57 protein-coding genes, 1 other RNA gene and 1 other annotated feature are annotated in these 57,671 nt (G+C 36.6%); all 58 genes read left to right on the top strand.

Features of this window, described 5'->3' with window-relative positions:
* Nucleotides 1–189: 189 nt before the first annotated feature.
* Nucleotides 190–1,098, top strand: coding sequence for a hypothetical protein (locus KE503_RS04100; protein WP_212384546.1), 909 nt, complete (start codon nucleotides 190–192; stop codon nucleotides 1,096–1,098).
* Nucleotides 1,099–1,377: 279 nt separating this feature from the next.
* Entirely contained in the window at nucleotides 1,378–3,318 is a 1,941-nt protein-coding gene (locus KE503_RS04095; RefSeq protein WP_212384545.1) for an OPT family oligopeptide transporter, read from the top strand.
* A gap of 80 nt (nucleotides 3,319–3,398) precedes the next feature.
* Complete coding sequence (locus tag KE503_RS04090; protein WP_022375407.1) at nucleotides 3,399–3,734, top strand: PqqD family protein; 336 nt, start codon at nucleotides 3,399–3,401, stop codon at nucleotides 3,732–3,734.
* Nucleotides 3,735–3,760: 26 nt separating this feature from the next.
* Nucleotides 3,761–4,105, top strand: coding sequence for a hypothetical protein (locus KE503_RS04085; protein ID WP_022375406.1), 345 nt, complete (start codon nucleotides 3,761–3,763; stop codon nucleotides 4,103–4,105).
* A gap of 13 nt (nucleotides 4,106–4,118) precedes the next feature.
* Nucleotides 4,119–5,570, top strand: a complete 1,452-nt coding sequence (locus KE503_RS04080) for an aminoacyl-histidine dipeptidase (protein WP_022375405.1) — start codon at nucleotides 4,119–4,121, stop codon at nucleotides 5,568–5,570.
* 574 nt (nucleotides 5,571–6,144) lie between these two features.
* Nucleotides 6,145–6,660, top strand: coding sequence for a ribosome maturation factor RimM (gene rimM / locus KE503_RS04075; RefSeq protein ID WP_022374561.1), 516 nt, complete (start codon nucleotides 6,145–6,147; stop codon nucleotides 6,658–6,660).
* Nucleotides 6,653–7,372, top strand: a complete 720-nt coding sequence (gene trmD / locus KE503_RS04070; RefSeq protein ID WP_022374562.1) for a tRNA (guanosine(37)-N1)-methyltransferase TrmD — start codon at nucleotides 6,653–6,655, stop codon at nucleotides 7,370–7,372. Before rimM ends, trmD begins: the two co-directional genes overlap by 8 nt.
* A complete protein-coding gene (locus KE503_RS04065) occupies nucleotides 7,335–8,198 on the top strand; it encodes a Cof-type HAD-IIB family hydrolase (protein WP_022374563.1) in 864 nt (287 codons plus the stop codon). The genes trmD and KE503_RS04065 overlap by 38 nt, the downstream gene beginning before the upstream one ends.
* A 170-nt stretch (nucleotides 8,199–8,368) precedes the next feature.
* Nucleotides 8,369–8,716, top strand: coding sequence for a 50S ribosomal protein L19 (rplS, locus tag KE503_RS04060; protein WP_009265055.1), 348 nt, complete (start codon nucleotides 8,369–8,371; stop codon nucleotides 8,714–8,716).
* A gap of 117 nt (nucleotides 8,717–8,833) precedes the next feature.
* Complete coding sequence (gene lepB, locus KE503_RS04055) at nucleotides 8,834–9,379, top strand: signal peptidase I (RefSeq protein ID WP_212384544.1); 546 nt, start codon at nucleotides 8,834–8,836, stop codon at nucleotides 9,377–9,379.
* A gap of 24 nt (nucleotides 9,380–9,403) precedes the next feature.
* On the top strand, nucleotides 9,404–10,261 hold the full coding sequence (ylqF, locus tag KE503_RS04050; RefSeq protein WP_022374268.1) for a ribosome biogenesis GTPase YlqF: 858 nt from the start codon (nucleotides 9,404–9,406) through the stop codon (nucleotides 10,259–10,261).
* A gap of 26 nt (nucleotides 10,262–10,287) precedes the next feature.
* The gene (lepB, locus tag KE503_RS04045; RefSeq protein WP_212384543.1) at nucleotides 10,288–10,809 is read left to right on the top strand and encodes a signal peptidase I; all 522 of its coding nucleotides are present in this window, start codon (nucleotides 10,288–10,290) and stop codon (nucleotides 10,807–10,809) included.
* A 10-nt stretch (nucleotides 10,810–10,819) separates the two neighbouring features.
* Nucleotides 10,820–11,476: a ribonuclease HII gene (locus tag KE503_RS04040; RefSeq protein WP_022374270.1), complete on the top strand. Its 657-nt coding sequence runs from the start codon at nucleotides 10,820–10,822 to the stop codon at nucleotides 11,474–11,476.
* Nucleotides 11,477–11,491: 15 nt separating this feature from the next.
* Complete coding sequence (locus tag KE503_RS04035; RefSeq protein ID WP_022374271.1) at nucleotides 11,492–11,839, top strand: YraN family protein; 348 nt, start codon at nucleotides 11,492–11,494, stop codon at nucleotides 11,837–11,839.
* The gene (gene pgeF / locus KE503_RS04030; RefSeq protein WP_212384542.1) at nucleotides 11,829–12,647 is read left to right on the top strand and encodes a peptidoglycan editing factor PgeF; all 819 of its coding nucleotides are present in this window, start codon (nucleotides 11,829–11,831) and stop codon (nucleotides 12,645–12,647) included. Before KE503_RS04035 ends, pgeF begins: the two co-directional genes overlap by 11 nt.
* 118 nt (nucleotides 12,648–12,765) lie before the next feature.
* Nucleotides 12,766–14,088, top strand: a complete 1,323-nt coding sequence (gene der / locus KE503_RS04025) for a ribosome biogenesis GTPase Der (RefSeq protein WP_008393643.1) — start codon at nucleotides 12,766–12,768, stop codon at nucleotides 14,086–14,088.
* Nucleotides 14,088–14,711, top strand: coding sequence for a glycerol-3-phosphate 1-O-acyltransferase PlsY (gene plsY / locus KE503_RS04020; RefSeq protein ID WP_022374273.1), 624 nt, complete (start codon nucleotides 14,088–14,090; stop codon nucleotides 14,709–14,711). Before der ends, plsY begins: the two co-directional genes overlap by 1 nt.
* A gap of 14 nt (nucleotides 14,712–14,725) precedes the next feature.
* Nucleotides 14,726–15,736 carry an NAD(P)H-dependent glycerol-3-phosphate dehydrogenase gene (locus tag KE503_RS04015; protein WP_117944392.1) on the top strand — a complete coding sequence of 337 codons (1,011 nt, stop codon included), beginning with the start codon at nucleotides 14,726–14,728 and terminating at the stop codon, nucleotides 15,734–15,736.
* Between the two features lie 67 nt (nucleotides 15,737–15,803).
* Nucleotides 15,804–17,075 (top strand): aminotransferase class I/II-fold pyridoxal phosphate-dependent enzyme, encoded by a 1,272-nt coding sequence (locus KE503_RS04010; RefSeq protein WP_055198288.1) that lies wholly within the window; start codon nucleotides 15,804–15,806, stop codon nucleotides 17,073–17,075.
* Nucleotides 17,076–17,270: 195 nt separating this feature from the next.
* Nucleotides 17,271–18,122, top strand: a complete 852-nt coding sequence (gene dapF / locus KE503_RS04005) for a diaminopimelate epimerase (RefSeq protein WP_212384541.1) — start codon at nucleotides 17,271–17,273, stop codon at nucleotides 18,120–18,122.
* A 35-nt stretch (nucleotides 18,123–18,157) separates the two neighbouring features.
* Complete coding sequence (locus KE503_RS04000) at nucleotides 18,158–19,615, top strand: UDP-N-acetylmuramoyl-L-alanyl-D-glutamate--2,6-diaminopimelate ligase (RefSeq protein ID WP_055198286.1); 1,458 nt, start codon at nucleotides 18,158–18,160, stop codon at nucleotides 19,613–19,615.
* Nucleotides 19,616–19,661: 46 nt separating this feature from the next.
* A complete protein-coding gene (locus tag KE503_RS03995; RefSeq protein ID WP_212384540.1) occupies nucleotides 19,662–20,537 on the top strand; it encodes a shikimate dehydrogenase in 876 nt (291 codons plus the stop codon).
* Nucleotides 20,538–20,645: 108 nt separating this feature from the next.
* On the top strand, nucleotides 20,646–22,118 hold the full coding sequence (gene spoIVA / locus KE503_RS03990; RefSeq protein ID WP_022374964.1) for a stage IV sporulation protein A: 1,473 nt from the start codon (nucleotides 20,646–20,648) through the stop codon (nucleotides 22,116–22,118).
* 129 nt (nucleotides 22,119–22,247) lie between these two features.
* Complete coding sequence (locus KE503_RS03985) at nucleotides 22,248–23,210, top strand: beta-ketoacyl-ACP synthase III (protein ID WP_022374963.1); 963 nt, start codon at nucleotides 22,248–22,250, stop codon at nucleotides 23,208–23,210.
* 172 nt (nucleotides 23,211–23,382) lie between these two features.
* A complete protein-coding gene (locus tag KE503_RS03980; RefSeq protein WP_022374962.1) occupies nucleotides 23,383–24,186 on the top strand; it encodes a GTP pyrophosphokinase in 804 nt (267 codons plus the stop codon).
* Nucleotides 24,187–24,193: 7 nt separating this feature from the next.
* Nucleotides 24,194–25,555 (top strand): RsmF rRNA methyltransferase first C-terminal domain-containing protein, encoded by a 1,362-nt coding sequence (locus KE503_RS03975; protein ID WP_212384539.1) that lies wholly within the window; start codon nucleotides 24,194–24,196, stop codon nucleotides 25,553–25,555.
* Nucleotides 25,546–26,292, top strand: coding sequence for a pseudouridine synthase (locus KE503_RS03970; protein WP_212384538.1), 747 nt, complete (start codon nucleotides 25,546–25,548; stop codon nucleotides 26,290–26,292). Before KE503_RS03975 ends, KE503_RS03970 begins: the two co-directional genes overlap by 10 nt.
* Nucleotides 26,279–26,950: an HAD family hydrolase gene (locus KE503_RS03965; RefSeq protein WP_055198275.1), complete on the top strand. Its 672-nt coding sequence runs from the start codon at nucleotides 26,279–26,281 to the stop codon at nucleotides 26,948–26,950. The genes KE503_RS03970 and KE503_RS03965 overlap by 14 nt, the downstream gene beginning before the upstream one ends.
* Nucleotides 26,951–26,976: 26 nt before the next feature.
* The gene (locus tag KE503_RS03960; RefSeq protein WP_117944401.1) at nucleotides 26,977–27,735 is read left to right on the top strand and encodes an SDR family NAD(P)-dependent oxidoreductase; all 759 of its coding nucleotides are present in this window, start codon (nucleotides 26,977–26,979) and stop codon (nucleotides 27,733–27,735) included.
* An 11-nt stretch (nucleotides 27,736–27,746) separates the two neighbouring features.
* Nucleotides 27,747–28,721 (top strand): RluA family pseudouridine synthase, encoded by a 975-nt coding sequence (locus KE503_RS03955; protein WP_212384537.1) that lies wholly within the window; start codon nucleotides 27,747–27,749, stop codon nucleotides 28,719–28,721.
* Nucleotides 28,721–29,284 carry a Holliday junction resolvase RecU gene (locus KE503_RS03950; RefSeq protein ID WP_022374956.1) on the top strand — a complete coding sequence of 188 codons (564 nt, stop codon included), beginning with the start codon at nucleotides 28,721–28,723 and terminating at the stop codon, nucleotides 29,282–29,284. Before KE503_RS03955 ends, KE503_RS03950 begins: the two co-directional genes overlap by 1 nt.
* Nucleotides 29,285–29,371: 87 nt before the next feature.
* The gene (locus KE503_RS03945) at nucleotides 29,372–30,253 is read left to right on the top strand and encodes a YicC/YloC family endoribonuclease (protein WP_212384536.1); all 882 of its coding nucleotides are present in this window, start codon (nucleotides 29,372–29,374) and stop codon (nucleotides 30,251–30,253) included.
* An 18-nt stretch (nucleotides 30,254–30,271) separates the two neighbouring features.
* Entirely contained in the window at nucleotides 30,272–30,889 is a 618-nt protein-coding gene (gene gmk, locus KE503_RS03940; RefSeq protein ID WP_022374954.1) for a guanylate kinase, read from the top strand.
* Between the two features lie 11 nt (nucleotides 30,890–30,900).
* The gene (rpoZ, locus tag KE503_RS03935) at nucleotides 30,901–31,143 is read left to right on the top strand and encodes a DNA-directed RNA polymerase subunit omega (protein WP_022374953.1); all 243 of its coding nucleotides are present in this window, start codon (nucleotides 30,901–30,903) and stop codon (nucleotides 31,141–31,143) included.
* Between the two features lie 73 nt (nucleotides 31,144–31,216).
* Nucleotides 31,217–32,044 (top strand): undecaprenyl-diphosphate phosphatase, encoded by an 828-nt coding sequence (locus KE503_RS03930; RefSeq protein WP_022374952.1) that lies wholly within the window; start codon nucleotides 31,217–31,219, stop codon nucleotides 32,042–32,044.
* Between the two features lie 14 nt (nucleotides 32,045–32,058).
* A complete protein-coding gene (locus KE503_RS03925; protein ID WP_022374951.1) occupies nucleotides 32,059–32,829 on the top strand; it encodes a sigma-70 domain-containing protein in 771 nt (256 codons plus the stop codon).
* A 35-nt stretch (nucleotides 32,830–32,864) separates the two neighbouring features.
* Entirely contained in the window at nucleotides 32,865–33,872 is a 1,008-nt protein-coding gene (locus tag KE503_RS03920; RefSeq protein ID WP_022374950.1) for a deoxyguanosinetriphosphate triphosphohydrolase, read from the top strand.
* A gap of 63 nt (nucleotides 33,873–33,935) precedes the next feature.
* Entirely contained in the window at nucleotides 33,936–35,711 is a 1,776-nt protein-coding gene (dnaG, locus tag KE503_RS03915; protein WP_212384535.1) for a DNA primase, read from the top strand.
* A gap of 36 nt (nucleotides 35,712–35,747) precedes the next feature.
* On the top strand, nucleotides 35,748–36,839 hold the full coding sequence (rpoD, locus tag KE503_RS03910) for an RNA polymerase sigma factor RpoD (RefSeq protein WP_117944407.1): 1,092 nt from the start codon (nucleotides 35,748–35,750) through the stop codon (nucleotides 36,837–36,839).
* Between the two features lie 9 nt (nucleotides 36,840–36,848).
* Nucleotides 36,849–37,544 carry a tRNA (adenine(22)-N(1))-methyltransferase gene (locus tag KE503_RS03905; protein ID WP_022374947.1) on the top strand — a complete coding sequence of 232 codons (696 nt, stop codon included), beginning with the start codon at nucleotides 36,849–36,851 and terminating at the stop codon, nucleotides 37,542–37,544.
* Complete coding sequence (locus KE503_RS03900; protein WP_022374946.1) at nucleotides 37,534–38,325, top strand: Nif3-like dinuclear metal center hexameric protein; 792 nt, start codon at nucleotides 37,534–37,536, stop codon at nucleotides 38,323–38,325. The genes KE503_RS03905 and KE503_RS03900 overlap by 11 nt, the downstream gene beginning before the upstream one ends.
* A 41-nt stretch (nucleotides 38,326–38,366) precedes the next feature.
* Nucleotides 38,367–40,022, top strand: coding sequence for a nucleoside kinase (locus KE503_RS03895; protein ID WP_212384534.1), 1,656 nt, complete (start codon nucleotides 38,367–38,369; stop codon nucleotides 40,020–40,022).
* Between the two features lie 22 nt (nucleotides 40,023–40,044).
* An RNA gene (gene rnpB / locus KE503_RS03890) (RNase P RNA component class A) lies at nucleotides 40,045–40,392 on the top strand.
* Between the two features lie 255 nt (nucleotides 40,393–40,647).
* On the top strand, nucleotides 40,648–41,334 hold the full coding sequence (locus tag KE503_RS03885; RefSeq protein ID WP_055198325.1) for an N-acetylmannosamine-6-phosphate 2-epimerase: 687 nt from the start codon (nucleotides 40,648–40,650) through the stop codon (nucleotides 41,332–41,334).
* 18 nt (nucleotides 41,335–41,352) lie between these two features.
* Nucleotides 41,353–42,174 carry a MurR/RpiR family transcriptional regulator gene (locus KE503_RS03880; protein WP_022374943.1) on the top strand — a complete coding sequence of 274 codons (822 nt, stop codon included), beginning with the start codon at nucleotides 41,353–41,355 and terminating at the stop codon, nucleotides 42,172–42,174.
* Nucleotides 42,171–42,899: a glucosamine-6-phosphate deaminase gene (gene nagB, locus KE503_RS03875; protein WP_212384533.1), complete on the top strand. Its 729-nt coding sequence runs from the start codon at nucleotides 42,171–42,173 to the stop codon at nucleotides 42,897–42,899. The genes KE503_RS03880 and nagB overlap by 4 nt, the downstream gene beginning before the upstream one ends.
* Before the next feature lie 335 nt (nucleotides 42,900–43,234).
* Nucleotides 43,235–43,876, top strand: a complete 642-nt coding sequence (locus KE503_RS03870) for a cell wall hydrolase (protein ID WP_212384532.1) — start codon at nucleotides 43,235–43,237, stop codon at nucleotides 43,874–43,876.
* A gap of 47 nt (nucleotides 43,877–43,923) precedes the next feature.
* Nucleotides 43,924–44,162 (top strand) — a binding site (T-box leader).
* A gap of 71 nt (nucleotides 44,163–44,233) precedes the next feature.
* Entirely contained in the window at nucleotides 44,234–45,256 is a 1,023-nt protein-coding gene (locus tag KE503_RS03865) for an ABC transporter substrate-binding protein (RefSeq protein WP_055198256.1), read from the top strand.
* 19 nt (nucleotides 45,257–45,275) lie between these two features.
* Complete coding sequence (locus tag KE503_RS03860; protein WP_212384531.1) at nucleotides 45,276–46,157, top strand: ABC transporter permease; 882 nt, start codon at nucleotides 45,276–45,278, stop codon at nucleotides 46,155–46,157.
* A complete protein-coding gene (locus KE503_RS03855; RefSeq protein ID WP_055198254.1) occupies nucleotides 46,154–46,927 on the top strand; it encodes an ABC transporter ATP-binding protein in 774 nt (257 codons plus the stop codon). The genes KE503_RS03860 and KE503_RS03855 overlap by 4 nt, the downstream gene beginning before the upstream one ends.
* Before the next feature lie 427 nt (nucleotides 46,928–47,354).
* Nucleotides 47,355–48,056, top strand: a complete 702-nt coding sequence (locus tag KE503_RS03850; protein ID WP_008393698.1) for an ABC transporter ATP-binding protein — start codon at nucleotides 47,355–47,357, stop codon at nucleotides 48,054–48,056.
* The gene (locus tag KE503_RS03845; RefSeq protein WP_212384530.1) at nucleotides 48,057–50,786 is read left to right on the top strand and encodes an FtsX-like permease family protein; all 2,730 of its coding nucleotides are present in this window, start codon (nucleotides 48,057–48,059) and stop codon (nucleotides 50,784–50,786) included. It begins immediately after the preceding gene.
* 81 nt (nucleotides 50,787–50,867) lie between these two features.
* A complete protein-coding gene (locus KE503_RS03840) occupies nucleotides 50,868–51,767 on the top strand; it encodes a LysR family transcriptional regulator (protein WP_008393704.1) in 900 nt (299 codons plus the stop codon).
* Nucleotides 51,768–51,922: 155 nt separating this feature from the next.
* A complete protein-coding gene (locus tag KE503_RS03835) occupies nucleotides 51,923–53,389 on the top strand; it encodes a type I restriction-modification system subunit M (RefSeq protein ID WP_212384529.1) in 1,467 nt (488 codons plus the stop codon).
* A gap of 37 nt (nucleotides 53,390–53,426) precedes the next feature.
* Nucleotides 53,427–54,563, top strand: coding sequence for a restriction endonuclease subunit S (locus KE503_RS03830; RefSeq protein ID WP_212384528.1), 1,137 nt, complete (start codon nucleotides 53,427–53,429; stop codon nucleotides 54,561–54,563).
* An 18-nt stretch (nucleotides 54,564–54,581) separates the two neighbouring features.
* Nucleotides 54,582–55,313: a Fic family protein gene (locus KE503_RS03825; RefSeq protein ID WP_212384527.1), complete on the top strand. Its 732-nt coding sequence runs from the start codon at nucleotides 54,582–54,584 to the stop codon at nucleotides 55,311–55,313.
* A gap of 51 nt (nucleotides 55,314–55,364) precedes the next feature.
* A complete protein-coding gene (xerA, locus tag KE503_RS03820) occupies nucleotides 55,365–56,333 on the top strand; it encodes a site-specific tyrosine recombinase/integron integrase (protein ID WP_212384526.1) in 969 nt (322 codons plus the stop codon).
* A 251-nt stretch (nucleotides 56,334–56,584) separates the two neighbouring features.
* On the top strand, nucleotides 56,585–57,671 hold a 1,087-nt coding region (locus KE503_RS03815), incomplete at its 3' end, for a restriction endonuclease subunit S (RefSeq protein ID WP_212384525.1).

Raw genomic sequence — 57,671 nt, 5'->3', positions numbered from 1 at the left:
AAAGGTGCGGATCTGGTCATAGTTCCAACAGCGAATACGAAAGCAGAACCAATGGAGACGTTTGAATGGGAAATGCGTGTTCAGGCAATGCATAACCAGAAGGCCAGAACAGTATAGTTAGAGATGTTTCATAATCTTTGGCATATTAATAAATAGAAAGATAAGTAAGAAATTGGAGAGTATCACTATATGGAAAAGTTAAATAAAAAAGCATACTATCATCTGCCAGGACTATTTGAATTTTATGAGCTGTATTGCGTATTTCTTCCATTATATAGAAAACATAGAGAATATTTCTATGAATGGTGTGAAATCAGCTCTATCTATGGATCTCCGGCGGATTGTATCTGGGGAGGAGGTCGTGCTGGCTTTGGTTCGGGTAATCCAGAAGAAGCTTTAGAATTAATGAAAGAATATGGAATCTCGGCACGACTAACGTTTAGCAATAGTTTGTTAAGAGAAGAACATCTGTCGGATAGGAAATGTAATGAATTATGTAAATTATTTGAAGAAACAGGGCAAAAAAGAAATGGTGTGATCATCTATTCTGATTTATTACTTGACTATATAAAAAAACATTACAAAGGCTTATATTTTGTTTCTTCAACGACAAAAGTTTTAACAAACTTTGAAGAATTTTTAAATGAGGTAAAGAAAGAAGATTTTAAATACGTTGTACCAGATTTTCGCTTGAATAAAGCATTTGATCAATTGAAAAAATTATCAAACGTGGAAAAAGATAAGGTAGAATTCTTATGCAATGAATGCTGTTGGTATGGATGTAAGGAAAGAAAGCAGTGCTACGAAACAGTCAGCAGGAAAAATTTAGGAGAAAATATTTCAGAACATATCTGCCAAGCACCAGAAGCTGATCAAGGATACCGTTTTTCAAAAGCAATGAAAAATCCAGGATTTATAAGTGTTGATGATATTAAAAATACTTACTTGCCAATGGGGTTCTCTAATTTCAAAATAGAAGGACGAAGCCTTGGAAGTGCTTTAGTATTGGAGTTTCTGCTTTATTATATGGTAAAGCCAGAATATCAGATTCATGTGAGGGAAGAAGTATATTTGGATAATATGCTGGATTTATTTTAAATTTTAAGTTGTGGAGTTGGCCAATTTAATGTGGTGTGTATGGAGAATGGTATCAGATAAGAATTAAGGTTTTCTCAGACAGATAATATGAAATGTTTGATGGAATTGTGGTTTTTATTGGGAAGTGGAGCAAGTGACTTATTGGATGAAATCAGGGAAAAACGTAAGATGTGTTGAATGACGGGTTAGAATCTTAAAAAATAAGGGGTTCCATTTTCTTCAACAATTTAGTATAATAGAGAGATACAGTGAAATATATATTGAAAATAGGAGAGAAAAATGGAAAAGAAAAATGACTTTAAGCCATTTATTCCCGCAGATAAAGTGTTACCTGAATTTACAGTTACATCAGTAATTCTTGGTATGATCCTAGCGGTTATATTTGGTGGTGCCAACGCTTATTTAGGATTAAGAGTTGGTATGACTGTATCAGCCTCTATTCCAGCGGCAGTTATTTCTATGGGTGTGATCCGAATGATCTTAAAGAAAGATTCCATTCTTGAGAATAACATGGTACAGACAATTGGTTCAGCAGGTGAATCATTAGCGGCAGGAGCAATTTTTACAATTCCTGCTATTTTTATCTGGGCATCAGAAAAAGGAAGTGGAGTGAGTGCTCCATCTTTCGTATCTATTGCATTGATCGCTCTTTGCGGTGGTATTTTAGGAGTACTTTTTATGGTACCTCTTCGTACAGCCCTGATCGTAGAAGAACATGGAACACTTCCTTATCCTGAAGGAACAGCTTGTGCAGAAGTACTTTTAGCCGGAGAACAGGGTGGAAGCAAATCAAAAGTTGTATTTGCAGGACTTGGAATTGCAGCAGTTTATAAATTTATTGCAGATGGTTTAAAACTTTTCCCTAGTGAAGTTCAATTCTCAATGCAGGGAAATTATACAACCTCTGTTGGTATGGATGTCCTTCCAGCGTTAGCAGGTGTAGGTTATATCTGTGGAGCACAGGTATCAAGTTATATTTTCGCAGGTGGTGTGTTATCATATCTTGTGTTAATTCCTGCAATCGCTTATTTTGGTGGAGATTCTGTATCAAAGGTTGTTGATGAAGCAGGAAAGGCACTAGCTTTTAATCAGTTATCTGCTTCTCAGATCTGGAGTAATTATGTCAGATATATCGGTGCAGGTGCTGTAGCAGCAGGTGGACTGATCAGTTTGATCAAGACATTTCCTACTATGGTTAAGACATTTGGACATGCCATGAAAGGATTTGGTAAGACAGGTGATAGTCAGCTAAGAACGCAGCAGGATTTATCTATGAAAGTTGTTCTTGGAGGAGTATTGATCATTGCAGCTTTAATCTGGTTATTACCAGAGATTCCAGTAAGCCTCTTAGGAGCATTGATGATTGTTGTCTTTGGTTTCTTCTTTGCAACTGTATCATCCAGAATGGTTGGTATTGTAGGAAGTAGCAATAACCCAGTATCAGGTATGGCGATCGCAACACTGATCGTAACAACATTTATCTTAAAAGCAACTGGTAATACAGGAGCAACAGGTATGGTATCAGCAATTTCCATTGGTACAGTTATTTGTATCATTGCAGCTATGGCTGGTGATACTTCACAGGATTTAAAGACAGGTTATATCGTAGGTGCGACACCTAGATTACAGCAGATCGGTGAATTGATCGGTGCTGTTGTGGCAGCATTTGCAATTGGAGGAGTTATGTATCTTCTGAATGCAGCATGGGGATTCGGTTCTGACCAGATTCCTGCACCACAGGCAACTTTGATGAAGATGGTTGTTGAAGGTGTTATGGGTGGTACATTACCATGGGTATTGATCTTCATGGGAGCATTTATCGCCATTGTTGTTGAGATCCTTGGAATTCCAGTATTAGCATTCTCTATTGGTCTTTATTTACCAATTTACTTAAGTGCACCAATCATGGTTGGTGGAGTTATTCGTTGGTTTGTTGACAATAAGAAAAAATACGACAGTGATAAAGCGAGAAAAGATGGATCAGACAGAGGTGTCCTTTATGCGGCAGGTATGATTGCAGGAGAAGGTATCGTTGGTATCCTTCTTGCTGTATTAGCAGTATTTAATGTTGCGGATAAGATCGATCTTTCTTCCGTATATGGAGGAGCTTTTGAAACGACTGGCAACTGGGTTGGTTTAGTAGCGTTTATAGTATTACTTGCTACACTATTCTACTTCACAAGAAATAAAAAGACGATTGAAGTAGATGCAGAAAAATAATAAAATAAATATGTATTTCAGTGAGAAGAAAGCACTGCTGCGATCATGCAGTAGTGCTTTCTAAATAAAAAGGTGAATTGATGAAAGATAAGAAGAATTATATTGATCATATCCCGAAGATCAATGATATGAAATGGGAAGTATTAGAAGATGGAATTGTAGAAATCACTGTAGAAAATAAGGGATTCTATAATACAATCGCACAGAAATTGTTTAAAAGGCCACGATATAGTTTTATCAAATTAGATGAATATGGAAGTTTTGTGTGGCAGAAGATCGATGGAAAGAAAAGTATTTACGAGATAGGGAAAGAACTTGAAAGCGCTCATGAAGGTGCAGCGACACAATTATACGAGAGATTGTCACAATATTTTGCAATTTTAGAAAGAAACAAATACATTATTTTTGAAGAATAAACCTTATTAGGTAAAAGGAATTTAAAATGAAATTATCAACAGCGATCATAGGTATTGTTTTATTTGCCATAGCGACGATGATCCTATATGGATGGGGAATCGTTAAACAAAAGAATCAGACAAATGACCTGATGAATTTGCTTTTTAGCAAAGGACAGGATAAAATAAAAAAGTATTTAAAACAAAATGAATACATTACAATTTCACAAGTGGAACAAATTTGCGAAGGTCTCGAAGCAAAACAGCCATTTTCAAGAAATAGAGCGGTTGTAAAGGATAAGAGAGACTATGCAAAAAAACTTGTAGAATATATGCTGAAGACGAACCAGCTTGAAAAAGAGGGTAGTCGTTATAAAATGCATAAAAAATAAGGAGGACATAGAGATGTCAGTATTAGGAGAATTACAGCCAAACAAAGTATTTCAATATTTTGAGGAGATTTGTGCAATCCCTCATGGGTCAAGAAATTTACAGCAGATCAGTGATTATCTGGTAGATTTTGCGAAAGCACATGGATTAAAATACAGACAGGATGAAGATTTAAATGTGATCATCTGGAAAGATGGATCAAAAGGGTATGAAGATTCTGATCCAGTCATCCTTCAGGGACATATGGATATGGTAGCAGTGAAAGAATCAGACTGCGACAAAGATATGGAAAAAGAAGGATTAGACTTAGAAATTGATGGAGATTATATTTTAGCCAAAGGAACTTCCTTAGGTGGAGATGATGGAATTGCCGTTGCATACACACTTGCCGTATTAGATGATGAAGAAATGGCACATCCACCGATTGAAGCGATTTTCACAGTCAATGAAGAAATCGGTATGTTAGGAGCAGCAACCATTGATGTTTCTGATCTGAAAGGACGTTTATTTATGAATATGGACTCTGAAGATGAGGGCGTATTCACAGTCAGCTGTGCAGGTGGAGCATCTGTGATCTGCAAGATTCCATATGAGACAGAAACAGTCAATGCATCAGTCATCGAGATTAAAATGGATGGATTTACAGGTGGACATTCTGGAGTTGAGATCATCAAAGGACGTATGAATGCAAACTGTGCAATGGCAAGAGTGTTGTTAAGTTTGTTCAATGAGGTTGAAATGCAGCTTGTTTCAGTAAATGGTGGAGAAAAAGACAATGCGATCGCGAAATTCAGCGAAGCATCTGTTGCAGTACTTCCAGAAGAAGTAGAAGAAGCAAAACAGATCATTGAAAATACATTTGCACAGATCAAAGAAGAATATAAAGTGACAGATCCTGGTGCAAGATTAACAGTAAATGTAAAAGAAACTGCTGACGTAGAGACATTTACAGAAGATACAACATTTGCAGTAGTGACTGCAATGGTTCATATGCCAAATGGTGTTCAGAGAATGAATCCAGAGATTGAAGGATTGGTACAGACATCACTAAATATGGGGATTTTAACAACGAAAGATTCTGAAGTACAGATGACATTTGCAGTTAGAAGTTCCAGTGAAACAGAGAAACAGTATCTGATCGCTCAATTGACATCTCTGTCTGAAACATTAGGTGGAGAGATAGAAATCGTAGGACCATATCCAGGATGGGAGTATAAAGCAGATTCCAGACTACGTGAAGTTATGGTTGAGGCATACAAAGATTTATACAATGGAGAAGAACCTGTGGTTGAAGGAATTCATGCAGGACTGGAATGTGGAATCTTTGCTTCAAAATTACCAGGACTTGATGCGGTATCCTTTGGTCCTCAGATGGAACATATTCATACGACAAATGAAGTATTGAGTATTTCATCTACGGAACGTACATGGGAACTGGTTGTTAAGACATTGGCGGCATTGAAATAAATTTTAAATTTTGTAATTGGCCAACTGTAGATTTCGAGTATATGATAAAAATAAATAAACGATCGGAAGAGTAGCTAGAGAATTTTACTCACGTTTTTGCAGATCGCTGATTCGCTGGCTTTCCTTGCGAAACTCGCTTTCAAGGGTATTCAAATTTGAATTCTTTGAGGCTCAAACATCGCACCAAGCCAGCTTCGAATCCGCAAAAAACGTGGCAAAATTCTAATGCTGCTCTTCCGATCGTTTATTTATTTTTTATCATATACCTGAAGTCTATCGTGTGGACAATTCACAAGAATTCTAATTTGCGACGGTAGGCTTTTGCATATGTGACAGAAATAAGATAAAACTGAAGGCTATCGAAACCACTATACAGTGTGTATGTTACAGGGTATTGGCTGATAATTTTTGTATTCGTTAACAGAAGATCAAAGGAACTTAAGAACACTGATTTGATGAGAAGTTTGAGATACATTCAAACTTCATATCTTCTGTCATGAAAAAAACTAGTTGAGTTTTCCCAAACCTTTCTATACAATAAATAAGAAGAAAATAAATGAAAGGAATTAAACTTATGGAAGAATTCTTACAAGTAGGAGCAATCGCGAACACACATGGTATCGCAGGGGAAGTCAAAGTATTTCCGATGACAGATGATATCAAACGATTTAAGAAATTAAAAGAAGTATATTTAGATACAGGAAAAGAAAGAAAATTATTACATGTAGTATCATGTAAATTCGTAAAGAATCAGCCAGTTTTAAAATTTAAAGAATTTACAAATATTAATGAAGTAGAGATGTATAAGAGAAAAGGACTGTTTGTTACAAGAGATCAGGCAGTGCCTCTTGGTAAAGATGAATACTTTATTGCAGATCTGATCGGCCTTTCTGTGATCAGAGAGGATAATGGAGAAGTTCTTGGAAAATTAACAGATGTTTTACAGACGGGTGCAAATGATGTCTATGAAGTGAAAATGGAAGATGGGAAAGAAATTTTGCTTCCGGCGATCAGAGAATGTATCAAGAAAGTAGATCTTCAAAAAGGCGAGATTACAGTTCATGTGATGAAAGGATTATTAGATGAATAGATTTCATATATTAACATTGTTTCCAAAGATGGTAATGGATGGGCTTAATACAAGTATTATCGGCAGAGCGATCGATGCAGGACTTCTTGAGATCAATGCGGTTAATATCCGTGATTATTCTACCAATAAGCATATGAAAGTAGATGATTATCCATATGGAGGTGGAGCTGGACTTGTGATGCAGCCGGAGCCGGTTTATCGTGCGTATAAAGATCTTACAAAAAACATGAAGAAAAAGCCAAGAGTCGTTTATTTGACTCCGCAGGGAACAACGTTTCATCAGGAGATGGCAAAAGAACTTGCAAAGGAAGAAGAATTGGTCTTTTTATGTGGACATTATGAAGGAATCGATGAGAGAGTTTTAGAAGAGATCGTTACAGATTATGTATCTATTGGGGATTATGTATTGACTGGAGGTGAACTTCCAGCAATGGTTATGATTGATTCGATTTCAAGACTGGTTCCAGGAGTCTTACATAATGATGATTCCGCAGGGGATGAATCCTTTGAAAATGGATTGCTTGAATATCCGCAGTACACAAGACCACCTGTATTCTTAGATAAAGAAGTACCAGAAGTCCTTCTCTCAGGGCATCATGAGAATATCCGCAAATGGAGACATGAACAGTCAGTGAAACGAACCAAAGAGAGAAGACCAGATCTTTGGGAGGCATATGAGAAGGAGATGGAAGAAAACAATGGGAACAAGTAAGATCAGACTTGTTGCGGTTGATATGGATGGAACCCTTTTAAATAGAGAACGTAAGATCACACAATATACACAGAATGTCATCCGACGTGCGGTTAGTCAAGGTGTTGTTTTTGCACCTGCAACAGGACGAGCGGTCAATGCACTTCCACAAGAATTAAAAGATATGGAAGAAATCCGTTATGGGATTTTCAGTAATGGGGCGACAATTTATGATTTAAAAGAAAAGAAAGTTCTTTATAAAAATCAGTTTGAGCAAAAAAGGATTTTGGAATTAATGGATTTTCTAAAACAATTTGATGTAATGCAAAGTTACAGTATGAATGGACAATCATATGCTGCGAGAAAAGACATGGAAAATGTTGATTATTATCAATTAGATTCTAATACGAAAGCAATCATTCATAATTCAAGAAAACTGATCAATGATCTGGAAGATTTTTTAAAAGAACATGACAAGACGGAAACAGTAGAGAAAATAACTTTATTATTTCGTACAAAGGAAGAAAGAGCAAAGGTCTGGAAAGCATTAGAAAGATTTGATGATATCCAGTATTCAAGTTCTCTTCCAAAGAACATTGAAATCTCCAAAAAAGGATGTAATAAAGGAGATGGGCTTCTTCATTTGGCTAAGAGTCTTGGAATTAAAAGGGAAGAGGTCATGGGCTGTGGAGATGCAGATAATGACAGGGAATTATTAGAATGCTCAGGATTTTCCGTAGCCATGGAAAATGGAATCGATGAAATAAAAGAGATTGCAGATTATATTACGGTAACGAATGAGGAAAATGGTGTTGCCAAGGCGATGGAGAAATTTGTATTAATTTAATACTAATATATAGAGCAAGCATATAAAGATATCTGAATTGAAAAAAATACAAAAAAAGGCTTGCAGCATACAAAAAAATATGATAATATGTTCAAGTTGTTATAAATATGGATGGTCCTCTGTTACATTTGGTATTAAGAACATCTAAAAACGTTCAAGGAGGAACAACAATGAGCGCACAGGATATTATTAAAAGCATCGAAGATGCACAGTTAAGAGAAGTTGCTGAATTCAAAACAGGAGACACTGTAAGAGTTCACGCGAAAGTAAAAGAAGGAAACCGTGAAAGAATCCAGGTTTTCGAAGGAACAGTCATCAAAAGACAGAATGGTGGAGCACGCGAAACATTTACTGTAAGAAAACAGGCAAGTGGTGTTGGTGTTGAAAAAACATGGCCAGTACATTCTCCAATCATCGAAAAGATTGAAGTAGTAAGACGTGGTAAAGTAAGACGTGCTAAATTATACTACTTACGTGATCGTGTTGGTAAAGCAGCAAAAGTAAAAGAAAGAGTATAATCAGACAGAGATTATCAAAAGAGAGGGATAGGCTGTATAAGCTTATCCCTGTTTTATTATATAGGATTTTGCTATATAATATCACACAGAGAAATTATATAAGGAAAGGAGTTCTCTATGAGGAAAGGATATACAATGACCTATCAGATGCGTAAGAAACAACGTCAGCAAAGAGAAATTATTATTCAATATGCACTTAAATTTGTAGGTGTTGTGTTACTTGCATTTTTGATCGTGCGATTCGTATGTTTCAGTTTTACGATTCAGGGAGATTCAATGTCACCATCGATCAAAAAAGGTGAAAAGCATCTGGTAAATCGTTTGATCTATCAGATCAAGGGACCAAGTAGATATGATGTGATCGTATTTAAGACAGATGATAAGAATGGAAATTATTATGTAAAACGAGTTGTTGGACTTCCTGGAGAAAAAGTTCAGATCAAGAATGGACGAATTTATGTAAATGGAAAGAAAACAAAAGCATATTCCAGTCAAAAGATTTTATCTGCAGGACTTGCATCAGAAGAAATTACATTAAAGAGCGAACAGTACTTTGTCGTAGGAGATAACTACAATAATAGTGAGGACTCCAGAAGTGCAAGTGTTGGAAATATAAAAAGATCAAATATTGTTGGAAAAGTCGGTATCAAATACTGGCCGTGATAACAGAGGGAAGGAGATAGAAAAATGGATTTTCAGTGGTACCCAGGTCATATGACCAAAGCAAAACGTATGATGCAGGAAAATATGAAACTGATCGATATCATGATCGAGCTTGTGGATGCAAGAATTCCACTAAGCAGCAGGAACCCTGATATTGACCAGTTAGCAGCGAATAAATCAAGACTGATCTTATTAAATAAGACAGATATGGCGGATGAACGAGTGACTGCACAATGGGAAGAATATTTTAAAGAAAAAGGATTTTATGTAGCAAGGACAAATGCAAGATCCGGAAAAGGTGTCAAAGGGACACAGGCGATCGTCATGGATGCGTGCAAAGAAAAATTAGAAAGAGACAGAAAACGAGGAATTAAAAATCGTCCGATCAGAGCAATGATCGCAGGAATTCCAAACGTTGGGAAGTCAACCTTTATTAATAGTCTGGTTGGAAAAGCCTGTACAAAGACAGGAAATAAACCAGGTGTTACAAAAGGAAAACAATGGATCAAGTTAAATAAAAATATTGAATTATTAGACACACCAGGGATTTTGTGGCCTAAATTTGAAGATCAGCAGGTTGGATTACGTCTTGCATTGATCGGGTCTATCAGAGATGAGATTTTAAATCAAGATGAAATGGCAATTGAACTGATCGAATATCTGAAAAATCATTATAAAGGAATTTTAGCAGATCGTTATCAGGTAGATGAAAGCGAAGATAAAGTGAAGATTTTAGAGCAGGTTGCAATGAATCGTAATTGTAAGATGAAAGGAAATGAATTAGATTACGAAAAAGCATCCAAGATTCTGCTAGAAGAATTCAGAAATGGGAAATTAGGAAAGATTTCTTTGGAAGTTCCAGAGGAAATAAAAGAGGCATAAAAGTCTCTTATGGGGCAGGTAAAACAATGTTTAAAAGTATAATAAGATTACTGGCAACTATTTTGATCACAATCGCATTTGCTTTTTTGATGATCACATATGTGGGAGAGAGAACAAAGGTAAGCGGGCATTCAATGGAGCTGCAGCTGCATGACCAAGATCAAGTGTTGTTAGATAAGCTGACATATCGTTTTCGTAATCCTAAAAGATACGAAATTATCGTATTTCCTGGTCCAGAAGGCGGGGATCAGTTTTTTGTGAAACGAGTGATCGCACTTCCAGGAGAAACTGTGAAGATCGCAAAAGGAAAAGTTTATGTGAACAATAAAGAAGTGAAAGATTATTCTAAGGATCATACAACGGATCCATGTGAGTTGAAGTCAGAACTGCATCTTAAATCAGATGAATATTTTGTTCTAGGGGATAACAGAGATAACAGCAATGACAGCAGATACAAAGAGGTTGGTACAGTAAAGAGGGCAGAGATTACAGGAAGGGTCGTCTTTAGATTCTATCCTTGGAAGAGTGCAGGAGTGATCCGCCCATAGGAAGGATTTTATGACAAAGAAAGAAGAGCGAGAAGCCAGAAAATTAGAAAAGTTAAGACTTGAAAAAGAAAGAATGTATAAAATGTTTTCTTTCGAGAGAGAATATGCGGATCGTCAGTCCATCTGCGGAATTGATGAAGTTGGAAGAGGACCATTTGCAGGTCCGGTTGTTGCAGCAGCAGTGATTTTACCAAAAGATTGTGATATCTTATATCTGAATGATTCCAAGAAACTTTCTGAGAAGAAAAGAGAACTTTTATATGATGAGATTTATGAAAAAGCAGTAGCAATCGGAATTGGAATGTCTTCAGAGAAAGTGATCGATGAGATCAATATCCTGCAGGCAACTTATAAAGCAATGCAGCAGGCAATTTCAAAGCTTTCCGTAAAACCAGATCTTTTATTAAATGATGCAGTTACAATCCCAGAGGTAGACATCGAGCAGGTACCAATCATCAAAGGTGATGCAAAAAGTGCGTCAATTGCAGCGGCAAGTATTGTTGCAAAAGTTACAAGAGACCGAATGATGAAAGAATATGATGCAGTCTATCCGGGATATGATTTTGCAAAGAATAAAGGATATGGAACAAAAGCACATATTGAAGGAATCAAAAAACAGGGAATCTGCGATATTCACAGAAGAACATTTGTAAAGAAATACATATAAAAAGAACTATATAATATGAAGAAGAATAACAGAGAAACCGGGGCAAAGGCAGAAGCAATTGCCTGCTGGTTTTTAGGACAGCAAGGATATGATATTCTTGAACAAAACTTTTATACGAAAGTCGGAGAGATTGATATCATAGCAAAAGAAGGTCAAACATTGGTTTTTGTGGAAGTGAAATACAGAAAAGATGATAAAAAAGGATATCCGGCACAGGCTGTAGATCAAAGAAAACAGCAAAAGATTCGAAAGAGTGCAATGATTTATTTAAAGAAGAATCATTTATCCTTTGAACAGCAGATGCGTTTTGATGTAGTAGAGATTTTAGGAAAGAAGATCAGGGTGATAAAACATGCATTTTAAGAAATCAAATGACAATCAGTCTACGATATTACATGAAGGAAATGTTCCATATCTGACATTTAGGAAATTAGATCAAGCAGGAGTCAGACATGGATTTTCAACTCGGATAGGTGGAGTCAGTGAAGGGATGTTTGCAACACTGAATTTAAGCTATAACCGTTGTGATAAAAAGGAAGCCGTGGATGAAAATTTCAGGCGAATCGGGAAAGCAATTGGATTTGATCATACAAAACTTGTGTTTTCTAATCAGATCCATGAGACAAAAATCCATAAAGTAACAAAAGAAGACTGCGGAAAAGTCATGAAAGATATGGATGGTCTTGCAACAAATGAGCCAGGGATTCCGCTTTATACAGGATATGCAGATTGTGTTCCATTATTCTTTTATGATCCTGTAGAAAAGGTTGCAGCATTGGCACATTCTGGATGGAGAGGAACAGTTGGAAGGATCGGTGCCAAGATGGTACGATTTTTGGAAAGTGAATTTGGATGCAAAAAAGAAAATATCGTTGCAGCGATCGGGCCATCAATTTGTCGAAGCTGCTATGAAGTCAGCGAGGATGTTGCAGAGAAATTTAAGAAAGAACTGACAGGACATGATGCAAAGGAATTTCTGGATGATAAAGGAAATGGAAAATATCAGTTAGATCTTTGGAAAGCAAATGAGATCATTTTAACAGAAGCAGGAATTCTTCCAGAGAATCTAGATATTACAGATATCTGCACATGCTGCAATCCGGACTTATTGTTTTCACATAGAGCAAGTCATGGAAAACGTGGGAATTTAGCAGCATTCATCGTATTATAATATGATATAAAAATAGTATTTTATTTTGTGAAATTCTTCACACTGGACGAATTTCATAAGATAAGGTATACTTAGAAACAGTACAGGTTTTTGAAACATTTAGAGAGGTATATAGATTATGAGTAAGCCGATCATTGCCATTGTAGGAAGACCCAATGTAGGAAAGTCTACATTGTTTAATGCACTGGCAGGAGAAAAAATTTCAATTGTAAAAGACACACCGGGAGTAACAAGAGACCGTATCTATGCAGATGTAACATGGTTAAACTACCAGTTTACATTGATTGATACAGGCGGTATTGAACCAGATAGCGGTGATCTGCTATTAAGTCATATGAGAGGACAGGCAGAGATCGCGATGGAAACAGCTGATGTAATCATCTTCCTTACAGACGTAAGACAGGGACTTGTTGATGCCGATTATCAGGTGGCAGATATGTTAAGACGATCTGGAAAACCAATTGTTTTAGCGGTCAACAAAGTAGATAATTATGAGAAATTCGTTCTGGATACTTATGAATTTTACAATCTGGGACTTGGAACGCCATTCCCAGTTTCAGCAAATTCTAAGATTGGATTTGGTGATCTGTTAGATGAAGTTCTTGTTCATTGTAATCCACAGGATGCAGATGAGAAAGAAGATGAGAGACCAAGAGTTGCGATTATCGGAAAACCAAACGCAGGAAAATCTTCTCTGATCAACAAGTTATTAGGAGAAGATCGTTTGATTGTTTCTGATATTGCTGGAACAACAAGAGATGCGATCGATACAACAGTGAAACGTAATGGAAAAGAATATGTATTCATCGATACAGCGGGACTTCGAAAGAAGGCCAGAGTGAAAGAAGATATTGAACGTTACAGTGTCATCCGTACTGTTGCAGCTGTAGAACGTTGCGATGTGGCAATCTTAGTTATTGATGCAGAAGAAGGAATTACAGAACAGGATGCCAAGATCGCAGGAATTGCACATGAACGCGGAAAAGGTATGATCATTGCGGTCAATAAATGGGATTTGATCGAGAAGAACGATAAGACAATTTACAAATTTACAAATCAGGTCAGAGAAGTACTATCTTACATGTCTTATGCAGAACTTGTTTTCATTTCTGCGAAGACTGGACAGCGACTTCCTAAGATCTTTGATGTACTTGATATGGTTATCGAGAACCATGCATTACGTGTACAGACAGGAGTCTTAAACGAGATTCTTACAGAAGCGGTTGCTATGAAACAGCCACCATCAGACAAAGGAAAGAGATTAAAACTTTACTATATTACACAGGTTTCTGTGAAACCACCAACATTTGTTGTATTTATCAATGATCGTCAATTGATGCATTTTTCATACACAAGATATCTTGAAAACCAGATCCGTAATACATTTGGATTCAGAGGAACACCAATCCATATCATTGCGAGGGAAAGGAAGGAAAGATAATGGTAGTTTGTATTGTTGTGTGTATGATTGTCGGATATTTATTTGGGTGCATCCAGACAGGATATATTGTCGGGCGTGTAAACAAGATCGACATTAGAGATTACGGAAGTGGAAATTCCGGGACAACGAATACATTAAGAACCCTCGGAAAGACAGCAGCGATCATTACGTTTCTTGGAGATGCAGCCAAAGGACTTGTGGCAGTTAATCTTGCAAGATATGTGATCATGCCTGCATTTGGTGTAGAGGGAGAAGCTTATCTTTGGCTTTTGACAGGGTTTGCAGTAGTACTAGGACATAATTTTCCGTTTTACCTTGGATTTAAAGGTGGAAAAGGAATTGCAACAACAGGGGGAGTTATTTTTGCATTTCACTGGCAGCTTGGGTTGATCTGTGCAGCAGTATTTTTGATCATTACGATCATTTCAAAGTATGTATCATTGGGATCGATCTGCATGGTACTGATCATACCGTTTATTTTGTATTTTAACAATCCACAAGACTGGAAATTAGTTGTTGTTGGATGTATTTTTACGGCCATGGCAATCTGGCGCCATCGTGCAAATATTGTTCGTTTGATGAATGGTACTGAGAATAAATTAGGTCAGAAAGTAAAACGTTAGGAGGAACTAAGACTATGAAGAAAGTCAGCGTTATTGGTGCAGGAAGCTGGGGAAGCGCTCTTGCAGTGTTATTAGCAAATAATGGACATGAGGTGACTTTATGGACACATGATCCACATGAAATCGAGATGCTTTCTACAAAGAGAGAACAGCAGGAAAAATTACCAGGTGTAAAATTACCAGATAATATCGCAATTGAAGCAGATCTTGAAACAGCTTTAACAGATGAAGATGTTGTTGTTATGGCAGTTCCTTCACCAGTTGTTCGTACGGTCGCAAAACAGATGTCTCCTTTCGTGAAAGATGGGCAGATCATTGTGAATGTTGCAAAAGGTATTGAAGATGTTACATATAAGACATTATCTGATATCATCGAAGAAGAAATTCCAAATGCAGAAGTTTGCGTATTATCAGGACCTAGTCATGCAGAAGAAGTAGGAATAGGAATTCCTACAACGGTTGTAATTGGTGCAAAAAATAAAAAGACAGCAGAGATGCTTCAGGACGTATTTATGAATAAAGTATTCCGTGTATACACAAGTTCAGATATTATCGGAATCGAACTAGGAGGAGCATTAAAAAATGTTATCGCATTAGCAGCCGGAACAGTTGATGGTCTTGGATATGGAGACAATACAAAAGCAGCGTTAATGACAAGAGGAATTGCGGAGCTTACACGTCTTGGAGAAGCCATGGGAGGAAAGCCAGAGACATTCTCAGGACTTACAGGAGTTGGAGATTTGATCGTTACATGTACAAGTGTACATAGTCGAAATCGTAAAGCAGGATACTTAATGGGAAAAGGTATGACTGCAGATGAGGCAATGAAAGAAGTAAAAATGGTTGTAGAAGGTGTATATTCAGCCAAAGCAGCCCTTGGACTTGCAAAGAAGTGCAATGTATCTGTACCAATCGTGGAAGCAGTGAACAGAGTACTATTTGAAAATGCAGATCCAAAAGAGGAAGTTTCAAACTTACTCCTTCGTGAGAGAAAACAGGAACATACAAATCTGGAATGGGATTAATCAGATAAACAATATATAAAACATAAACATATACAAAACATAAAAACATGAAGGAAGGAAGACAACAATGGAATCATTTAGGGAAATGTCAAAAGAAGAGTTACAGGCGCAGGAAGTGGAAGTAAACAAAAAGTATCAGGAATTTAAAGATCTTGATCTTTCACTCAACATGGCAAGAGGAAAACCAGCACCAGACCAGATCGATCATGCAAATGGAATGCTTGAGACGATGACGGATTATCATGCAAAAGATGGCTTAGATGTGCGTAATTACGGAGTCCTTGATGGACTTCCAGAGATGAAAGAGATTTTCAGTGATCTGCTTGATATCCCAGCGAAGAATATCATCGTTGGAGGAAATGCAAGTCTGAATCTGATGTTTGATCAGATGATGAGACTGGTCGTATTTGGAACAGAAGGAGAAAAACCTTGGGGACAGCTTGAGAAAGTAAAATTCTTATGTCCAGCACCAGGATATGACAGACATTTCATGGTTACAGAAACATTAGGATTTGAACTGATCACAGTTGATATGACACCAGAAGGTCCAGATATGGATCAGGTAGAGAAATTAGTAGCAGAAGATGAAAGTATCAAAGGAATCTGGTGTGTACCAAAATATTCTAACCCACAGGGAATCTGCTACAGTGATGAGACAGTTGACCGTCTTGCTTCCATGAAGACAGCAGCCAAAGATTTCAGAATCTTCTGGGATAATGCATATGGAGTACATCCAATCTTTGAGGATGTGAAAGTTAAGAATATCTTAGATGCATGTAAAGAAGCAGGAAATGATAACAGAGCATACTATTTCTTCTCAACATCAAAGATTACATTCCCAGGTGCAGGAGTATCTATTATTGCATCTAGTGATGATAATATCGCAGAGATCAAGAAAGTTATGACAGCCCAGACAATCGGATATGACAAGATCAATCAGCTTCGTCATGTACAGTTCTTTAAGAATGCAGATGGAATCAGAAAACATATGCAGATTTTAGCAGACTGTTTAAAACCTAAATTTGAGACAGTTCTTAATACATTAGACAAAGAACTTGCTGGAAGCGGATTAATTTCATGGGAAAGTCCAAAGGGTGGATACTTTGTATCTGTAGATGTTCTTCCAGGATGTGCAAAGAGAGTGGTGGAACTTGCCAAAGAAGCAGGAGTTACATTAACTGGAGCAGGTGCTACATATCCATATAAGAAAGATCCAAAAGACAGTAATATCAGACTTGCACCTTCTTACCCTACAGTAGAAGAATTACAGCAGGCAATGGATCTGTTTTGTGTATGTGTAAAGAAAGCAGGAATTGAAAAACTGTTAGAACAGGCATAAGATTTATGCATCGTTAAGAAATATTATGAGGAGTATTCTTTATCAAAGATGATAAGGAGTATTCCTCATTTATTTTTGTAATGATATCATTTGATTTTGAAATACAAATTCAAAGATTGTATCTGTACAATTAACACGTTGATGTGATAAAATAAAAATGTTTATTCGTAAAACAACAAAAAAGGAGTTGATTACATGAAATTTACAAAGATGCACGGTTGTGGCAATGACTACGTATATGTAAACTGTTTAGAAGAAAAGATCAATAACCCGAATAAAGTGGCAAAATTTATCAGTGACCGGCATTTTGGAATTGGTTCTGATGGAATGATCTGTATCTGTCCGTCAGATAAGGCTGATTTTAGAATGGCCATGTATAACTCTGATGGTTCTGAAGGAGCCATGTGCGGAAATGGTGTCCGCTGTATTGCTAAATATGTCTATGATTATGGACTAACAGATAAAACGACGATCACGATCGAGACAAAGGGTGGAATCAAAGAATTAGACCTTACAGTAGAAGATGGCAAGGTTACATGGGTAAAGGTTGACATGGAAGCACCAATTACAGAAGCTTCTAAGATTCCAGCAATCTATGATGATCTTACAGAAGTGATCGATCAGCCAGTGATCGTTGATGGAAAAGAATATAATATCACATGTATTTCCATGGGAAATCCTCATGGAGTTGTATTTGTGGATTCTGTTGCAGATATTGACATTGAGAAGATCGGACCGAAGTTTGAGAATCATCCAATGTTTCCAGATCGCGTGAATACAGAATTTATCGAAGTAGTTGATGAGAATACAATTAAGATGCGTGTATGGGAGAGAGGTGCAGGAGAAACTCTTGCCTGCGGAACAGGAGCATGTGCAAGTGCTTATGCATCTTATTTAAATAAGAAAACAGGAAAGAAAGTCTTAGTACATCTCTTAGGTGGAGACCTTCAGATCGAATATGATGAAGAGAAAGATACGATCTTTATGACAGGACCAGCAATAACAGTATTTGATGGTGAGATCGATCTTACAGGAATTGACGATTAAGAATAGAAAGACAGAAGAATTATTGGAGATAGAACATGATTTTAAAAGAATTATTAGAACGCTCAGAATATACCCTTGTACAGGGAAGTGAAGATGTAGAGATTTCTACATTAGTATATGATTCAAGAAAGATTGAAAAAGGCAGTGTATTTGTATGTATCAGTGGAGCAGCTTTTGATGGACATAAGTTTGCAGCACAGGCAGCAGAGCTTGGAGCAGCAGCGATCGTTGTAGAGAAAGATGTAGAAGTTCCAGAAAGTTTAACAGTGATCAAGTTTGATAACACAAGACTTGCATTAGCTGAAATGTCAGCAGCATACTTTGGATATCCGGCAGAAGAATTGACAACGATCGGAATCACAGGAACCAAAGGAAAGACAACAACGACATATATGATCCGTGCAGTCTTAGAACATGCAGGACAAAAGACAGGACTGATCGGAACGATTGAGACGATCATTGGAGATGAAAAAATTCCATCCGTCAATACAACACCAGAATCTTACATCGTACAGGAATCTTTCCGTAAGATGGCAGATGCAGGTCTTAAAAATGTTGTAATGGAAGTATCTTCACAGGCTTTGATGCTTCATCGAACAAGTGGATTTGAATTCGATTATGGAATTTTTACAAACCTTGCAGAAGACCATATTGGGGAAAATGAGCATAAAGATATGGATGATTATATTCATTGCAAGAGTTTACTATTCCAGCAGTGTAAGCAGGGAATCGTTAATGGAGATGATGATTATGTAGAAAGAATCATCAAAGACCATACATGTGCGATTGAAACTTATGGAATGAAAGATACAAATGATGTCTACGCAGAGAATATCACAAGAATTCAGGAACCTGGATATCTTGGAGTTGCGTATGATCTTAAGGGAAAACAGGAATATAACGTACATGTAGATATCCCTGGAGATTTTACAGTATATAATTCATTGGCAGCAATCTCTCTTTGCCGCCATATGGGAATTGTCAAAGAAGATGTATTATCTGCATTAAATACAATTCAGGTCAAAGGACGTTTAGAGATCATCAAGACTCCTGGAGATTATACATTAATGATCGACTATGCACATAACGCTATGAGTCTTGAAAGTCTTTTAACAACGATCCGTAAATATAATCCAAAGAAGATCTATTGCTTATTTGGATGTGGTGGAAACAGAGCAAAAGCAAGACGTTATGAGATGGGAGAAGTATCATCAAAACTTGCAGATCTTACTGTTGTAACATCTGATAACCCAAGAAATGAAGAACCAATGGATATCATCAATGATATTTTGATTGGTGTTCATAAAGCAGATGGAGAATATGTTACAATCCCAGACCGTAAAGAAGCAATCAAATATTGTATGGAACATGCCGGAGCAGGAGATATTATTATCCTTGCAGGAAAAGGACATGAAGATTATCAGGAGATCAAAGGTGTGAAACATCACATGGATGAGAGAGATTTGATTCAGGAAATCATCGAAGGAAGATAGAATATCTGCCTTTTAAAATATAAAGAAATAAAGGAGAATTACAAACGTGGAAGCAAGAATTTCAGGAACAACAAAATTATTTGGACTGATCGGTTCACCGGTTTCACATTCCGCATCACCAGCGATGCAGAATTACGGGTTTCAGGCATGCGGAGTCGATGGAGCTTATCTTGCCTTTGATATTAAAGAAGAGGAAGTACCAGAATTCATCAAATCCATGCGTCTGTTAAATATCCAGGGATGCAACGTTACAATGCCAAACAAGACAGCAGCAGCCCAGAATATGGACGAATTATCACCAGCAGCAGAACTGATCGGAGCTGTAAACACAATCGTAAACAGAGACGGAAAATTATACGGACATATCACAGATGGTGAAGGTTTTGTTGCAAACTTAAAAGATCATGGAATCAGCGTTGAAGGAAAAGATATCGTAATCTTTGGAGCAGGTGGAGCAGCAACAGCCATTCAGGTACAGTGTGCATTAGATGGAGCAAAATCTATCACAATTTTTAACCCAAGAGATCCATTTTTTGAAAGAGCCCAGAAGATGGTTGAGAAGATCAAAGCCAAAGTACCAACATGTCAGGTGGAATTATATGATCTGGATGCAAAAGATACAATGCGCAAAAAGATTGATGGAGCAGATATCTTAGTAAATGGAACATTGCTTGGAATGAAACCAAAAGAAGATACAACAGTAATCACAGATACAACAATGTTCCACGAAGGATTAGTTGTAGCAGACGTTGTATACAATCCAGAAGAAACAAGATTCTTAAGAGAAGCAAAAGAACATGGATGTATCACAGTTCCAGGAAAAGGAATGTTATTATGGCAGGGAGTTGCATCTTTTAAATTATTCACAGGAAAAGATATGCCTGTTGATGAAGTAAAAGAAAGATTCTTCCAGGGAGTATAAGATACATATTGGAATGTTACAAAAGACCGGATACGGTAAATATACTGTTTTCTGGTCTTTTTTTCTTAGAACCTTCATATACTTTATCAGTCTATGAAGGAGGAACTTATGGATCAGTTTAATGTATATAAAGATATGAAGGCAAGAACAAATGGGGAGATTTACATAGGGGTTGTTGGTCCGGTGCGTACAGGGAAAAGCACATTTATCAAGCGTTTTATGAATCTGATGGTATTACCCAATATCGAGGACGAGAATGACAGAAATCGTGCGAATGATGAACTTCCACAGTCATCAAGCGGTAAAACAATCATGACAACTGAGCCGAAATTTGTCCCAAATGAAGCAGTTTCTATTAAAGTAGAAGATGGAATAGAATTAAATGTACGCCTCATTGATTGTGTAGGTTATATGGTAAAAGGTGCAACAGGTCATATGGAAGGAGAAGAAGAGAGACTTGTAAAAACACCATGGTTTGATTACGAGATTCCATTTACAAAGGCAGCAGCAATCGGGACAAAAAAAGTTATCACAGATCATTCTACGATTGGGGTGGTTGTAACGTGTGATGGGTCTTTTGGTGAAATTGATGCAAAGCAGTATGAACCTGCGGAAGAAGAGACGATCAACCAGCTAAAGGCTTTAAAGAAACCATTTGTAGTATTATTAAATACGATTCATCCATATTCAGAAAGTACAAAACAATTAGCAGAACAAAAAGAAGAAAAATATGGAACAAAAGTGTTGCCGATGAATTTGGAGCAAATGAAAAAAGATGATATCTACCAGTTTTTAAAGAGTATATTAATGGAATTTCCAATTTCATCGATCGGATTTTATGTTCCAAGATGGACGGAAATGTTAAAAAAAGATCATCCGTTAAAAATGGAATTACTAGAAATGGCTAGAGATGTCATTTCAAACAAAACAACGATGAAAGATATCTATGATGATGAAGATAAACAATACAAATACATAACAAGCCAGAAAATAGAATCGGTATCAATGGATAGTGGCGAAGTAATCATAACTGTAAAAGTGGGAGATTCCTATTATTATGATTTCTTAAGCGAAACTACGGGAATGGAAATTCACAATGAATATGAATTTATCCGGATCATGGGAGAACTTTCAAAGAAAAAGAAAGAATATGAAGAAGTCGGGGAAGCACTTGCAGCAGTTAAGCAGCGAGGATATGGAGTGGTAACACCAACGAAGGAAGAAATTGTATTAGAACAGCCGCAGATCGTAAAGCATGGTAACAAATATGGGGTAAAGATCAAAGCAAGTGCTCCATCCATTCATATGATCCGTGCCAATATTTCCACAGAAATCGCCCCAATTGTCGGAGAAGAATATCAGGCGAAAGATTTGATGGAGTATATTGAACAAGGTTCACAGACTCCGGGAGAGAGTATGTGGGATGTTAATATTTTTGGAAAAACGCTGGAACAGCTTGTCGGAGATGGCATGCAGACTAAGGCTTTAAAGATGACCGATGAAAGTCAGCAAAAGCTTCAGGATACAATGGAAAAGATTATCAATGAAAGTAATGGAGGTCTTGTATGCATCATTATTTAAGAACGTTGACAAACGGATAGAAAAAGAATATACTTTGATAGACAAAGTGTTTTTTTGATTCATAGAATTTAGCAAAATAAAGACGGATCAAAGATAGAAAAAGAAGCGATTAAGATAAGTGGAGTAATTATGTCTGTAAAAATATTAGGAACAGGAAGTTTTCTTCCAGAAAAATCAGTAAGCAACGATGACCTTTCCAAAGTAATGGATACAAGTGATGAATGGATCTCATCAAGAACAGGAATTCGAAGCAGGCACATTTCAATTGAAGATACAACCTCAACAATGGCAGTCAAAGCAGCAAAGAAAGCATTAGAGAATGCAGGGGTCAGCGCAGAAGAATTAGACCATATTTTTGTTGCAACGTTATCAGGAGATCATGCGACACCAAGTACATCCTGTCAGGTGCAGAAGGGAATCGGAGCGGTCAATGCAGTGTGCATGGATATCAATGCGGCATGTTCAGGATTTGTGTATGGATTGAATACAGCAATCGCATATGCAAGAGCAGGAATGGGCAAGAAGATGATGATCATCGGAGTTGAGACGCTTTCTAAGATTCTTGACTGGAGTGATCGAAGCACTTGTGTATTATTTGGAGATGGAGCAGGATGTGCGATCGTCGAAGCGGATGATTCAAGAGAGATTTACATTGATGCAGGGTCTGATGGAGCAAAAGGAGATGTCTTAACATGTGAGGAAAGACACCTTAATAACCTTCTTGTAAAAGATGATTCACCAATGCAGCAGGTCACTATGGATGGGCAGGAGGTATTTAAATTTGCAGTCCGTATGGTGCCAAAGAGTATTACAAAGGTGCTTGATCAAGCTGGAGTTGATAAAGAAGAAGTGAAATATTTTGTACTTCATCAGGCAAATCGAAGAATCATTGAGGCAGCGGCCAGAAGATTAAAACAGCCGATCGAAAAGTTTCCGATGAACGTAGATCGATGTGCCAATACATCATCTGCAACGGTGCCAATCCTTCTAGATGAGATGAACCAGAAAGGTATGTTAAATCGCGGAGATAAGATTGTTTTAAGCGGTTTTGGCGGAGGACTTACATGGGGATCTGTTTATCTTACATGGTAGGTGGATAACCAACAAGATACGAAAGAGAATAAAAATAGTCAGCTTACATAGAAAAATAAGAGTTGACTATTTTTTTATGTAAATATAATAGCAGGAATCCTGCAATGCAGGATTCTTTTTGAAGTTAAAATATGGTATAATGAGTGGATAAGTACAGGAGGGAATCGAATTAATGGAATTACAGTTATGGAGAGAAATGCTCACCCCATATGAGCTGGCAGTAGATGAACTTGTGTTAAAGTTTCGGCATATTATAAGAGAATACAGGAACGTCGGAAGATATTCACCAATCGAGCAGGTTGACGGACGTGTAAAATCAATTTCAAGTATCTTAGATAAGATGCAGAGAAAGAAGATTAATGTCAACGATGTGGAGAAGGAATTAGAAGATATTGCAGGAGTTCGACTGATCTGCCAGTTTGTGGAAGACATTGATAAGGTTTTGGAGATCATAGAGAGCCGTTCCGATATGGAGATCAAGAGCCACAAAGATTATATTTCACATTCCAAAGACAGTGGATATCGAAGCTATCATGTGATCATTTATTATGAAGTGAATACAATTTATGGGAAGAAACGAATTCAGGCAGAGATTCAGATCAGGACACTTGCGATGAATTTCTGGGCAACGGTAGAACATTCATTACAGTATAAATATAAAGGAGATATTCCAAAACACGTAACTGATAAGCTTCTTGTGGCAGCAGATGCGATTGATGTCTTAGATCATGAGATGTCAACGGTTCGTGACGAGATCATGGACGCACAGAATTCGTTCCGTAAGAAATCAAATCTTGTATCAGAGATTCTTCATACGATGCAGAATTTATATAAAGTTGCAAATCGTCATGAAGTTTTAAAGATTCAGGATGAATTTTATAAAATATACGAGACAGGAGATATGGAACGCTTAGAGCATTTTAATAAGCAGTTAGATATCATTGCAGAAGGATATCGTGCTCAAAGCATTTCTTAGGAGAGATATGAAATTACCAGAATTATTTGAAGAGAAGATGAGACGCCTCTTAGGTGAGGACTTTGAAGAGTATGAGAAGCATTTAGATGATCCTGCATACTATGGAATCAGAGTGAATACATTAAAGATTTCTGTGGAGGATTTTTTAAAGATCTGTCCATTCAAAGTGACAAAAGTACCTTGGACAGACAATGGATTTTATGTAGACAGAGAAGAAAAACCATCCAAACACCCATATTATCATGCAGGACTTTATTATATTCAGGAGCCAAGTGCGATGACACCAGCTTCCTACTTACCAGTAGAGCCGGGAGATCGCGTACTTGATCTGTGTGGAGCACCAGGTGGAAAATCAACAGAACTTGGAGCAAAGTTAAATGGAGAAGGACTTTTAGTATCTAATGATGTCAGTATATCAAGAACGAAAGCATTGATTCGTAATATTGAGATGTTCGGGATCAGAAATGATATGATCCTTTGTACCGAAGCCAAATATTTAGTACCATCAATGACAGGTTTTTTTAATAAGATTTTAATTGATGCCCCATGTTCTGGGGAAGGAATGTTTCGAAAAGGAAATAACGAGATCAAGAACTGGCAGCAGAAAGGAAGCGAACCATATGCGAAGTTACAGCGAGAGATCGTTGATGATGCGATCAAGCTGTTAGCTCCAGGTGGTATGCTGTTATATTCTACCTGTACATTTTCTCCAGAAGAGAATGAACAGGTCATAGAATACCTTTTAGAGAAGAATGATGATCTTTCTTTAGTCCCAATGAAGATGTGTGAAGGTTTTGATCACGGACATCCGGAATGGACATTGACAGGAAGAGAAGATATCAAGCAGTGTATCCGATTATGGCCTCATAAGATCAAAGGAGAAGGTCATTTCCTTGCATTATTAAAGAAAGAAGATGGACCACAGCCAACATTCAAATATGAGAAGATCAAGAAAGTAAAACTTACTCCTGAGACAGAAGAATTCTTTAAAAACTGTAAGATGGATATCGACTGGAGTCATGTCAGGGAGCATCAAGGCAAGTTATTTTATTTAAAAGAAGATATTCCAGAGATGAAAAAGGTCAGAGTTCTAAGAAAGGGTCTCTACCTAGGAGAGATGAAGAAAGGTCGATTTGAGCCAAGTCAGTCATTTGCGGTGGCACTTTCAGCAGATGGATATAAGCCATATCTTTCTTTTGATATCAACGATGAGAATACCATAAAATATTTAAAATGCGAGACATTAGATGTTGATACAGCAACCGAAGGAATCCATCTGATAGGGACAAATGAATTCCCATTAGGATGGGCAAAGATCAAAAAAGGACGACTGAAGAACAAATATTCTTCCAGCTGGAGATGGTTATAATGGCAAAGAAAATCAGGTTAGACAAATTTTTATGTGACAGTTTAAATATCACAAGAAAAGAAGCAAAAGAAGCGATCAAAAAAGGAAAAGTTACGATCAATGGGGAAATAGTGAAGAAACCAGAAAGTAAACTGGATGCAGAGGATGATCAAGTGGAATTAGAACATCAGCCGGTTATATTTGAACAGTTTCATTATCTGATGCTTCATAAACCGCAAGGCGTTGTCTCTGCGACAAAGGACGATCATGATAAGACAGTGCTTGATCTGATCCATGAAAACTTTAAAGATAAGCTGTTTCCAGTTGGCAGACTTGATAAGGATACCGAAGGATTACTAATTCTCACTGATGATGGGATGCTTGCACACGAGCTGCTTTCTCCAAAGAAACATGTAGATAAGGTATATTTTGCAAAAGTATCTGGAAGCTTTACAGACGAAGAAGTTAAAAAATTTCAGGAAGGTTTGGATATTGGCAATGGAGAGAGATCAAAGGAAGCAGATCTTGAGATACTGACAGCAGGAGAAGATCAGTCAGAAGTTTTGATCACGATCACAGAAGGAAAGTTTCATCAGGTAAAACGTATGGTAAAAGCGGTTGGAAGTGAAGTTTTATACCTAAAGAGATTATCTATGGGATCTTTAAAGTTAGATGAAAAATTAGAACTTGGAATGTACAGAAGATTAAGCGAGACAGAGTTACAAGAACTAAAGGAGCATACAAATGTTAGAAAATAAAAAGGCAGTGATCTTTGATCTGGATGGAACATTAGTAGATTCCATGTGGATCTGGAGAGAGATCGATATCCGTTTTCTTGGAAAGTATGGGTTACAGGTGCCGGAAGGTTTAAATGATGAGTTGGAAGGTTACAGTTTCCATGAGACAGCAGTATATTTTAAGAAGCGATTTGAACTGCCTCTTACGATTGAAGAGATTATGGAGACATGGAATCATATGGCTTCTGAAATCTATGTGAATGAAATTCCATTAAAAGATGGAGTCCAAGATTTTATTTCGTTATTAAAAGAACGAGATATGAAGCTTGCGATTGCAACAAGTAATTCCAGAAAATTAGCGAAAGACTGTTTAAGAGCAAATGGCATTCTGGATGCGTTTGATTATATTTGTACATCTGATGAAGTCCCAAGAGGAAAACCAGAACCAGATGTGTATCTTCATGCGGCGAAGATGATCGATACCAAGCCAGAACATGCATTGGTATTTGAAGATATTCCATATGGACTGCTTGCCGGGAAACGTGCGGGGATGGAAGTCTGCGCGGTAAAAGATTCATATTCTGAACGTGCGGTCAAAGAAAAGCGAGAGATAGCAGATTACTATATTGATACATATTATGACATATTAAATGGAACCTATGAGACATTAAAGAAATAACAAAGGTCAAGAGAAAGGGTGATCATATGAGAGATATTGCACTGGTAACTGGAGCATCCTCAGGAATAGGGAAAGAATTTGTTAGACAGATCGCAAAGAAATACAAGGGACTCGATGAAATCTGGGTGATCGCAAGAAGAAAAGACAAACTAAGAGAACTAAAAAAAGAGATTATTGGAACAAGAGTTAGGATTCTTCCATTAGATCTTATGAAAGAAGAAAGTTTTGAACGTCTTAGAAAGGTTCTTGCAAAAGAACGTCCTACTGTAAGAATTCTAGTAAATGCTTCAGGATTTGGAATTTCTGGTTCTTTTGAGCATCAGACAGAAGAAGATGCAGCAGGAATGATTCGTTTAAATTGTGAAGCATTGACAAGAGTTACCTACTTGGTACTTCCATATGTAAGCAGAGGATCTTTTATTTATCAGATGGCATCTTCTGCAGGATTTGCACCACAGCCTGATTTCACAGTTTACGCAGCAACAAAAGCATATGCAAAAAGTTTTTCTATTGCTCTTAGACAGGAGCTATCAGGACAGGAAGTTAAAGTCATAGCGGTATGTCCTGGACCAGTGAAGACGGAATTCTTTGATCGTGCATATGAGCAGGAAGAGATGAAGTTTTATAAGAAATTTGCTATGGCAGACCCAAAGAGGGTTGTAAGTAAAGCAATCCGTGATGCAAGGAAGAATAAAGCAGTATCTGTCTATGGATTTACAATGAAAACAACAAGGATCATCTGTAAGATCTTACCCGGAAAATGGATTGCCAAAATCATGGGTTAGAAGGATAAAAAATGAGAGAATTAAACATAACAGCAAGAGAGGAAGGACAAAGACTTGACAAGATCCTCTCGAAATATTTAAATAAAGCACCGAAAAGTTTTTTGTATAAAATGCTTCGAAAAAAAAATATCAAATTAAATGGAAAAAAGGCAACTGGAAATGAAAAATTATCTAAAGGAGATCAGGTCTGCATCTATCTTGCAGAAGATACAATCAGTAAATTTAGGGAAGAAGTAAGGGCTGGAAAACAAAAACTGAAACTTGATATTTTGTACGAAGATGACAATGTTATTATGGTAAATAAACCATGGGGAATCTTATCCCAGAAATCAAAATCAGAAGATATATCGATTAACGATCAGATCATCCCATATGCAGTGAATCAAGGATTGATCAGTGAAAAAGAATTACAAGTAGTCAAACCGTCCATTTGTAATCGCCTTGATCGTAATACAACAGGCATCATCATCTGTGGAATTTCAATGGAAGGACTGCAGACAATGGCAGAGATGTTAAAGAATCGAGATATGGAGAAGTATTATCTTTGTATTGTGAAAGGGAAACTTAACAAACCACAGAAAGTTAGTGCATATTTAAGAAAAGATGAGAAAACAAACAAAGTAACAGTTTCAAAGCAAGAGATTTTCGGCGGAAATCATATTGAAACGGCTTATGAACCTGTAATCTCAAATGATGAATTTACACTATTAAAGGTAAAACTTATCACAGGAAAGACACATCAGATTCGTGCCCACCTTGCAAGTATCGGACATCCACTGATCGGTGATTTCAAATACGGAGATAGAAAGATCAATCAGCAGATGAAGCAAAGATTTGGATTAAAAGACCAGTTACTTCATTGTCAGGAAATCGTGTTCCCGAAACATATAAAAACATGTAGTAATCTTTCAGGAAAGAGAATTCAGGCACCGCTTCCCAAAAGATTTGAAACGATCAAACAGGAATTATTTGGGAGAGATTTATAATGGCGGAAGATAAATGGAATGTAAAAGGTCTTAGAGGTTCTGTACTGGAAGAATTGATCAATTATACAAATGAAAAATACCGCCAGCAAAAACTTGCGCTAGTGCAAAAAATACCGACATCGATCAAACCAGTAAGGTTCGATAAAACAAAACGTCATATCACACTTGCTTATTTTGATCAGAAAAGTACAGTCGATTACATAGGAGTTGTGCAGGGGATTCCTATCTGTTTTGATGCAAAGGAATGTGCAAAAGACGTATTTCCACTTCAGAACATTCATGAACATCAGGTAGAGTTTATGCGGCAGTACGAAGAGCAGGGCGGCATTAGTTTTTTATTGATCTATTTTACATCAAGACATGTCTGTTATTATATGTCATTTCAGGAGATGATGAAATACTGGAATCGTGCAAAAGAGGGCGGAGTCAAGCATTTTAAATATGAAGAATTAGATATTGGATTTTTTGTTCCATTAAAGCAGGGAATGATCCTTCATTATCTGGAATGTCTGCAGAAAGTTCTGAAACAAAAAGATCAGCAAGATTCGTGTCGAAAAGATTGACGAAAAGCTAAATTTTGCGTATAATATAACATTGACGAAAAAGAAAACCTGTGGATGTTGGCCACAGAGTAGAAAAGGATAGATTTTATGATCAGAAGCATGACAGGATTTGGACATGGGGAAGTGTCCAATGACAAGAATCAGAAAGTCACAGTGGAGATGAAATCCGTCAACCACAGATATTGTGATATTTCATTAAAACTTCCCAAGAAATTAGCCATGTTTGAGGCAAATATCCGTAATATCATGAAAGAATATGCGAGTCGTGGAAAGATTGACATTTATGTATCATATGAAGATCTTTCAGAGACAGCAGTAAGCCTTCATTATAATCAGGCAATGGCAGCAGAATATATGCAGGTATTTAAGAAGATGCAGGAAGATTTTGGTATTGAGACAAAGATCACTGCGGAAGCACTTGCTAAGTATCCAGAAGTTGTAACACTTGAAGAAGTGCAGCAAGATGAAGAAGTATGGTGGGAGCTGTTAGAAGCTGCATTAAGACAGGCTGCCGAGAAATTTGTAGACACAAGAACGATCGAAGGAGCAAATCTTAAGAAAGATCTGCTTGGAAAGCTAGATCAGATGGCAGCAGATGTGGCATTTATTGAGAGACGTTCTCCACAGATCATTGCTGAATACAGAGCAAAATTAGAAGAGAAAGTGAAAGAATTTTTAGAAGACTCAGCAATTGAAGAAAACAGGATTGCGGCAGAAGTTACATTATATGCAGATAAGATTGCTGTTGATGAAGAGATTGTAAGACTTCAAAGTCATATCAGTTCTATGACAGATGTGCTGGAAAGTGATGAAAGTATTGGAAGAAAGCTTGATTTCATGGCACAGGAGATGAACAGAGAAGCGAATACGATCTTATCAAAGTCAAGTGATGTTGATCTTGCAGATCATGCAATTGAACTGAAGACAAATGTTGAGAAAGTAAGAGAACAGATTCAGAACATAGAGTAAGATAAGAAGGGAAAGATCATGGAAAAGAGAGGTTCATTACTGGTACTGTCTGGATTTTCTGGTGTTGGAAAAGGAACAGTAGCAAAGAAACTGGTAGAAAAATATGGATATAGTTTATCAATTTCCGCAACAACAAGAAAGCCGAGAGAAGGTGAAGTTGACGGAAGGGAGTATTTTTTTAAGACGGTAGATGATTTTAAAAATCTGATCGACTATAATGGATTTATTGAGTATGCCAGATATGTGGACAATTATTATGGAACGCCAAGAAAGTTTGTAGAAGAAGAACTTGCAGCAGGACATAATGTGATCTTGGAAATTGAAGTGCAGGGTGCGTTTAATATTAAGAAACAATATGAAGATGCATTATTGATCTTCATTACGGCACCAAGCGCTGCGGCAATCAAGGAACGCCTGGTAGGAAGAGGAACTGAATCGGAAGAAGTGATCAACAAACGTATTAATCGTGCCAAAGAAGAATCTGAGGATATGGATAAATACGATTATATTGTGATCAACGATCAGGTAGAAGATTGTGCAGATCGAATTCATGCCATTGTACAGGCAAAAGACTGCCTGCTTGGAAATAACCTTAAATTTATAGAAGAAACTAAAAAAGAATTAGAACAACTATAGGAGGAATTATTATGTTACATCCATCATATACAGAATTAATGAAAGTTATCAATGGTGACAGTGAGGAAGAAAAAGTTATCTCAAGCCGTTACTCTATTGTACTTGCAAGTGCTAAGAGAGCAAGACAGATCATTGCAGGAGATATGCCATTAGTAGAAGAAAAAGATGGTGCAAAACCATTATCTACAGCAGTTGAAGAGCTTTGGGAAGAAAAAGTAAAGATTCTTGGAGACGATGAAGAAGTAGAAGAATAGAAATAACAAGGAAAACAAAACAGGGTGCTTAGGGATTCCTAAACACCCTTCTTTGTACAGACAGGGAGTTTTTATGGACATTATTTTATTACTGAAAACCGTATTACTTGGAATTGTCGAGGGAATTACGGAATGGCTGCCGATCAGTAGTACAGGACATCTGATCTTGGCAGATGAATTTATTAAATTAAATATGACAGGTGCCTTTAAGGAAATGTTTGACGTTGTGATTCAGTTAGGTGCGATCATGGCAGTTGTTGTTTTATATTTTCATAAGTTAAATCCATTTTCACCAAAGAAAAACCATAGGGAAAAGATGGATACTATTGTTTTATGGACAAAGGTAATTCTTGCGGTATTTCCAGCAGCAATTATCGGCATTTTATTTGACGACTGGTTGAATGCACATTTTTATAATCCTCCAGTAGTTGCAGCAATGCTGATCATTTATGGTATATTATTTATCATAATTGAAAACCGCAACAAACGAATCAGAAGAAGACCAATGAATGATCTTACAAGATTATCTTATGGAATGGCATTGGGAATTGGTGTGTTTCAGGTATTAGCATTAATTCCAGGTACATCGAGATCAGGAGCAACGATCCTTGGAGGAATCTTACTCGGGTGTTCCAGAACGGTTGCTGCCGAATTCTCATTTTTCTTAGGAATTCCAGTAATGTTTGGAGCAAGTTTATTAAAGATCGTGAAATTTGGTCTTGCATTTACAACAACACAATTGATCGTACTGATCGTTGGAATGGTAGTATCCTTCCTTGTATCTATCGTAGCGATCAAGTTTTTACTTGGATATATTAAGAAGAATGACTTTAAGGCATTTGGTGTATACCGAATTATACTCGGTCTGCTAGTGATCGTGTATTTTGCATTCATCAAATAAGGAGTTTGTAAAACATGGATAAGAATTTATTTCTAAAGAATATGGAAGAGATGATCGCCATTGCAAAGACAAATGGAAATCAGATTGACCACAAAGAGTTATTAGATTATTTTAGTGATTATAATTTGAATGAAGAAGCAAAGAAACTTTTGATCGCAAGCTTTATAGAAGCGGGAATTCGTGTGCTTGGAGTAGATGAAGCACAGATTGTTGCTGAAGAAGAGGCGGAGGCGAAAGCTAATGTGTCAGAAGAAGAACAGGGTGCGATCCGTTTTTATGAAGAAGAATTAAGCCAGATGGATCTTCCGGGGGAAGAAGAGCAGAAAGAGCTGATCACATCATGGCTTGCTGACAAAGAAGATGGAGAAGCAGTGATTGAAAGCTTTCTTCCGCAGATTCTTGAAATTGCAAGGAATCATATGGGAAAAGGTGTCTTATTTGGAGATCTTGTGCAGGAAGGTAACATTGGTCTATTAGAAGCAATGGCAATCTATCAAGATGGAGATGCAGAAGGATTTCTTGCACATGCCAAAAGTGCAGTAGAAGATTCTATTCTTGATGCAATTGCAATGCAGAGAGGTTCTGACAGTGTTGGAGAGGCAATGGCAATCAAGGCAAACCGCTTAGATGATGCTTCAACATTTCTATCAAAAGAACTTGGAAGAGAGCCAAAGATTGAAGAATTAGCAAAATATCTTTCTATGACAGAGGAAGAGGTAAAGGATATTATGAAGATTTCTCTCGATGCACTTTCTGTTATGGAAGCAGATATTAAACAGTCATAAAAATCCTTGGTGTTGACAGAAGGGAGGATGATCTTATGAATATCAGAGAAAAACAGGAACAGACGGAATTAAGTCTGTTAAGCCCATATGCAACACGAAGTATTGATACAAAAGGAAGAAGAAAGCCGGAAGAAGAATGTGAGATACGTACCTGTTTCCAAAGAGACAGGGATCGAATCTTGCATTGTAAAGCTTTTCGTCGTTTAAAAGATAAAACACAGGTGTTTTTATCTCCAGTAGGAGATCATTATAGAACGAGACTTATGCATACACTTGAAGTGTCACAGAATGCCAGAACGATCGCGAGAGCTTTGAATCTTAATGAGACATTAACAGAAGCAATTGCACTTGGACATGATCTTGGACACACGCCATTTGGTCATGCAGGAGAACGTGTATTAAATGAGATGAATCCCAAAGGATTTAAACATAATCAGCAAAGTGTGAGAGTTGCTCAGTATCTTGAGAAGAATGGTGATGGGTTGAATCTTACATGGGAGGTATTAGACGGTATGAAAAATCATTCAATGAAAAGCATGCCGCATACTCTGGAAGGTAAAATTGTCCGTCTGGCAGATAAAATTGCATATATCAATCATGATATTGATGACTCTGTACGTGCCAAAGTTTTAAAGGAAGAAGATCTTCCAAAGGAATATACAAATGTGCTTGGAACGACCTATCGTGAGAGAATTAATACGATGGTGCTTGATATTGTAAAACATAGTAGTGGTATCAATGATATTGTTATGTCTCAGAAGATAAGGGATGCAATGACAGGTCTTCGAAGTTTTATGTTCCAGAGAGTTTATGAGGAGCCAAATACAAAGAAAGAGGAAGAAAAGATAAAGAACATTATTGAACCATTATATGAGCATTATCTTTATCATATAGAGGAACTTCCAGTGTATAATCAGAAGATGATCAATTCAGAAGAAGATAAAGAACAGGCGGTTTGTGACTATATTGCAGGGATGACAGATCATTTTGCGATTGAGCAATATACAGAGATTTTTATTCCTAAATTTTTTATGCAAAAATAAAGGAAAATTAAAAAAGATGCAGAATAATATATTATAGAGGGATTTTTTAAGGAGGGACAAGCATTGATTTACGGAGAAGAAATCATAGAAGAGGTGCGAAGCCGGAATGATATTGTAGATCTCATCTCCACGTACGTACCGCTAAAGAAAAAAGGAAGTTCTTATTTCGGATTGTGCCCATTTCACAATGAAAAATCGCCCTCTTTTTCTGTGAGTCGGGATAAACAGATGTATTACTGTTTTGGCTGTGGTGCCGGTGGTAATGTTTTTACTTTTTTAATGGAATATGAGAACTTTTCTTTTCCGGAAGCGTTAAAATATCTGGCAGAACGAGCTGGAATGGAGCTTCCAGAAGAAGAATTGAATGAAGAAGCTAAACGAACAATGGATGCGAAAGCCAGACTTCGAGAGATGAACAAACTTTCTGCCAATTATTTCTATTATCTGCTTCACAGCAAACGAGGGCAGAAAGGACTTGCGTATTTGAAAAATCGTGGGATCACAGATGAGACGATCAAGAGATTTGGACTTGGATATGCAGATATTTACAATGATGATCTGTATCGTTTTCTAAAAAGCAAAGGATACAGTGATGAAGAATTGAAAGATTCTGCACTCGTAACGATCGATGAGCGACGAGGCGGAAGTGATAAGTTCTGGAACAGAGTTATGTTTCCAATCATGGATGTCAATAATCGTGTGATTGGTTTTGGAGGCAGAGTTATGGGAGATGGTTCGCCCAAATATTTAAATTCAAAAGAAACCACATTATTTGATAAAAGTCGTAATCTTTATGGATTGAATTTTGCAAGAAGCTCAAGGAAGAAAGAGATTATTTTATGTGAAGGATACATGGATGTTATATCTATGCATCAGGCGGGATTTACAAATGCAGTAGCTGCGCTTGGAACTGCATTTACTAGTGGACATGGAACGTTACTTAAGCGTTATACAGAGAATGTCATACTTTCTTTTGACAGCGATGAAGCAGGACAAAGAGCTATTTTGCGTGCAATTCCGATTCTTAAGGAAGCTGGACTGACAGTTCGTGTATTAAATCTCAAACCATACAAAGATCCAGATGAATTCATCAAAGGGTTAGGAAGAGAAGCTTTGGAAGAAAGAATCAGTCATGCAACAAGCAGTTTTATGTTTCAGATACAGGTAGCTGCAGGAAGATATGATCAGAACGATCCAGAGGAGAAGACAAAATTTCAGCATGAAGCAGCAAAATTACTTTCAACAATTGAAGAACGTCTGGAACGTAAGAATTATATTGATGCTGTATCAAGGGAATATTATATTGATGCAAAAGATTTGGAAGAACTTGTTAATTATTATGGAACTTCCGGTTATGCAACAGCACAGAGACAGCAAAATACGCCAAGACAGCCAGAGAGAAGGCTGCAGCAGAGTGAAGCAAAAGAGGAAAAGAGGAAACAGCCGCAGAAACTTCTTCTTACATGGATGGTAAATGAACCACAGTTATTTGAAAAACTGGATGGGATCATCGGTCCAGATGATTTTTATGAACAGATATATCATGGAGCGGCATTACTGCTTTTTAAACAATATGCAGAAGAAGGGGCAGTAATACCAGGAAAGATATTAAATCAATATACAGATCTAGAAGATCAGAAAAAGATTGCAGAATTATTTAATACAACACTAAAGATCAGTCCATCACCGGAAGATCGTGATAAAGCGTTGAATGATATTGTGCGAAGAGTAAAAGAAGACAGCATTGAACAACAGATGAACGCAACAAATGATATTTTGAAATGGCAGGATTTGATCAGGGAGAAAGCAAACCTTGCAAAATTGCATATTTCATTATAGGTTGGTTAAAATAGGAAGAGAAGAAAGGGACGAATTATGGAAGGTACAATGGAACAGTTCACCGAGAAACTTGCAGGTCTGGTGGAATTAGGAAAAAAGAATAAAAACTTTTTGGAGTATGCACAGATTGATTCATATTTCAAAGATATGAAATTGACTTCTGATATGATGGAAGCAATTTATGATTATTTGGAACAGAATGGAATCGATGTACTTACTCTTGCCGCAGTTGCAGACGATGATGATGATCTCGATGATACAATAGAGGATGAGACAGAGATTGCCGTTCCTGATGGTGTCAGCATTGAAGATCCAGTTCGTATGTACTTAAAAGAGATTGGTAAAGTACCACTTCTTAGTGCAGATGAAGAGATCAAACTTGCAAAGAGAATGGAAGAAGGGGATGAAGCAGCCAAGAAGAAACTTGCTGAGGCAAACCTTCGTCTGGTAGTAAGTATTGCAAAACGTTATGTAGGACGAGGAATGCTTTTCCTTGACTTGATCCAGGAAGGTAATTTAGGTCTGATCAAAGCAGTGGAGAAATTTGATTATCGTAAAGGATATAAATTTAGTACTTATGCGACATGGTGGATTCGTCAGGCAATCACAAGAGCAATTGCCGATCAGGCAAGAACAATCCGTATTCCAGTGCATATGGTAGAAACGATCAATAAATTGATCCGTGTATCCAGACAGCTTCTTCAGGAGCTTGGAAGAGAACCATCTCCAGAAGAAATTGCAGCAGAGATGGATATCCCAGTGGAAAGAGTTCGTGAGATTTTAAAGATTTCTCAGGAACCAGTATCACTAGAGACACCAATTGGTGAAGAAGAAGACAGTCATCTTGGAGATTTTATTCAGGATGAGAATGTACCAGTACCAGCGGATGCAGCAGCATTTACACTGTTAAAAGAACAGTTAGACGAGGTACTAGGAACATTAACAGAGAGAGAACAGAAAGTTTTAAGATTACGTTTTGGATTAGATGACAGCAGAGCAAGAACACTTGAAGAAGTCGGAAAAGAATTTAACGTTACAAGAGAACGTATTCGTCAGATTGAAGCAAAAGCACTGCGCAAGTTAAGACATCCAAGTCGCAGCAGAAAATTAAAAGATTATTTAGATTAAGGTATGATTATGGAATTATCAAACAGATTAGAGACGATCGCATCATTTGTCACAGAAGGATATGTTGTGGCAGACATCGGGACAGATCATGGATACATACCAATCTATTTAACAAAGAATGGAAACTGCCCGAGAGCCTATGCGATGGATGTAAATAAAGAACCATTAAGCCGTGCAAAAGCACATATTGAAGAAGAGAATGCAGGAGAAACCATTTCCTGCATTCTTTCTGATGGATTGCATGAATTACCGCAAGATGAAGTGGATTCCGTTGTGATCGCAGGAATGGGAGGAGACTTAGTTGTAAGGATTTTAGAACAGGATTTTGATAAGTTAGCAAATGTCAAAGAACTGATCTTATCCCCACAGTCTCATTTAGAAAGAGTCCGCCATTTCTTAAATGATCATGGATTTCGCATCTTAGAGGAAGAGTTTTTAAAAGAAGATGGAAAATATTATGTTGTGATCCGCGCAGTTCATGGAAAACAGCATTATAATAAAGAATGTTTTTATCGTTTTGGAGAAGAATTAATTCTTGCAAAACATCCAGTACTTCTTGAGTATCTGGATCAGGAATATATAAAATATTCAAAGATCAAAGAAAGTCTTACAGATGATTCAAAGGAACATATTAAAAGACGCAAAGCTGAAGTAGAGGATTTACTTGGAGATATCATGGAGGCACTTTGTTATTATGAATTGTAGAAAACTGATCGACCTTTTAGAGATGGAAGTACCATTAGAGACAGCAGAAAGCTGGGATAATCCAGGATTTCTTGTTGGAGATAAAGAAAAAGAGATTAAAAAAGTTTTAGTTGTTCTGGATATTACAAATGAAGTGGTAGAATATGCGATCAAAGAGCAGGTAGATTTTATCCTTGCACACCATCCCGTGATCTTTTCAAAGATCAGCAGATGTACCAGTGATGATTTTCTTCAGAATAAACTTTTGAAGCTGATCAGTCATGGAATCTGTGCTTATGGAATGCATACTTGTTATGATGTATGCAGAATGGGAGACCGTATGGTAGAACGTCTGGGACTTAATAATCTATGTGGACCTGTAGAAGATAGTGCATCTGGTAATGAAAAGGCACAGGGAAAAGGAATCGGTATCACAGCATACATCGAAGGAGATGTGACTGTTGGAGAGTACGCAAAGAAAGTCAAAGAAGCATTTTCATTAGAAAGTGTTATGGTATTTGGTGATTCAAATACGAAGATTTCAAAGATCGCGATCGTTCCAGGATCAGGAAGAAGTATGATAAGCACAGCTAAGCAGACAGGTGCTGATGTATTTTTAACTGGAGATATCGGACATCATGAAGGTCTTGATGCTATAGATATGGGAATGTGCGTGATCGATGCAGGACATTATGGATTAGAACATGTATTTATTGATGATATGAAACAATTCCTTTGTGATCAGACAGAAAATCTGGAAGTGATCACATATAAAGCAGGAAGTCCATATAAAGTTTTTTAAATAAATTTGTTTATTGATGAAAAAGAAAGAAGTGATGGTATATGATCAAAGTTACAGCAGGTCAGTCTATTTATGAAGTAGAAGAAGGAACAACACTTGAACAGCTTGCGAAACAGCTGCAAAAAAAAGAGGAACCAGTGATCCTTCTCGCTTACATGGATGGGAAACTAACAGAGTTATTTACAGAGATCAAAAAAGACTGTCATGTACGATTTGTTACATTGAAAGAACAAGCAGGATATATGGCGTATAAACGTACGGCGACTTTTATATTTTTAAAGGCATGTGAAGATCTTCTTGGAAAAGGTGAAAGCACGAAGATAGCAATTGATTATTCTATTGGAAACAGTATCTTTTGTGATTTCTCTTCCATGGAGCGGATAGTAGATGATAAATTTGCACATTCTATTCAAAAACGTATGGAGCAGTTGTACGAGTCAGATTTACCGATTACAAAAAGATCATTAGATACCGATCAGGCATCAAGATATTTTGACAGTGTTGGACTTAAAGGCAAGAGAGAATTGTTTAAATTCCGCAGAGAATCAAAGACAAATATTTATTCTATGGATGGATATGATAATTATTTTTACGGATATATGGCACCATCAACAGGGTACATTCCTACATTTTTAGTTTCAGTATATCAGCATGGTGTTGTGCTTCAGATTCCAAAGCGGAAGCAGACAGAAGAAATTGTGCCGTTTACTCCGCAGCCAAAGCTCTTCCATGTGATGCAGCGATCCAGAGAGTGGACAAAGACAATGGGAGTCGATACTGTTGGAGCTTTAAATGACGAGATCACATATGGCAATATTAACCACCTGATCTTATTACAGGAAGGTTTACAGGAGAAGCTTCTTGCAGATATCTCAGATGAGATTGTAAGCAAGAACAAACGGATCATTTTGATCGCAGGGCCTTCATCCTCAGGAAAAACAACATTTTCACACAGACTGTCTATTCAGTTAGAGATTGCAGGTTTAACACCGCATCCAGTTTCTATGGATGATTATTTCTTAGACAGAGAACTTTCACCAAGAGATGAAAATGGAAATTATAACTTTGAAACAATTGCATCATTAGATGTAGATCTTCTGACAAAACATATCAATCAGCTGTTAAATGGCGAAGAAGTAGATGTTCCAAGTTACAATTTTGTTACTGGAAAAAGAGAGTATCATGGACACAAATTAAAGATTGGACAAAAAGATGTTCTCGTTATGGAAGGAATTCATGGATTAAATGGAACTCTCACAAACGAGATTCCAGAAGATGCAAAATACAGAATCTATGTCAGTGCATTAAATCAGATCAATTTGGATGAACATAACAGAATACCAAGTTCCGATGGAAGATTATTGCGAAGAATCGTAAGAGACGCGATGACAAGAGGAAATGATGCCAGAGAGACCATCTCCAGATGGGATTCCGTAAGAAAGGGAGAAGAAGACAATATCTTCCCATATCAGGAAGAAGCAGATGTTATGTTTAATTCTGCACAAGTCTATGAGATCGCGGTACTGAAACAATATGCGGAACCTTTGCTTTTTGCAGTTCCAAAAGATTGTCCTGAGTATCAGGAAGCAAAAAGACTATTAAAATTTTTAGAATATTTCTTAAATATTCCAAGCGAAGCAATTCCAAAGACGTCTCTTTTAAGAGAATTTATCGGTGGTAGTTGCTTTGACGTGTAAGATGTGATATAATAATTGGCGCTTAGTCGGACAAATGGTCGCGCCGTTTCAGACGAAAGGGAAACGGTGAGGAAAGTCCGGGCTTCACAGGGCAGGATGCCGGATAACGTCCGGTAGGGGCAACCCTCAAGCTAGTGCAACAGAAATATACCGCCACATAAGTGGTAAGGGTGAAATGGTAAGGTAAGAGCTTACCGCCTGGCTGGTAACAGGCAGGGCATATGTAAACCTCATCCGAAGCAAGACCGAGATGAAAACGATAGATCGGCCCGATCTGTTTTCAGGTGGGTCGCTGGAGCTTGCTGGTAACAGTAAGTCGAGATAGATGACCATTCAACGACATAACCCGGCTTATCGTCTGGCTAAGCGTTATAAGAGAAATATCAGAGAAGTTGTGAGAGGAATCTTGCAGCTTCTTTTTTAGTTTATAGAAGAATTCATTTCTTTCAGAAAATGGAGAAATTCTTGAAAGAAATTGCAGAAATAACAAGAAAAACAGTAAAAAAAGGAAGTTTTTAAGCTAGCTATGAAAGAACTTTCAAAATTATCAATAGAACTTGAAATTAATTTTAAAATGGATATACTAAAAGTATCGAAAGCGAAAGCACGTAAGGAAGGAATTAAAATGAATCCAAGAATTGAGAATTTAAAAGGAAAACTGATCGTATCATGTCAGGCATTGCCAGATGAACCCCTGCACTCTTCTTTCATTATGGGAAGAATGGCACTTGCTGCAAAACAGGGCGGAGCATCAGGAATCCGTGCAAATACACCAGAAGATATCAAAGAGATCAAAACACAGGTAGATCTTCCAGTGATCGGGATCATCAAGAGAAATTACGATGACTGTGAGATTTATATTACACCAACGATCAAAGAGGTCGATGAACTAATGGAAGCAAAACCAGAGATCATCGCATTAGATGCAACGATTTCCAGTCGTCCAAACGGACAGACATTAGATAAATTTTTCCATCAGATCAAAGAAAAATATCCAGACCAGCTGTTAATGGCAGACTGCTCAACCATTGAAGAAGCACTACATGCGGATGAATTAGGATTTGATTTTATTGGAACAACCATGGTTGGATATACGAAACAAAGTAAAAATCTTAAGATTGATGAAAATGATTTTGAAATCTTAAGAACCATCCTTTCCAAAGTAAAACATCCAGTCATTGCAGAAGGAAATATCAACACACCAGAGAAATTAAAGAGAGTGTTAGAGTTAGGAGCATACTGTGCAGTTGTAGGATCAGCAATTACAAGACCACAGCTGATCACAAAGACATTTGCAGATGCGATCAAATAGATAAAAAGGATCAATACGATGGACTATTATGTAAAATCAGTGATACCGATCATTGAATCCAATTATGAAAATTTTACAGCACTGGAAAGAACAATTGCAGATTTCTTTATGAAGAATCAGAAGAAAGTTGATTTTTCGGCCAAAGAGATTGCCAAAAGATTATTTGTGTCAGAAGCATCCTTATCGAGATTCGCAAAGAAATGCGGATATCGGGGATACCGTGAGTTCATTTATCAATATGAGGAAACATTTGAGGAGAAAAATAAAGAACTCACGGGACACACAAGGCAGGTTCTAAACACTTACCAGGAACTGTTAAATAAGACATACAGCCTGATGGACGAAGCACAGATCCTAAGGATCTGTGAGAAATTAGGACAGGCAAGGAGAGTATTTGTCTGCGGAAAAGGAAGTTCCGGCCTTGCTGCAAGAGAAATGCGCTTAAGATTTATGAGGATTGGAGTAGATATCAATTCCATTCAAGATCCAGATTTGATGAGAATGCAGGCAGTATTCCAAAAAGAAGGCTGTCTTGTGATTGGAATCAGTATCAGTGGAGAAAGTGAAGATGTATTTTATTTACTCGAAGAATCAAAAAAAAGAGGAGCCGACACCATTTTGATCACAGGAAAGAATAGAGATGATTATGAAAATATCTGTGATGAGTTAGTCTTGATTGCATCAAGAAAATACTTAGATCATGGAAATGTTATCTCACCTCAGTTTCCAATACTGATCATGTTAGACCTGATATATTCCTACTACTTAGAACACGATAAAAAGAAAAAAGAAACTATGCACGATGATACTGTGCGAGCATTAAAAGGAGAAAGAAAATGAGAATTATCGAAACAAAAACTTATGAAGACATGAGCAAACAGGCAGCAAACATTATTGCATCTGTCGTAACATTAAAACCAGATTGCATGTTAGGACTTGCAACAGGATCTTCACCAATCGGAACATACGAAGAATTAGTAAAAAAATATGAAGCAGGAGAATTAGATTTTTCTGAAGTTACAACAGTAAACTTAGATGAATATAAAGGATTACCAAAAGAAAACAAACAGAGCTACTACTACTTCATGCATGACAATCTGTTTGACAAAGTAAATATCAAACCAGAAAATACACATTTACCAGATGGAACAAACTTAGACAGCGAAGAAGAAGCGGCACGTTATGAAGCATTAGTACAGTCTTTAGGAACAGTTGATCTTCAGCTTCTTGGATTAGGAAGAAATGGACATATCGGATTTAACGAACCAGGAGACAGCTTTGTAGAGCCAACACACTGTGTGGATTTAAAAGAAAGCACAATTGAAGCCAACAAACGATTCTTCGAATCAGCAGATGATGTACCAAAACAGGCATACAGCATGGGAATCGGAACAATCATGCGTGCGAAGAAAATCTTAGTTGTAGTCAGCGGAGAAGACAAAGCACAGGCATTAAAAGACACAATCTGCGGACCAATCTCTCCAAAAGTACCAGGAACAATCTTAAGATTACATTCAGACGTAACAATCGTAGCTGATGAAGCTGCTATGTCATTAATGAAATAATTGGATGGAATAAGTTTTAGTAAGTAGATGAAAACACCATTTTTCTGATATAATTGATTTATCAGGGAAGTGGTGTTTTTGCTTTTTATATAAATGTTTATTTTATATTGACTGTTAATTGGCAGAAATGTGAGGTGCTTAAAATGAAGCAATGAACCAGATTCACGACCGCCGTTACGGCGAAAAACTCCGCAATGAAGGGCGGAATGATATCCTTGCATATGGAATTGCATTTTGCAAGAAAAGATGTAAAGTGGTAGTGGAAAGGTTGTAGATATGAAAATTCATGAATAATCAAAAAATAACTGCATATACTCTTTCTTAAAGGAGCGTATGTGACATTGAAGAAGAAAATAGAAATCGCAGCCATCTTATGTTCCATCGGCATTTGTGGCTTTGGACAAAATGTATTCGCAGGAGAATTCTTACGATTACCAGCCAAAACCAATGCCAAAGTAGAACAAGTGGTGCAGACAAGACTTTTGGAAGAACAACGGGCGTATCTGATGCAGGCACAGCTTATGACGAAAGTGAACCTAGAGCAGCAGATCAAAGACAAACCCGTCTATATTCCAAAAACAAAACATGTAGTCACACAAAGAGAACGATCGATCCTTGAGAGGATCGTAGAAGCAGAAGCAACCGATAAAGATGAAAAAAGCAAGATACTCGTAGCAAATGTAATTCTAAATCGTGTAAGGAGCAAAGAATTTCCAAACTCGATCGAAGCCGTTGTGTTTCAAAGAGTTTATGGGAAAGTCCAGTTTTCACCGACAGCTGATGGAAGATATGAATCGGTTCATATCACAAAGAGTACAAAAAGAAGTGTAAAAAAAGCATTAGAAGATGGAATCGACTATTCCGAAGGAGCCTTATATTTCGTAGAAAAAACGATGGCAAATCCCAAAAATGTTTCATGGTTTGATGAGGCACTGACCAGATTGTTTACTTACCAAGGACATTCTTTTTACAAATAGTGCTTGACAACAAACCATAAAAGTATTATGATTTTAGACAAATAGAAAAGAAACCGTTGAGAAAGAGTAGTAAGCAGGATCAGAATGATTCAAAGAGAGCTGCAGGTGGTGAGATTGCAGTATGATTTCCCTGGTGAATGGACTTTCGAGGGTGATTTTGAAAGTAATAAGTAGGAATCGCCGGGCACCCGACCCGTTACCAGAGTGGGCATATATGATAGTATATGATTTAAGTGGACACAGCTAGTGTCAATTTGAGTGGTACCGCGGATAATTCGCCTCAAGCATATTTGCTTGGGGCTTTTCTTTTTTTCTATTGAAGAAACGTACAGCTTGAATTCAAAAGGAGAATGAATTATGAGAACAATGAAGAAAGTATTAGCAGCAGGATTAACAGCAGTCATGGCAATGTCCTTGATGGTTGGATGCGGAAGTAAGAAAGATGACAGCGCATCTAAGACATACAACTTAGGAATCATCCAGTTTGCTGAACACGGATCATTAGATAACTGTCGCAAAGGATTTTTAAAAGGTTTAGAATCCGAAGGTATCAAAGAAGGAAAGAACTTAAAGATTACATATAAAAACTCACAGGCAGATACAGCTACAGATAATCAGATCGCATCAAATTATGCATCCAAGAAATTAGATATGATCTGTGCGATCGCAACACCAAGTGCACAAAGTGCATATAACGCAGCAAAAGATACAGATACACCAGTCATCTATACAGCTGTTACATCACCAAAAAAAGCAGGATTTGTAGATAAAGATGGAAAGAACGTTGGAAATATCACAGGAACTTCCGATCTTGTACTTGCAGATAAACAGTTAAAACTGATCCGTCAGATGATGCCAAAAGCAAAAAACGTCGGAATCTTCTACAGCACAAATGAAGCAAATTCCAAAGCGGGAATAGAAGCTTATGAAAAAGTAGCTGACAAATACGGATTCAAGATCATCACACAGGGAATCACAGCTTCCGCAGATATGCCAATGGCAGCAGACAGCTTACTTAAGAAGGTTGATTGCATCACAAACTTAACTGATAACTTAGTAGTCAGCAATATGCAAACATATATTCAGAAAGCAAATAAATTAAATATCCCAGTGTTCGGATCTGAAGTAGAACAGGTAAAATTAGGATGCGTTGCTTGTGTCGGAATCGACTTCGTGAAATTAGGAGAACAGACAGGTAAGATGGCAGCTAAAGTCTTAAAAGGTGAAGAAAAAGCGAAAGATATGAAATTCGAAACATTTAACAACGGAGATGTCATCATCAATACAGCAGCAGCGAAAAAAATCAACATGACAATCAGCAAAGATGTTAAAAAACAGGCAAAACAGACATTTGACAAGATCAGCACACCAGAAAAATAATCAGGAGATGTAAAACATTATGGAACAATTGATCATAGGCGTATTTGAGCAGGGATTTATCTATGCGATCATGGCGCTTGGCGTATATATCACATACAAAATATTAGACTTTCCGGATCTGTCCGTAGACAGTACTTTCCCATTAGGAGCAGCAGTGACAACCGTCATGCTCTCCTCAGGAAAGAACCCATTACTGGCACTTATTGCAGCAACCGCAGCCGGAGCAATTGCAGGAATGGTCACAGGAATCATTCATGTAAAATTTAAAGTCAGAGACCTATTATCTGGGATCATTGTTATGACAGGTCTTTACACATTAAATTTAAGAATTGTAGGTGGAAGCGCAAATGTTCCATTATTTAACTACAACTCCGTATTTGATAATGACTTCATCAATGGAATCTTTCCAGAAGTATTAGCCCCATATAAAACAGTGATCATCATTTTTATCATCATGATCATTGCAAAAGTATTATTAGACCTATATTTAAAGACAAAATCAGGATATCTCTTAAGAGCAGTTGGAGACAACGAAACAATCGTAACATCCCTTGCAAAAGACAGCGGATTTGTAAAGATCGTAGGGCTTGCAATTTCAAATGGATTAGTTGCATTAGCTGGAAGTGTTATGTGCCAGCAGCAGAGATTCTTCGAAATTTCTATGGGAACTGGAACGATCGTGATCGGACTTGCCAGTGTTATCATCGGAACAAATGTATTTAAAGGAAATCTTTTAAAAGCAACAACTGCAGTTGTCATCGGTTCCGTGATCTACAAAGCATGTGTAGCAATCGCAATCGAAGTAGGATTACCAGCAACAGACTTAAAACTTATTACAGCAGTCTTATTCCTGATCATTCTGATCATTAGTATGGACCGTAAGAAGAAGGTGAAGGCATGATTGAATTAAAACATATCGACAAATATTATAATATCGGAACAGTCAATGAAGTCTGCCTGTTTAAAGACTTTAATCTGACGGTAGATGACGGAGATTTCATTTCTGTGATCGGAAGTAATGGATCAGGAAAGACATCGATGTTAAACCTGATCTGTGGAAGCTTACAAGCAGAAGCAGGAAATATTATTTTAAATGAAGAAGATATTTCTCATCAAAAAGAATACATCAGACAGAGAAAGATCGGACGTGTTTATCAGAATCCAGCCATGGGAACTTGTCCATCCATGACAATCCTTGAAAATATGTCTCTTGCAGACAATAAAGGAAAGAAATTCGGACTTGGATTTGGGACAAATAAGAAAAGAATTGATTATTACAGAGAATTATTAAGCCAGTTAGGACTCGGACTTGAAGATATGATGGGAAGCAAAGTAGGTTCTCTCTCTGGTGGACAGAGACAGGCAATGGCACTTCTTATGACAACAATGGCACCAATCGAGATCTTAATTCTTGATGAACATACGGCTGCACTTGATCCAAAGACAGCAGAACTGATCATGGAGTTGACAGGAAAAGTTGTTAAAGAAAAGAAACTGACAACGATCATGGTTACACATAATCTGCGTTATGCGGTAGAATATGGAAATCGTATTCTTATGATGCATCAGGGACATGCGGTACTTGATAAGGCTGGAGAAGAGAAAACAAAGCTGGTTGTAGATGATCTTTTGGATCAGTTTAATCAGATCAGTATTGAGTGTGGAAATTAAATTTTTAAATTGTATAACGGAAATGTATCGAGTATTCATAAAAACATAAAAAAAGATAGAGGTACGAAAAACGAATTCCATTGACGGATTTTTTGCAAAACGCTGATCCGCCAACACTCCTGCACAACTCACTGCGTTCAAACAGTGCCCGTGTTGGCTGCGATTTTGCAAAAAATTCTATGGAATCCTATCATTTCGTACCTCTATCTTTTTTTATGTTTTTATGAATACCTGAAGACATTCTCGTATAAAATTAAGAATTTTCAAGCGGAAGGGTGTGTATGTTAGACGTTATAATATTCCACCAATAATTTCCGTCATTCAAATCACAATCTTGTGAAGTCTGTAGACTTTTGTTATAATGATGTTAGATGATACTAACTATACGTTAGAGAAGACTAACTTCTAGAAGCGAAAGGAACTATATATGTATTTAGAAATAAAAGATATGAAAAAAAGCTTCGGATCAGGCGAAAGCTATAATCAAGTACTAAAAGGAATCACAACCAACATCGAACAAGGGCAGATGTGTGTTATCCAAGGAAACAGTGGTTCAGGAAAATCTACAATGCTAAACTGCATCGGCGGATTAGATACTATGGATTCTGGTTCAGTCAAAGTCGATGGCAATGAAATATCAGGATTAAATGCAGATGAGCTCTCCGAATACCGCAGAGCTAATCTAGGGTTTATCTTCCAGTTTTATAATCTGGTACCAAATCTTACAGTCAAAGAAAATATAGAGATCTGTCAATTTTTAACGGAAGATCCATTGGATATGGAAGAACTGCTAGATACGCTCGGACTAACAGAACATCAAGATAAATTTCCTGCACAATTATCCGGTGGACAGCAGCAGCGATGTGCAATTGCAAGGGCGTTGATCAAGAATCCAAAGCTGCTTCTTTGCGACGAACCGACAGGAGCTCTTGATTCGAAAACATCCAAAGATATCTTGATCTTATTAGAGAAGATCAATCAGCAATATGGCACAACCATGCTGATCGTAACGCATAATAATGCAATCCGCAATATGGTACATAAGGTTATTATCATCAAAGATGGTCAGATCAGTGAAGATTACGAAAATGAAACAAGATTACCAGCAAAATCACTGGAGGATCTTTAGATGGAAAAAGTATTGAGAAAAAGAGCATGGAGAGATTTAAAAGAAAATAAATTTCGCTATTTTGCACTTGCTTTTTTGATTATTATCAGTATGTATTTGGTCATCAGTCTGGTAGGTGCAGCGGATACGATTGTTGATGGAACTACAAAGCAGGCAAAGAAACATAAGCTGGAAGATGGGCAGTTTCAGGTGTTTGTGCCATTAACAACAAAACAAAAAGAAAACTTTACAAAGAAAGGGCTTACAGTAGAAGAGACATTTTATCTTGATTTTAGACAAAAAGATGGAAGTAAGTTAAGAATCTTTAAGAATCGTAAAAAAGTCAATAAAATTAATCTGGATGAAGGTCGATTAGCAAAAAACAAAAGTGAAGTGGTTGTAGAAAAACGATATGCACAAGAACACAACTTAAAAACAGGATCAAAGATCACGATTGACGGCAACTTCTATAAAATAACAGGAATCGGATCAGTTCCAGACTACGATGCATGTTATGAAAAGTTATCAGATAGTACCGTAGACAGCAAGCAGTTTGGTCTGGCATTTGTGACGGAAGATGTATATCAGAATCTAAAAAATAACGAAAACAGCATCCAATCCGAAGAATATATTTATGCGTATCGTTTAAATGGTGCAATGACTCAGAAGCAGCTAAAAAATAAACTAAAAAAGATCACATTTAATCCAGATGATGTAGATGACCCATATTTTAAAGATTATTGGGAAGAAACTGCCGGAAAGAAAGATGATATCAAAGATGGTATCAAAAAACTGACCGATGCAAGTACCCAGATGTCAGACGGATTAAATAAGTTAAGCGAAAATAATGAAACATTGCAAAAAGGTGCGGATCAGATTTTTCAGGCGTATTTAAAAACGGCAGAAGGCCAGCTGGCATCTTTTGGAGTAACATCGCTGACAGAGAATAATTATGCAAGTATTTTAAAAGGTTTGATCACAAAATCAAGTGATGGCCTTACAAGATTATCTTTAGAATCTGCCAAAGAACAGTTAGATGCTTTAAAAACATATAGAGATGGAATCAAGGCTTATACAAATGGTGTTAAAAAAGCATCAGATGGAAGTAGTAAGTTAAAAGAAGGAACTGATCAATTGGAAGAAGGAACAAAAGAACTGATGAAAGCATTTGATATGGAAACATCGAATCTGACTCAGTTTTTAAAGGCAGATGACAACATAAGAATTGGAGCAGCGGCAGGTGATCAGGTCATTAGTAAACTTGCTGGAATGGTAGCAGGTGTCATCATTATGATCTTATTTACCTATGTAATATCTGTTTTTGTCATTCATGAAATTGAGAAAGAAAATAGTATTATTGGAACATTGTATGCGCTTGGAGTGACAAAGAAGCAGCTTCTAAAATATTATTTGACAGTTCCGGTGATCGTAACATTTCTGGCAGGATTAGCAGGAATGATCATTGGATATAGTCCGATAGGAATTCCAACACAGATGCAGGATTGTTATGATTATTTTTCTATACCAGAGTTGACTCCAGAACTTCTGATCTATCTATTGGTTTATGGAATCATTATGCCACCATTCGTTGCAGTGATCGTAAACTATTTTGTTATAAGAAAGAAACTGTCAAGGCCAGCACTTTCTATGATAAGAAATGAGCAAAAGAAGAATCATATTTCAAAAGTCAGATTAGGCGATATGCCATTTCTTACAAAATTCAGGATCAGGCAGTCACTGCGTGAGGCAAGAGCCGGATTTACAGTAGTGTTTGGAATGTTTATTGCACTGTTGGTTATGATGATCGGTCTGGACTGTTATGTGATGTGTGATCATATCAGCAAAGAAAATAAGAAAGACACAAAATTTGAATATATGTATACATATAAATATCCGGATAAAAAAGTACCAAAAGGTGGAGATGCATGTTTCGTAAAAGGGTTGCATAAAGAAATATGGGGATATGATCTTGAAATTTCCCTGATTGGTATAGAAAATGATAATCCATATTTCAGCCAGGATAAAGATCTTCCGAAAGCAAAGAACAAAGTTGTTATTTCATCTGCAATGGCACAGAAATATGATCTAAAAAAAGGTGACTCGATCATACTGTCTGATGAGGAAGATGAAATGGATTACGCATTTCAGGTAGCAGATATCACACAATATTCTTCTGGGTTATATGCATTTATGGATATCGACAGCATGAGAGATCTCTTTCAGACATCATCAGATTATTACAATATGGTTGTATCAAAGAAGAAACTGTCGATTGACTCTGGAAAACTATATGCAACGACAAGTAAAAAAGCAATTGAGGAGAGTTCAGATGTATTTATCAATATGATGATTCCGATGATGGGAATGATCGTTGGACTTTCTGTTATCATCTTTGCAATTGTCATGTATTTAATGATCAAGGTAATGATTGATCGTTCTGCACAAAATATTGCGTTGATGAAAGTATTTGGGTATCGGAAGAAAGAGATTAAAAAGCTTTATCTAGATGGGAATTTCTATATGATCGCAATTGGAGCACTGATCAGTGTTCCGTTATCCAAGAAATTAATGGATGCAATGTATCCAGTTATGGTTTCCAATATAGCTTGTGGTATGAATTTAAGTTTCACATGGCAGATGTATGCATTGATCTATGCAGAAATTATCATTACATACCTGGTAATTAACAAGTTATTAGTGCGAAAGATTTACAAAGTCGGACTTTCTGATGCGTTAAAGAATCGTGAGTAAGATTAAAAGAAACAATCAGTCTTTGCCATATAAAATAAACTATTGTATAATGATACAAAAAGACCAAAGAAGGAAGAAACGATGACATTACAACAGCTAAGATATGTCGTAACGATTGCGGAGATCGGAACGATCAGCAAGGCAGCAGAAGAACTCTTTGTATCACAGCCAAGTCTTACCAAAGCTCTAAAAGAACTGGAAAAAGAGATGCAGATCACGATCTTCGACCGCACGAACAAGGGAATTCATGTATCTAGAGAAGGAGAGATCTTCCTTGGATATGCAAGACAGGTATTGGAGCAGGCGGCATTGATCGAAGAGAAATATAAACATAAAAGTGGTGGGAAACAGGAATTTTGCATTTCAACACAGCATTATTCTTTTGCAGTCAATGCATTTGTAGACTTGATTAAAGAATATGGAAGCGAGAATTACGATTTCAGTCTGAGAGAAACTCAGACTTATGAGATCATCGATGATGTAGCCAGAATGAAAAGTGAGATCGGAATTTTATATCTCAATGAATTCAATGCATCGGTCCTTGAGAAGATCATGAAAGCAAATGATCTCAAATTCACAGAACTATTTGTTGCAAGACCACATATTTTTATCTGTGACAAGAACCCACTGGCACAGAAAGATCAGGTCACAATGGAAGATCTCAAAGATTATCCGTATCTGTCATTTGAGCAGGGGGAACATAATTCATTCTATTATTCTGAAGAGATGTTCAGTACGGAAGTGCGTTCAAAGAATATTCGAGTGAGAGACAGGGCAACTCTGTTTAACTTGCTGATCGGATTAAATGGATATACGATCAGCAGCGGTGTGATCGATAAGGAATTAAATGGAGAGAATATTATCGCAGTTCCGCTTGCAGAAGAAGGCGAGATGCATATTGGGTATGTGACACATAAGAAGACGAAACCTAGCAGGCTTGGGGCTATTTATCTGGAAGCATTAAAGAGACATGCACAGTAGAAAATTGCAGCAGAAATTTTGAAACAATTCTATATAAGATTTAAACTTTAAAGAAAGGTTATAACCTTATCATGCTAGAGATACAGGTTGTGGCCTTTTGTGATTTTATGGTATACTTTTCACATAAAAAATGAAAACGAAGAAGAGGAAGTAAGATGATTACGGGTGAATTAAAAAACAAAGTAGATAAGATATGGGAGATTTTCTGGACAGGTGGAATTACAAATCCACTGGAAGTTATTGAACAGTTTAACTATTTATTATTTATCAAGCAGTTAGATGAAGTAGAAACAAGAAAGGAAAGAGATGCAAATATTTTAGGAATTCCATACGAAGGAATTTTCCCAGCAGATTGTCAGCAGTATCGTTGGAGTAAATTTAAGAATCTGGGAGATGCGAATGAGATTTATGATCTGATGATGAATGGAGTATTTCCTTTTATTAAAAATCTACATCCAGATGGAGAATCTGCTTATAGTAAATATATGGGAGATGCGATCTTTAAGATTCCAACGCCAGCATTACTTACCAAAGTAATTGATGGGATTGATGGATTGAATCTGGAAGGAGACAGTAAAGGGGATTTATATGAATACCTGTTGTCTAAACTGGAAAGTGCAGGAAAGAATGGACAATTCCGAACACCAAGACATATCATTCAGATGATGGTAGAACTGGTAAAACCAGTGCCATCTGATATTATCTGCGATCCGGCAATGGGATCAGCAGGGTTCTTAATGGCAGCACAGCAGTATTTGCGTAAAAACCACAAAGATTTATTCTTAAATGCAGAACAAAGAGAACATTTTAATCATGAGATGTTCTATGGGTTTGATATGGACCGAACGATGCTTCGAATCGGAGCAATGAATATGTTGCTTCATGGGGTAGATGATCCGAATATTGAATACAAAGACAGTTTGTCAGAGATGAATACAGACAAAGAAAAGTATTCATTAATTCTTGCTAATCCACCATTTAAAGGAAGTTTAGACTATGATGGAGTATCCGCAGATCTTTTAAAAGTTGCGAAAACAAAGAAGACAGAATTGTTATTTCTTGTGCTATTCCTTCGTATCATGAAGATTGGAGGAAGAGCAGCAGTTATTGTACCAGATGGAGTATTATTCGGAAGCAGCCGTGCACATAAAGCGATTCGAAAAGAATTAATTGAAAATCATAAACTAGACGCAGTGATTTCCATGCCATCTGGAGTATTTAAACCATATGCAGGAGTATCCACAGCTATCTTACTCTTCACAAAAACAGGGGCAGGAGGAACTGATAAAGTCTGGTTTTATGATATGAAAGCGGATGGAAGAACTTTAGACGATAAACGTCAGGAAATTGAAGAGAATGATATTCCTGATATTATTGAGAGATATCAGAATCTAGAAAAGGAAGAAGAAAGAAAACGAACAGAACAGTCTTTTTTTGTGTCGAAAGAAGAGATTGTTGAAAATGATTATGATCTTTCTATCAATAAATATAAAGAGATCGAGTATATTCCAGTAGAGTATCCACCAACAGAGGAAATTTTGAAAGATATTGAGGAATTAGAAGTGGAGATTCATAAGAATCTGGTGGAATTAAGGAAAATGTTGGAAGAAAATGATGAATAGTAGATAGAGAAATTTGAATTTGCAAGGAATGAGATAGATGGAGACAAATAAAATTAGGTTAGGTGAAATTGCAACATATGTAAATGGATATGCATTTAAACCAAAGGATAGAGGGAATGTAGGGTTACCAATTGTTAGAATACAGGACTTAACAGGGAACGCAAGAGATGTAGGTTTTTATAATGGTGAATATCCTAAAAAAATAGAAATTAATAATGGTGATATATTAATTTCATGGTCTGCAAGTTTAGGCGTTTATGTTTGGAATAAGGGAAAAGCACTATTAAATCAACATATATTTAGAGTGGTATTTGATAAAGGAGAAATAGATAAAAGTTTTTTTGTATATGCGGTAAGACAAAAGCTAAAAGAAATGGGAACTAAAACTCATGGGGCTACTATGAAGCATATTGTAAAAAAAGATTTTGATGCTATAGAAATTCCTTATCCACAAATAAATAGGCAAATAGAAATAGCTAGAAATATGGATAAAATATCATCTGTTATAGAAAAAAAAGAAAGGCAATTAAAATTATTGGATGATCTAATCCAAAGCCGATTTGTTGAGATGTTTGGAACATTAGATAATCCTACACAAAATTTTCAAACGGCTAGATTGGAAGAACTTTGTTCGAAAATTACAGATGGAAAACATGGTGGATGTGTACAAGAAAAAGGAACAAAGAGGTATTTTGTCGGAGCAAGAGAAATATATGATGACAAGATACATTATGATACAGCACCAGAGATAAATATTAATGAATTTGAAAAAGATTATAAAAGATGCAATGTTGAAATAGGAGATTTTTTAATAGTAAATACAGGCGCTACAATTGGAAAATCGGCAATAGCAACTGATGAAAGAACTATACACACATTATTGCAAAAAAGCGTTGCGCTATTAAAAGTTAGAAAAGAATTATTGAATTCTGTGTTCCTAAAATGGTGTTATAGAGTAAATACAAAAATGTATATGGTAGAAAGTGCATCAGCGCAGGCTAATTTATTATTATCTAAAATAAGAAAAACAAAAATATATGTACCAGATATAAACCTACAAAACAAATTCGCATCCTTCGTTCAACAAGTCAATAAATCGAAGTTTGAAGTTCAGAAATCATTAGAAAAAACACAATTACTATTTGATTCATTAATGCAAGAGTATTTTGGATAGAAAAGAGGCGATATTAAAATGTCAGAATTTAAACGATGGTTAATTGAACGTTTTAAAATAGAACGAAAACGATTTGACAGAACAGGAGTGTATGCTTATACGCAAAGAGTAATGGCGTACAATTCAAATAAGATTGAAGGAAGTACATTGACACCAGAACAAACAGCATCACTATTTGACAATGGAACATTACCAGTCAACGATGACTATTATCGAGCCAAAGATGTAGAGGAAATGAATGGACATTTCTTAATGTTTAATCATATGTTAGATACGTTGGAAGAAGAATTAACAGAGAATCTAATAAAACGCATGCATTATGAGTTGAAATCAGGAGTTTTTGAAGACCGAGCAAATGGATATGCAATTGGGGATTACAAGAAACGTCCCAATATGATCGGAATGTATAAAACAGCATTGCTAAAGGATGTAGAAACAGAGATGAGGCAACTTTTGGATTGGTATCATAAGCAAGAAAAAAGTATGAAAGCACTTGCTGAATTTCATGCAAGATATGAATCAATTCATCCATTTCAGGATGGAAATGGACGAACAGGAAGAATGATATTGTTTCGGGAAAGCTTGAGATATGATGAGTTAAAACCATTTATTATCTTAGATGATGATCGCAGTAAGTATTTAGAAGGACTAAAAGAATATAGAGAACATCATAAAGTGGATCAATTATTAGAATTAATGCAAAAAGAAGCTGAAACATATTATCAGGAATGTCAATATTTTATTTCATAGATTTAGGAACAAAAATGGTTGAAGGATGTTGGTATATAGGAGTGTATCAACATGGAAGAGAAAATTGTAACAATACTAAATGAGATGGCAGAGTATTTAACAGTGCCACAGATGAAAAAATTACAGGAAGTAATTCTAAGGACATTTTCGGAAAATGAACTAGAGAAACAACAGATATCAAATGAAGAATTTTTGGAAATGTTCTTGGATGCAAAAAGAGTAGAAGGATGTTCGGAACGCACCATTCAATATTATAAGGTAACAGCAGAACATATGCTTTCGCAAACGGAAAAAGAAATCCGCAAGATAACGACAGATGAAATGAGGTCATATCTTGCGGATTATCAAAAAAGGAATAACTGCTCGAATGTTACAATTGATAATATACGACGGAATATATCGAGCTTTTTTACATGGTTGGAGGAAGAAGATTACATTTTAAAAAGTCCAATGAGAAGGATTCATAAGATTAAGACAAAAACAGTGGTAAAAAGTGTGATCACAGATGAAGGAATCGAACAATTAAGGGATCATTGCACACAGATTCGTGACCTTGCAATGATTGATCTGTTATATTCGACAGGTATACGTGTGGGTGAACTGGTAAATTTGAATATAGGAGATATTAATTTTGAAGAACGAGAATGTGTTGTATACGGAAAAGGAGATAAAGAAAGAAGAGTTTATTTTGATGCGAAAGCAAAAGTACATTTAATTGAATATATAGAAAGTAGGAAAGATAAGAACCCAGCATTATTCGTTACTTTAGATGCACCATATGATCGCTTAAAGATCAGTGGAGTAGAAATTCGTTTAAGACAATTAGGAAGAGAACTCGGATTAGAACGAATCCATCCGCATAAATTCCGAAGAACAATGGCAACGAGAGCCATTGACAAAGGAATGCCGATTGAACAAGTGCAGAAAATTCTTGGTCATTCACAGATTGATACAACGATGCAATATGCAATGGTAAATCAGAATAATGTAAAGGCATCCCATCAGAAATATATGGCATAACCAGATAAATTGAAGATTCATTCCTTAAAATTTGAATTTGCGAAAATATATTAAATAATATAAAATATTGAAAAATAAACGAAGCGATGATAAACTACAAATATAAATTGCTACCAGTAGATGGTTAGCTTGATATTTATTAAGTCGGAATAGTCGTTCGTTTTACAGGGCGGCTATTTTATTGTTTTATAAAGTAGTCAATAAACTTATTATTAATATATTTATAAGCAAAGTTGTAAAGGATAGAATAGATGAGAAGAGTAAAGCTTGGACAGATTTGTGAAGTAGTATCAGGAGGAACTCCAAAAACAAATGTTGAAGAGTATTGGAATGGAGAATTTAATTGGATTACCCCTGCTGAAATTAATGATAATGACTATATTATATCAGATACTAAAAGAAAAATTACTCAGTTAGCAATAGAAAAGAAAAAATTAACATTGTTGCCAAAGGGAACAGTTTTATTATCGTCAAGGGCACCGATAGGAAAAGTTGCAATTGCAGGAAAAGAAATGTATTGTAATCAAGGATTTAAGAACTTGATTTGTTCAGATGAAATTTGTAATGAGTATTTATATTGGTATTTAAAAAGTAAAAAGGAATATTTAAATTCACTTGGACGAGGAGCAACTTTTAAAGAAATTTCAAAAAAAATAGTTGAAAATATAGAAATAAAATTACCAGAAATAGAACAGCAGAGAAAAATAGTTAATAAATTAAAGGAAGTGGATAAAATAATACAACAAAGAAAGTGCCAAAGTAGGTTACTAGATGGCATGGTGCAAAGCCGATTTGTTGAGATGTTTGGAACATTAGATAATCCTACACAAAATTTTCAAACGGCTAGATTGGAAGAACTTTGTTCGAAAATTACAGATGGAAAACATGGTGGATGTGTACAAGAAAAAGGAACAAAGAGGTATTTTGTCGGAGCAAGAGAAATATATGATGACAAGATACATTATGATACAGCACCAGAGATAAATATTAATGAATTTGAAAAAGATTATAAAAGATGCAATGTTGAAATAGGAGATTTTTTAATAGTAAATACAGGCGCTACAATTGGAAAATCGGCAATAGCAACTGATGAAAGAACTATACACACATTATTGCAAAAAAGCGTTGCGCTATTAAAAGTTAGAAAAGAATTATTGAATTCTGTGTTCCTAAAATGGTGTTATAGAGTAAATACAAAAATGTATATGGTAGAAAGTGCATCAGCGCAGGCTAATTTATTATTATCTAAAATAAGAAAAACAAAAATATATGTACCAGATATAAACCTACAAAACAAATTCGCATCCTTCGTTCAACAAGTCAATAAATCGAAGTTTG

Source organism: Anaerostipes sp. Marseille-Q3525 (genome assembly GCF_018223505.1).
Lineage (GTDB): Bacteria > Bacillota > Clostridia > Lachnospirales > Lachnospiraceae > Anaerostipes > Anaerostipes amylophilus.
The sequence above is the reverse complement of the archived record's forward strand: the minus strand, read 5'-3'. Positions and strand labels throughout refer to the sequence as shown.

What these genes read in the sequence shown, in the direction of transcription:
- rpoD (WP_117944407.1), top strand. Translation starts at nt 35,748, where the DNA reads ATGGAAGGTACAATGGAACAGTTCACCGAGAAACTTGCAGGTCTGGTG.
- xerA (WP_212384526.1), top strand. Translation starts at nt 55,365, where the DNA reads ATGGAAGAGAAAATTGTAACAATACTAAATGAGATGGCAGAGTATTTA.
- KE503_RS03950 (WP_022374956.1), top strand. Translation starts at nt 28,721, where the DNA reads ATGGCGGAAGATAAATGGAATGTAAAAGGTCTTAGAGGTTCTGTACTG.
- KE503_RS03980 (WP_022374962.1), top strand. Translation starts at nt 23,383, where the DNA reads ATGGAATTACAGTTATGGAGAGAAATGCTCACCCCATATGAGCTGGCA.
- KE503_RS03825 (WP_212384527.1), top strand. Translation starts at nt 54,582, where the DNA reads ATGTCAGAATTTAAACGATGGTTAATTGAACGTTTTAAAATAGAACGA.
- KE503_RS03830 (WP_212384528.1), top strand. Translation starts at nt 53,427, where the DNA reads ATGGAGACAAATAAAATTAGGTTAGGTGAAATTGCAACATATGTAAAT.
- KE503_RS03930 (WP_022374952.1), top strand. Translation starts at nt 31,217, where the DNA reads ATGGACATTATTTTATTACTGAAAACCGTATTACTTGGAATTGTCGAG.
- KE503_RS04040 (WP_022374270.1), top strand. Translation starts at nt 10,820, where the DNA reads ATGACAAAGAAAGAAGAGCGAGAAGCCAGAAAATTAGAAAAGTTAAGA.
- KE503_RS03975 (WP_212384539.1), top strand. Translation starts at nt 24,194, where the DNA reads ATGAAATTACCAGAATTATTTGAAGAGAAGATGAGACGCCTCTTAGGT.
- KE503_RS04010 (WP_055198288.1), top strand. Translation starts at nt 15,804, where the DNA reads ATGGAATCATTTAGGGAAATGTCAAAAGAAGAGTTACAGGCGCAGGAA.
- KE503_RS03855 (WP_055198254.1), top strand. Translation starts at nt 46,154, where the DNA reads ATGATTGAATTAAAACATATCGACAAATATTATAATATCGGAACAGTC.
- trmD (WP_022374562.1), top strand. Translation starts at nt 6,653, where the DNA reads ATGAATAGATTTCATATATTAACATTGTTTCCAAAGATGGTAATGGAT.
- KE503_RS03900 (WP_022374946.1), top strand. Translation starts at nt 37,534, where the DNA reads ATGAATTGTAGAAAACTGATCGACCTTTTAGAGATGGAAGTACCATTA.
- rpoZ (WP_022374953.1), top strand. Translation starts at nt 30,901, where the DNA reads ATGTTACATCCATCATATACAGAATTAATGAAAGTTATCAATGGTGAC.
- KE503_RS03945 (WP_212384536.1), top strand. Translation starts at nt 29,372, where the DNA reads ATGATCAGAAGCATGACAGGATTTGGACATGGGGAAGTGTCCAATGAC.
- KE503_RS03865 (WP_055198256.1), top strand. Translation starts at nt 44,234, where the DNA reads ATGAGAACAATGAAGAAAGTATTAGCAGCAGGATTAACAGCAGTCATG.
- KE503_RS04015 (WP_117944392.1), top strand. Translation starts at nt 14,726, where the DNA reads ATGAAGAAAGTCAGCGTTATTGGTGCAGGAAGCTGGGGAAGCGCTCTT.
- pgeF (WP_212384542.1), top strand. Translation starts at nt 11,829, where the DNA reads ATGCATTTTAAGAAATCAAATGACAATCAGTCTACGATATTACATGAA.
- KE503_RS03860 (WP_212384531.1), top strand. Translation starts at nt 45,276, where the DNA reads ATGGAACAATTGATCATAGGCGTATTTGAGCAGGGATTTATCTATGCG.
- KE503_RS03965 (WP_055198275.1), top strand. Translation starts at nt 26,279, where the DNA reads ATGTTAGAAAATAAAAAGGCAGTGATCTTTGATCTGGATGGAACATTA.
- plsY (WP_022374273.1), top strand. Translation starts at nt 14,088, where the DNA reads ATGGTAGTTTGTATTGTTGTGTGTATGATTGTCGGATATTTATTTGGG.
- KE503_RS04035 (WP_022374271.1), top strand. Translation starts at nt 11,492, where the DNA reads ATGAAGAAGAATAACAGAGAAACCGGGGCAAAGGCAGAAGCAATTGCC.
- dapF (WP_212384541.1), top strand. Translation starts at nt 17,271, where the DNA reads ATGAAATTTACAAAGATGCACGGTTGTGGCAATGACTACGTATATGTA.
- rplS (WP_009265055.1), top strand. Translation starts at nt 8,369, where the DNA reads ATGAGCGCACAGGATATTATTAAAAGCATCGAAGATGCACAGTTAAGA.
- KE503_RS04095 (WP_212384545.1), top strand. Translation starts at nt 1,378, where the DNA reads ATGGAAAAGAAAAATGACTTTAAGCCATTTATTCCCGCAGATAAAGTG.
- KE503_RS03985 (WP_022374963.1), top strand. Translation starts at nt 22,248, where the DNA reads ATGTCTGTAAAAATATTAGGAACAGGAAGTTTTCTTCCAGAAAAATCA.
- KE503_RS03850 (WP_008393698.1), top strand. Translation starts at nt 47,355, where the DNA reads ATGTATTTAGAAATAAAAGATATGAAAAAAAGCTTCGGATCAGGCGAA.
- KE503_RS03840 (WP_008393704.1), top strand. Translation starts at nt 50,868, where the DNA reads ATGACATTACAACAGCTAAGATATGTCGTAACGATTGCGGAGATCGGA.
- KE503_RS03895 (WP_212384534.1), top strand. Translation starts at nt 38,367, where the DNA reads ATGATCAAAGTTACAGCAGGTCAGTCTATTTATGAAGTAGAAGAAGGA.
- gmk (WP_022374954.1), top strand. Translation starts at nt 30,272, where the DNA reads ATGGAAAAGAGAGGTTCATTACTGGTACTGTCTGGATTTTCTGGTGTT.
- KE503_RS03960 (WP_117944401.1), top strand. Translation starts at nt 26,977, where the DNA reads ATGAGAGATATTGCACTGGTAACTGGAGCATCCTCAGGAATAGGGAAA.
- KE503_RS03970 (WP_212384538.1), top strand. Translation starts at nt 25,546, where the DNA reads ATGGTTATAATGGCAAAGAAAATCAGGTTAGACAAATTTTTATGTGAC.
- ylqF (WP_022374268.1), top strand. Translation starts at nt 9,404, where the DNA reads ATGGATTTTCAGTGGTACCCAGGTCATATGACCAAAGCAAAACGTATG.
- KE503_RS04085 (WP_022375406.1), top strand. Translation starts at nt 3,761, where the DNA reads ATGAAATTATCAACAGCGATCATAGGTATTGTTTTATTTGCCATAGCG.
- KE503_RS03920 (WP_022374950.1), top strand. Translation starts at nt 32,865, where the DNA reads ATGAATATCAGAGAAAAACAGGAACAGACGGAATTAAGTCTGTTAAGC.
- KE503_RS03905 (WP_022374947.1), top strand. Translation starts at nt 36,849, where the DNA reads ATGGAATTATCAAACAGATTAGAGACGATCGCATCATTTGTCACAGAA.
- rimM (WP_022374561.1), top strand. Translation starts at nt 6,145, where the DNA reads ATGGAAGAATTCTTACAAGTAGGAGCAATCGCGAACACACATGGTATC.
- spoIVA (WP_022374964.1), top strand. Translation starts at nt 20,646, where the DNA reads ATGGATCAGTTTAATGTATATAAAGATATGAAGGCAAGAACAAATGGG.
- KE503_RS03845 (WP_212384530.1), top strand. Translation starts at nt 48,057, where the DNA reads ATGGAAAAAGTATTGAGAAAAAGAGCATGGAGAGATTTAAAAGAAAAT.
- KE503_RS03925 (WP_022374951.1), top strand. Translation starts at nt 32,059, where the DNA reads ATGGATAAGAATTTATTTCTAAAGAATATGGAAGAGATGATCGCCATT.
- KE503_RS04080 (WP_022375405.1), top strand. Translation starts at nt 4,119, where the DNA reads ATGTCAGTATTAGGAGAATTACAGCCAAACAAAGTATTTCAATATTTT.
- lepB (WP_212384543.1), top strand. Translation starts at nt 10,288, where the DNA reads ATGTTTAAAAGTATAATAAGATTACTGGCAACTATTTTGATCACAATC.
- nagB (WP_212384533.1), top strand. Translation starts at nt 42,171, where the DNA reads ATGAGAATTATCGAAACAAAAACTTATGAAGACATGAGCAAACAGGCA.
- der (WP_008393643.1), top strand. Translation starts at nt 12,766, where the DNA reads ATGAGTAAGCCGATCATTGCCATTGTAGGAAGACCCAATGTAGGAAAG.
- KE503_RS03885 (WP_055198325.1), top strand. Translation starts at nt 40,648, where the DNA reads ATGAATCCAAGAATTGAGAATTTAAAAGGAAAACTGATCGTATCATGT.
- KE503_RS04090 (WP_022375407.1), top strand. Translation starts at nt 3,399, where the DNA reads ATGAAAGATAAGAAGAATTATATTGATCATATCCCGAAGATCAATGAT.
- KE503_RS04100 (WP_212384546.1), top strand. Translation starts at nt 190, where the DNA reads ATGGAAAAGTTAAATAAAAAAGCATACTATCATCTGCCAGGACTATTT.
- KE503_RS03835 (WP_212384529.1), top strand. Translation starts at nt 51,923, where the DNA reads ATGATTACGGGTGAATTAAAAAACAAAGTAGATAAGATATGGGAGATT.
- KE503_RS04000 (WP_055198286.1), top strand. Translation starts at nt 18,158, where the DNA reads ATGATTTTAAAAGAATTATTAGAACGCTCAGAATATACCCTTGTACAG.
- KE503_RS04065 (WP_022374563.1), top strand. Translation starts at nt 7,335, where the DNA reads ATGAGAAGGAGATGGAAGAAAACAATGGGAACAAGTAAGATCAGACTT.
- KE503_RS03955 (WP_212384537.1), top strand. Translation starts at nt 27,747, where the DNA reads ATGAGAGAATTAAACATAACAGCAAGAGAGGAAGGACAAAGACTTGAC.
- lepB (WP_212384544.1), top strand. Translation starts at nt 8,834, where the DNA reads ATGAGGAAAGGATATACAATGACCTATCAGATGCGTAAGAAACAACGT.
- KE503_RS03880 (WP_022374943.1), top strand. Translation starts at nt 41,353, where the DNA reads ATGGACTATTATGTAAAATCAGTGATACCGATCATTGAATCCAATTAT.